Below are 44,677 nucleotides of genomic sequence, written 5' to 3'. Positions count from 1 at the left end.
CCATCGCCTCAGAAACGAGACAATAACCGACATTTGTCCGTAAATCAGGATATCAGCTGGTTTTCGACACCAACTCAAACGTAGAGTTTTCAGTCAGTTCTTGAATGCCCTGAGCGACGCCGACGCCATTCCCGTTACCTTCTGTGGCGCCCTCGGTATTCAGCGATAGATAGTAGCCCTGCAGCGTCGAGCATTCGAAGGCGACACGATTGGGGCCAACGAAGCGCACCACCCATTTTTCAAGTGCACCGCAGCCAAACTGGCAGTTAATCGGCTTGATCTGTTGCGGCGAGGGGGTGCCAATGCGCAGATAACAGTTGTGCCACTCTGCCGAGAGCAGGCCAACCGTACCTCCATCCTGTGGGGTCAGGACAAACTGCTCCCACGGTCCGGCCCCAATCTGAGCATTGACCGTTCCTGCGCCTTCAGGGGCGGGATTGTTGACACCGTTTGCATCCATTCGAAGATAGGCGTCACTATACGCAACGCATCTCAGAGCATAGGTCAAATTTTGCGCAGCTATGCCAGTAGCATTTTCGTCAAGAAGGCCAAGGTTCATGGCGTATACTCCTCAGGGATTAAAGGAGGTTTGAATATCACGAGTGCAACCTTTGGGTGAGTTAAATCCGCATTAGCCCATCGTAAGGCCAAAGTGATCTGCGGCGTAGGTGGCAGAAACAATCAGTCCCTGCGATTGGCATGGGTTGGCAGAAACTCATTGATGCGCTGTTATTCTCGGCCATCATGCTGGCCGTCAATTTGGACCGGGATTGGTTCGTTTACAGTGAGTGTTCGGTAGGAAAACGGAATTTCGATTCCAGCATCGTCCAAGGCGGTTTTCACGGCCGCCACGACCTGATCCCGGCTGGCACGGATATCCAGAGGTTCGGAGCCGGTCCACCAGGTGATTTCGAAGTCAACGGAGGAGGCGCCAAAGGTCTTCGCAAAGACCTGAACATCGCGAACATCGTCGCGAACCATATCTACGTTTCGAACCGCTTCGGAGATAACGCTGCGCGCCGTATCAACGTTCTCGCCATAGGCGATACCGCAGATCAGTGTGGCTCTGCGCAGTTCTCGATTGGTGCGGACCGTGACCGCGTTGTGAAAGAGCTGAGCGTTGGGGACAACAACCAGCTGCCCGTCGGTTTGGCGGATGTGGGTGTCGCGCACCGTGATCGCCTCGATCTTGCCTTCTGCCCCCTCACATTCGATGAAATCACCAATCTGAAACGGCTCGCGCAGCAGCAACAGGATACCGGCCAGAAAATTCTCGAATGTATCCTTGAACGCGAAGCCGATGGCGACCGAGCCAAGCCCAAGCGTAGTAAGCGCCTTGCCGGGTGTTACGGTTGGGAAGACCACCGTTACGGCAATCAGGCTGCCGATCAGCCAGAGTATCACACTGGCCAGCAGCTGCAGCACATCGCAGAGATTGCGGCGTAACTTCAATTGTCGGCTAATCCGTCTGATAACAATCTTGGCCGCCCAGACCAGAAGGGCTGTCAAAAGCAGGATCGTGAGCGCAACACCGACGCGTGGCAGCGCGATGACCGCACTCGCCAACCAGTCGCTCATCTGCTCCATCAGTGTCATGCTGAGGTCTTCGGTCACCGACATCCCCTTCTTGCAAAGTTCGACTCTCAACGCGGTTGCGCGGAAAAGGTTCCGCTTGGCGGAACATTCCGGGGTGCCTGAGCGTTGTGAAGAATAGGAAAAACAGGAGCTGCATATGACCGAGGCCAGGACCCACGGCGAAGATCTCATTCAAGAAGAATGCGAGAATGAGGCGGTCGAGGAGGCGACGGGCCTGTCTCCTAGGTTGATCTTTGAAACGATACGTCGCAACGGCGAAGAGGAACTGGAGCGCCCAGTCCGGGCGCTTTGGTGGTCGGGGATTGCCGCAGGGTTGCTGATCAGTTTTTCGGTGCTGGGCAAGGCCGTCTTCAAGACACATCTGCCGGATGCCAGCTGGTCACCTCTGGTGGAAAACCTCGGCTATTCGCTGGGGTTCCTGATGGTAATCTTGGGGCGTATGCAACTCTTCACCGAAAATACTATCACTACCGTGGTGCCTGTTATGCTGCGCTGGGATAAGGCAAGCTTCTTGCGCACCGCGCGGCTTTGGGGGGTCGTGCTTGCGGCGAATGTCGTGGGGGCTTTTCTCATCGCGTCATTTTTTGCGCTGACACCGGTACTGGATGGCGATCTGCGCGCGGCCATGGTGAAAATCAGTGAACATGCAACCGGCATGCCGCCTCTCATAGGACTGATCAGCGGTATCCCATCAGGGATATTGATTGCCGCTATTGTCTGGATGCTGCCCTCGACCCAGCATAGCGAAATTCCGCTGATCATCATATTTACGTGGTTAATCGCGGCGGGCGATTTCACCCACATCGTGGCCGGGTCGGTGGAAATGGCGTTCCTGATGGTGCAGGGGTTGTTGCCTCTGGGGCAGGCGATCTTCGGGTTTTTTATCCCGGTTCTTATTGGCAATGTCATCGGCGGCACCGCCGTCTTCACCGTGTTGACCTATGCGCAGATCAAACCCGAGATCCCTGAAAAATAGATCGGGGTCCCAGCATATTTCCGGACCGGGCGCCTTTGCGGCTCGGTCCGGGGGAACTTTCCCTTATCAAAAGCGTTTTCTCAACAGATTGATAACGATAGAATGAGGAAGAGCGATGATAAACTGGCCATTGATTTTCACTCTGATTGCCGCGGCTTCAGCGGCGCTGGCTTTTGGTGGCGTTGCGACCGGGCTCGCTGTAGCTGCGAATGTTGTGTTTCTGATTTCTATGTTTTTACTTGGACTCGCACTGATCGACCGGACGCTCTGCAGCTGATCCTGGTGCATGCCAGACGGTAACGGACAGCGGCTGGGTGTACGACTCTGTCCGCCACAAAAAAGATGCGCTCCCGTGGGAGCGCATCTTTTTGTTCGGGCGAGACTTAAGGACCGACAGTTTCCTCCCCAAAGCTCGGATGAACCCCGGTGACGGCAGCCAGATCATCAGCACTTGCGCCGCTTGCTAGAAGTGCGGCAAATGGGGCAATCATTTCAGATGCTGCGTGGTTGACTAAGGCGATACCGCTAAGGCGACCGTCGCAGATTGCACGTGCGACAAAAGAATTCGCTGCAGTGCCGTCGTCCAATACATCGCTGGCTAAATTGGCAATGACCTCGCCATCGTCCTGCCCCTCTGACATGGACCCAACCTGGGCCACGGGCGGGATCGTGTAGGCCGACTGCGGAACCAGATCCAGATTGATCTGATCGGCGCCCGCCCCAAAATGTTGTGCGGCAAAACAGGCGCCATCGCGTGTCGCCACCGGTGTCAGGGGCAGACGGTCCGCTACATCGCCGATCGCATAGATACCGGGAATCGAGGTCTGGAAATGCTCATCAATGGCCAGAGCCCCGGTTTTGACGTGAGCGATGCCCTGAAGACCTGGCCCCATATTGTCCGTATTGGGCACCCGCCCAATCGCCGCAATGACACGATCAGCATATTGAATGCTGCCGTCATCAAAGCTTACCTTGAACATGGTTCCGTTAAAGTCGATCTGAATTGGCTTGCAGCCGAATTCGATGGTCACGCCCTGTTTCTCGAGACCAGCTTGCATGCAGTCGACGGCGGGCGCGTGAAACTGCTCCAACAGCCGGTCGCTATCGGTCATCAGCTGGACTTCACTACCAAGCGCCGCAAATATGCTGGCAAACTCGCAGCCGATATAGCCGCCGCCGATAATAAGCAGTCGGCCGGGCAGATCGGTCCAGTGGAAGACGTCATCGCTTGTGACGGCAAGATCCCCTCCCGGAATATCCAGAGCACGCGGGCGGGCACCGGTGGCGAGGAGCAGCTTGCCCGGTTGAAAGACATCGCCGCCGGCGTGTACCTGACCAGCTTCGCCAATCTCGGCGGTTGCCCGCAGCAGGCGGACGCCGGCTTGTTGCAGCTCTTCTTCGAAATGGCGATTGAGCCGGTCGATCTTTGCGTCGGACCGGCGGCGTAGGGCCGCGAAATCAAGGTGAGGACTGTCGGTCAGGCCGACCTTGGCCATTTCTCTTAGGCTCTGCTGTTGCGCCGCTGCGCTCCACATCAGTTTTTTCGGCGTGCATCCCCGGTTCACGCAGGTTCCACCCAGTTCTGCGCGCTCGATCATGACGACAGATGCGCCAAGCCGTGCGGCGGCCTTTGCTGCGGCCAGCCCTCCGGAACCTCCGCCGATCACCACAAGATCATGGGAGGCGGCGGGTGGGTGGGTTAAATGGCTCATGGTTATCTCCGATCAGACTGAGTCAGGACCCCAACCCGCAGGCAACGGGTAAGTTCCAAGAAACAAAAAGCGCGTCTGTTGCGTTGGTCTGTCAACTCAGGAGAGACATCATGCCAAGCCAGCCAGACAATCGAGGGGATGCGTCCAGAGAGGCAGCTTCCACTGTAGACTACACTGAGGACGGTACTCCGGTTACGGATGATTTTGCGAATACTACCCCCCAAGGCCGGGATGCGCTGCGGCCGGACGGCGCGGCGGGCGATGGCTCTGTTGCCGCTAACCAAGGACGTCTCTCCACCGCCACGGGCTGGCTAGGAAGGCTCCCTTCGTCAGTCAAACTGCTCTGGTGTGCGTGGACCCGCATGGGCAACGCTCATGGCGGGCTGTTGGCGGCGGGTGTGGCCTTCTACGGGCTTTTGTCGGTGTTCCCAGGTATCACCGCGTTTGTTGCACTGTTTGGGTTGATTGCGGATCCGACATTGATCACCGAGCAATCTACGTGGCTGACCAGCCTATTACCGTCTTCGGCGGCGGAGCTGGTCAACCAGCAGTTGGTGCAGGTTGCAGGGGCGCGGCCGGACACGCTCGGTTGGGCCGCTGCGGCCTCTGCAGCGCTGGCATTATGGTCGGCGTCACGCAGCACCGATAGTGTGATCCAGGGGTTAAACGTCATTTTTGGCACGAAGGAGCAGCGCAGTTTTATCGTGCTGAAAGCCGTGATTGTCACCATCACATTTGCCGCAATCTGTGGTGCGCTTCTGCTGCTGTTGATCGTTGCAGCAATTCCGGCAGCGGTTGCGCTCTTTGGGGACTCCGCCCTGCTGGCGGGGATAACGCAACTGCTGCGCTGGCCGTTGATGTCTGTGGTAGGGATTGCCGGGATTTCTCTGCTGTACAGATTTGGTCCGGACCGGTCGGGCGAGGGTTGGCAGCTGTTTACTCCCGGGGCAATCCTCAGTTGCACGCTTTGGGTGGCTGGGAGCATCGGTTTCAGCCTCTATGTGCAGGCCTTTGGCAGCTACAACGAGACATTCGGCGCGCTGTCGGGGGTGATCCTTCTCCTCACCTGGATGTGGCTTTCGGCCTTTGTCATCCTGTTTGGCGCCGGGCTGGATGCTGAAAGGCGGGCAAACACTGAGACTGATTGTGCTCCACTGTCGGCAGAGGCCGAGGGCGGCCCAGAGGTGCGAGATGGCCAGTCGTCTTCTTTTGCAGCCTGAGATGCACAGGCGAGGTGTGAGGTGATCAACGGTCAGTCGTCAGCCTCGTCCTGCACCTCGCTCAACCGCGTGCCAAGAGCCGCGCCAAGCCCGCTGAGCATTGCGAGGATGGCCAAAACCGGGGCGGCCCCTATAGCATCAGCCAGCAGCCCAAAGCCGCCGCCCAGCAGGAGGAGTACCCCAATCATCGTGTTGGAAAGCGCCGTGTAGACCGATGTGTGCCCATGGGTGTCCATGTCCGTCAGGTGGGTCTTTCGCCCGGCGCGCGCGCCTTGGTAGGCGATCTGCGCCACAAAGACAAAGCCTGCGACAATGACACTGGCAGGCGCTCCGGTTGCCCAGCCAACTGCTGCCGCCATGGTCAGCGTCACAGCGCTTAACGCACCGGAGACCATCAAGGTCTGGCGGCTGGAGCGATCCGACAGTTTCCCCCAGATATATGACGATACAATAGCCGCAACCGATGACGCCAGCACCAAGAGACCAAGGTTGCCAAACCCGCTCTCTGCATTTCGGCCGCCAAGCATCACCAGAAACGGCGGCGCAAGGGCGGTTGAGATCAGCAGCGCTCTTGTGCCGATATAGCGGCGCAGCTCCCGGTCTTCCTTGAGTGGACGTAGCAGCTCGTTCGGGGCAAAACCCTCCGCTTCCTGAGGTGCGGCCTCGGGCTCATCCAGTCGCGCAAAAATGGCTGCTGAGCCGAGCCAGAAAACCCCTGCCAAAGCAACCACCAGCGAGATTGCAACAGTCGTGCGTGGCAGAACGCCGGTGCTGAGAAGAACGGCGAAGAGGAACACGCCACTGGCCGCGAGCGTCCCCGCCGTGCCAGAGACCGAGCCGCGTTTACCCTTGTCCACGGTGCGGGCCAGAATATCCTTATAGCTGGCAGAGCAGGCCGACCGCGCCACCGCGAGCAACGCCAGACAGACCAAGATGACCCACCCGGCCCAATACCCCGGCAGCAGCAAAGCCGCTGCTGCCATGCCGAGTGCTGCCAGCCCTTGCAGCGCTGATCCCGCAGCCCAATAATATTTGCGCTGGCGACTTTGTTCGATGCGCTGTGCAAGTGCCAGCTGCGGCAGCAGTGACCCGGATTCACGCACTGGAACCAACACGCCAATCAGGTAGCCCGGCGCCCCGATTGCGTTGAGCAACCAGGCCAGAACCAGTTTCGGGTCGATCAACCCGTCGGCCAGTTTGGTTGCGGTCAGTGCGGTGATATGGGTGGCAACCCGGTCAGCGGTTTGTTGATCGGGGGCCTTCGCATCCGTGATCAGCTTATAAATCGAATTTGCCACACCCATGATGTCTTTGCCTCGTAGCTGAACCTCTTGCTCCCTGCGATATGGATCAGAGCGTGCATAAGTCTATGGGCGATGAGCCATATGCAGTGTCAACCGGTGGCACGCGCGCGGTTCGCAACCTTCAGCAGGCGTTGAAATGTTGGACATTCCATATGCGACGGGGCAGGGCAGTCGGCGACGTGGCGGATGGCGTCCCGCAGTGTCGACAGGCTGTGGATTTGCTGATCAAGTTGGTCCGCGCGCTGATGCAGCTCTGCGCGTGGTAGATCGGGTTGACCATCGGAACCGAACATGCCGGAAATTTCCGCCAGTGTGAAATCGGCTGCCTTGCCAAGCGCGATGAGCGAGAGCTTTAAGAGCGTCTCCGGTCCGAATTGCCGCCGCAGCCCCTTGCGGCTCAGGGAGGTGATCAGGCCGAGTTCCTCATAATACCTGAGCGTGGCGGGCGTGACACCACAGCGGGCAGCAACCTCTCCGATGTCATATAGGCGCATCGATTTCCCCTCTTGACCTAAAGTGGACTTGAAGTCGCAGAGTGCTTGAGAGTGTTGAATATCACAACAGGAGTTTTGCATGTCCGGGCAGATAGACACAGGATCCGACGGCATTTGGAGAGATCCGCGCGCCATTGCATTGTTGCTGGCGGCAACTTTGACGATCATGGCAAACGCCACCATCAGCCCGGCGCTGCCAGGCATCGAGGCAGAATTCGCCGGAAGCCCGAATGCAGCGTTGCTGACGCGGTTTTTGGTGCCTGCACCATCGCTTTCAGTCCTGATTTGTGCGCCCGTCGCAGGGTGGTTTGCAGACCGATACGGGCGGCGCTGGATGCTGTTGTTGGGCGTTGTGCTCTTTGCGATCAGCGGTGCGGCGGGGCTGATGTTGCCCGACTTGACATCCATCATGATCAGCAGATTGCTGCTGGGGGTGGCTGTGGCCATGATCATGACGGCACAAACCGCGCTGATCGGCGATTACTTTGTCGGCGATGCACGGCGCAGTATGATGGGGTTGCAGACTTCGGCGCGCAACTTTGGTGGGCTGCTGTTCATCACCTCTGCCGGCTGGCTGGCGCTGATATCTCCCCGGCTGCCGTTTGCCATCTACGGCGCTGCAATCATTTTGGTGCCGCTGGTCTGGCGGTACGTGACAGAGCCGGATCCGCTTCGCCAAAACCAACATGTTGCCGGGGCTGAAGGTGGTGCAGGCCACGTAAGATGGCGGATACTGCTCTCCGGACTGGCGTTGCTACAGATGATTACCAGTCTGGTCTTCTTTATGATGCCAACCCAATTGCCGTTTTTCCTTGCCTCACAAGGCGGGGATCATTCGGCAAAGACCGGGTTAATGCTGGGCATTCTGACGCTGTCTGGCGGCATGATGGGGTTCTTCTACCTACGCATCAACCGGGTTCTTCGTGAGGCTGGTTCCTATATGCTGGGGTATGCTCTGATGGCGGGTGGCTTCCTGCTGCTGACAGTTGACGGCGATCTGTGGCACAGCATGGCGATGGTTACCATTGGTGGCGGGTTGGCAACCGTCATGCCAAATTTCATCGCCCTGGCTCTGGCGTTATCACCGGCCAACCGGCGCGGCATCGTTGCAGGAGCGTTGATGGCCTCGGTGTTTCTGGGACAGGTCCTGTCCCCGGCTGTAAGCATTCCGGGAATCGCCAAACTCGGGTTTCTGGGGATGTTTCGTGCGGCGGCTGTGCTGTTGGCCTGTCTGGCAATCGGCGCTGCTATGTGGGCCCTGATTCCCCGGCTCAATATGATTCTTATCGAGCCGTTCAGGGGGCTACGCCGCTCCAGGTAGGTCAAATTGGCAGCATCACACCACCGCGCGTTAAGATATTGCAGATAAAACCTAACAGAGCGTTAAGGCCTGGTTTTGATTTTTTGAAAGGTAAGGCGGCTATTTTCCGTCGGTAGCTGTCGTCAATGAGGGCCGCGCCCGCGACATTGTGGCGACCGTGCCGCGGTAAGGTCGCAATGCTGCGGTGTTGGGTTGTGGAATGCCGGGGTACTGCGGGGTGACAACTTGATTTGGCAAATGATTACAGTGACTTATTAAAAAGTTAATAAAATCACTGAGAAATTGTGTGCGCTCTGCGGTTTTTTTGCGATGATGGGGCATCAAAACCCTGGGGGGGGTACTGATTTGTTAATAGAGACTTATTTCGCGCATGGTTTCGGCCATGTTCGGCAGCTTCGCGCCTCATTCCGGCCGCAGCCTTACACCAAGGTGTGAGCGTGGGAATTTGGAGAGGGTGATGAAACGCATTTTTGCTGCTTTTGCGGCATGCCTCCTGTTTGGCATGCCTGATAGTGCTGCTGCGGAAGATCCGCAGTCCAGTATCACCTCCGTTGTCGGATGGGAGGCCGTAGGTCGGCTGAACATTTCGGGACGGAACATGTGTACCGGGGCATTGGTTGCGCCTGATCTGGTCGTGACAGCCGCGCATTGTGTCTATGATCCGACCACTGGTCGGCAGGTCGACCCGACCAGTATCCGCTTCGAGGCAGGTCTGAACGGGCGGCGGGCAAAGGCGGCGCGGTCGATCACAAAGACGGTCGTGCATCCCAGCTATCAATATGAGCAGCCGGGCGATTCACAGCTTGGCAATGACATCGCGATTCTCAGGTTAGACCGCCCCATCAGTCGCAAGATGATCCAGCCTTTTGAATTGGCCAACCGTCCGGCGCGTGGCGCGTCGGTTGAGGTTCTGTCCTATTCGATGGCGCAGCAGAACCGCCCCAATCTGGAGCAGAACTGCCATGTCTTGGCGCGACAGGCGCAGATCGTGGTCATGACCTGTCGGGTTGATTTCGGAGCCTCCGGAGCGCCGGTGTTTGATGTGGTGCCGGGCCGGATGCCGCGGTTGGTTTCGGTCATTTCTGCCAAGGCGGCGGTAGGCAATCGCAGGGTATCCATCGGGACGTCATTTGACCGAACGGTGATTGCGATGATGCGTTCTGCCAGCTGATGTGATGATCTGACGGGGTAAACCGGCATAGAGACCGGGTCGAGCAGCCCCCGTTGGCCCATTCGGACAGACGCATGCCAGATGTTTTCGGGCAAAGCACCTGACTGATGAAAAGCATCTTGTTGAGCTGCTCTCCCTGGCTCACGCAGCCTCAGACAGATCTCAGCTCAGCGACGAGACGCTGCGATATCGCCTGATCCCGATTGGAACGCAGGGAATGGGCTGAGAACAGGCACTAAGGTTCGCGTAGCGCCTCGCGGGATTTATACAGCGGCTTCAGCATGTAATTGAGGATCGTCTTGCTACCGGTCTGCAATTCCGCCGTGGCGCGCATACCAGGGCGGATTTCAATCGCTTGCTGGCGTTCGGTAAACTCCGACCGGTCCACTTTCACCGTGACACGATAGTAGGGTTCGGCGCGGGGGTTGCGCTCGTCCTCGAATGTATCGGCTGAGACAAAATCCACCTTGCCACGCAGGGAACCATAGATGGTGTAGTCATAGGCAGACAGTTTGATTGTGGCATCCTGTCCGGGTTGCACGCTTGCGATATTCTCAGGCTTTACCCGTGCTTCGACAAACATCTCCTCACCCAGAGGAATAATTTCGACGATCTCCTCGCCGGGGCGGATCACGCCACCGATGGTCGTGACAGCCAGACTGTTGACGATCCCTGCCATGGGGGAAGTGATCACGGTCCGGTTCAGCTGATCCTGCGCCAGCCGCAATTCCTGCCGGTAGGAGGTCAGTTCGCGCAGCGTTTTGGAGTAATCCTCAGCCAGCTCAAGCTCGGATTGCGTGCCGATTTCATTGTATTTCGCCTGCGCGTCGCTCACCGCTTTTTGGGAGCGATTGACTTCAATCAGCGCTACGATCTCTTTCTTGTGCAGGCGCTTCATATTGGCCAGCTCGTCTTTTAATTGGTCGAGGATCTCGCGGGCGCTATCGCGGCGGCTGGTGAAATCGGTCTGGCGGGCATTCAGAAGCGCCCTCTCCGAGGTGTAAATTCCGGGAGAACGGTCCGCCAGTTCCTCCGGCACATTGAAGTCGAAGGCACCTTCCAGTTCGGCCTCAAGCCGATACTGTTTGATTTCCAGCGCGTCGATCCGGTCCTGCAGATCATCTGCTGCGGCGCGGAACTTGGTGTCTTGCAGACGGGCAAGGATCTGGCCCGCTTTGACCGCATCGCCCTGATGGACATGCAGTTCGGCAAGAATGCCGCCCTCAAGGTTCTGCACGATCTGGGAGCGCGAGGAGGAGACAACCTCGCCATCCGCGCGCACGATTTCATCAACCCAGGCAAAACTGGCCCAGAGCAGAAACACGACCAGCGCGCCTGCAACCAGATAGATGATACGGCTGGCCCCGCGCGAGGTCTCGCGAAGATCGTAGCCGGTTGAGATCATTTGGTTTCCCCTGCCGCGAGATGGGCCAGAACCTGATCACGCGGACCGTCTACGACCATGCGGCCGGACTGGAGGATCAAAGTGCGGTTTGTCAGTGACAGGATCGGCATGCGATGGGTGGCGATCACGGTTGTGCGCCCTTCCAGCCAGGTTTCCAAGCGGCTGACCAAGGTCCGTTCCAACGTCTGATCCAGCGCCGCCGTAGGCTCATCCAGCAGGACAATAGACGGGTTCTGCAGCCACAGGCGGGCCCAGCCGATGGATTGGCGTTGCCCGATGGACAGACCGCCGCCCCCGTCGAAAATTTCCAGGTCGAGGCCCTTGTGGTGGTTGCGTACATGCGCGCCAAGACCTGCAAAATCCAACGCTGTCATCAACCTGTCGTCGTCGCGCTCCAGCTGGTTCAGGTTCAGGTTTTCGCGCAGCGTGCCTGCAAACAGGCGGACATCCTGGCTGAGATAGCCAATGTGGCGGCGCAGGTCGCGTGGGTCTATTTGGGTCATATCAGTGCCGTCGATCATCACCCGGCCGCGATCCGGTGCATAAAGCCCCGACATCAGTTTGAGCAGCGTGGATTTGCCCGACCCATTGACGCCCAGCACCGCGACACGCTGGCCTGGTGTCACCGCGACACCAGGCACATCCAGCGTCGGTGCGCCATCTTCGTCATAACGGAACATGACTTCGCGCAGTTCAAACCGCCCTTGAAGGCTGTCGCGGCGCAGATAGGACCGCTCGTCTTCTTTTTCCTGAGCAGAATTGGCGATGGCATCCAGGCCTTCCAGCGCGCCTTTGACGTTGCTCCAACGGGCCAACGTGGCGGCAAACTGGGTCAGCGGGGCCAGCGTCCGGCTGGTCAGGATGCCGGTCGCAATGATGGTGCCAACTGTGAATTCTCCGGCAAAGACCATCAAAGTACCGACAACAACCGACCCGATGTAGGTCGCTTGCTGCACACCCTGTGACCAATGGGTCAGGGCGCTGGACAGTCGGCGCTGCTCGGTTGCGGCATGGGTGGACAGGGTGTTCAACTCGTCCCAGAGGCGCAAGACGCGATCTTCGCCGCGCTGGCTCTTGAGCGTGTCCAGCTCATTCACCACCTCGTGCAGCAGGCGACCTGCCTTGGCATTTGCCCCTTGGGTCTGGCGGGTCAGCGCAATCATGCGCTTCTGCATGAAATACGCGGGCAGCAGCATCAGGATGCCACCGGCAATGATAATCCAGACAATCGGGCCGGCAATTGAGGCGACCAGCAGCAGGAACACAGCGATGAAGGGGATATCAGCCAGTGTCGAAATCGTGGTCGAGGTGAAGAACTCGCGCACCGAGCCGAAATCGCGCATCGCGGCAAACAGCCCGGAGGGCGGTAGCGGTTTTTTATCTGACCGCATCCCGATCAGGCGGCGCATCAGGTTGTTCTGAACCGAGAGCTCAATCTGGCGTCCGGCAGCATCGGTGAGCCGGGCACGGGCCAGTTTCAGCAGCGCTTCCAGCATGATGGCGAGGAAAGCACCAACAGCCAGCACCCAAAGCGTTGCATGGGACTGGTGCGGCACGACGCGGTCATAGACCTGCAGGGAGAACAGCGCGACCGAGACTGCCAGAATATTGGCAACCAGAGAGCCGAGCATGATTTCACCCACCTGACGGCGGTATTTGGGAAATTCCCCCCAGAACCAATGGTCACTTTCCAGCTGCGGGGTATGACGGGCGGCGATCTGCTTCAACGAATTCCGCGCGCCCAGCGTGGTGCCGGTGAAGTAGGGGCCGAACTCGCCCACCGGAACATCCGCACGATTGTCCGTGCAGGTGGTGTCATAGACGCTGAGCATGTCGCGGCTCTGCGACAGCACCAGCACACATTGGCCGTTGTTCATCATTGCCAGCGCGGGCCAGCTTTCGGCGGTGAGAAGCACCTGATGATTGATCTGGGCCTGCATGCCGGTGGTTTGTAGCGCACGTGCCAGCGAGTCCACGGAGACATCGCCAGGGTCATTGCGCCACATGTGCTCGGCAATGTCGCTGAGAGCGACATTGGTGCCTTTGAGTGCGGCAAAGGTCGCGATCAATGCGGCGCGGTGCTGAATGCGGGCTGTCGCATCCTCGATCAGTGCGCTGACCTCACCGATGTCACCGTCTTCCAACAGCCCAGTCAGATCCACCTCAGCCATCGGCGGGGCAGCCGGGCCGGGGGGGGGCGCTGGCGCAGCAGAAGCCGGTGCCAGATGTGGTGCGGCTTGGGTCTCAACAGCACGGAGCACAGGTTTGCCGCCACCGACGCGTGCGGCATCATCCGGCGCGCGGGGGGCTGGGGGGACGGTCCGCAGCACGGTCTCATCTGTCGGGCGGTTGGAATTGCTCAAATCCGGTCCCCATCGGCCAAAAGTCCCATATCGCTTGCCAGCGCCAGCTGGATCAGAACGACTTCGTATTTTGCATCGATATGGGCGTGTTCGCGGCGTACCACTTCTTCATAGATGGACACCACATCCATGACCGAGCGTTGCCCGGCCTTAAACTGTGCCTGAAACAGGCGATAGGTCTCGCGGCTGGTCTGCGCCAGCGTTGCGGCTTCGGCCTCTTGCCTGCGATAGGAGGCAAGGCGCTGCATCTGCCGACTGTAGTCGCGGCGCGCGTCTTCTTCGACTTCGGAGACCTGACGTTTGGCAATTTCCTTTGAGGCTTCAATCGCCTTCAGCGCGGCAGGGGTGCCAAGGCCAAAGGGCTGGGCCAGATCAAGTGTCAGCCCCGCACCGGACCCGTCACTGGTGACATTGCCCGCCGCAGAGACCTGGGGCAGCAGGCCGGCGCGTTCCATCTTGGCCTGTTCCACACTGCGGGTAGCCTCGGCTTCGGCCTTCAGCACGGTCAAATAGGTTCCGGCTTCCGGAGGGGAGGCCAGATGTAAGCGGCTCGGGGTCTCCGCAAAACTTTGACCGGTGATCGCTTTCAACTCGGCGGAGGCTGTTGCTGTGGCGTCCTTGGCTGTCGCTACAGCAGAGCGCATACCGTTGATTTTGCTCTGTACCACATTGAGATCGGCGCGATCCGAGACTCCGCCTTCAACGCGGCCCAACACGATACGCTCGAATTCATACATCCGTGACAGGGCACGGGTGCCGACGGTGGCTTTCTCGGCGCCACGCAACCCGGACACATAGAGGCTGAGCGCGGTTTCGACGCGCTCGTTCATATCAATCGACAGGTTTACGGCGGCGACCTCGACGTCGGCGGCGGCAAAGGCGCGCTCGGCCTTGCGGCGGCCGTTGTCGAACAGCACCTGCTCAATCAGGATCCCAGCCACCAGATCCCCAAGATCCGTCAGGCTGACCGAGGGGCCGAGCGTTGGTAACCAGTTTTTGGACTTGGCTTCGGCGCGCAGCTTGGCGCTGGTCAGCTCTGCCTCTGCAGAGCGGGCAGAGGCGGAGATCGTTGACTGGGCCACGACGTCATAGATGCTGCCGTCCTCCAGCAGCGATTGACGCTGCATCAGCGTGGAAATTACAGCAGAGGGGTTCTTGGCATCCGGTTGGGCAAAGCTGCTGGCGCGACGGCTGACATCCGTTTCGGCGCCTTCGCCGGGCTTGGCAAAGGGCAGGGACTGCATGCAGGCCGACAGGCAGCACAACAGTGCCACCGCGCCAATGGGTCGTCCCAATTGCATTCTGCCCCCTCGCATCGCCTGTGTCCTTACCCTTGTTGCCGGGTATTTGTCTCGGGGGCCAATGGCCAGTGCCAAATCGGCCCCCGGTCGATATCTGTGGATCAGAGAACCACCTGCACGTCCTGGTCGACAATCAGCGTCGTGCCATCGTTGCCGATGGTGTAGACATTGAAGGTCTCGCCGTCGATCTGACGGGTACCACCAGCATTGCCGCCGGCCAGGGTGATGGTGTCGTTGTTGTCGCCCCGGATCGTGAGCGTGTCCGAATTGCCGGACAGCGCTTTGATATCGGATTCGTTCAGGGTCAGGCTGACATCCGATGCATAGTGCAGGTTCAGATCGTCCACGTTGAACTGGCCAAGGGCCGCGTGATCCAGAGAGCCTGCATTGGTCGCGTTGTCGTCAAAGACCACGAGCGTGCTGGAGGTATTGCCGACCGCGTCATTGCGTGACAGGACCAAATGCGTCCCGTCCGGAATGGCAGAGCCAAAGCGGAATTCCGTCCCGTCGATAGGATCGACGGTTTTCGACGCAGCAGGGGATCCCATGGTGCCATTCGGATTGAGCGTGTTGACAGAATAATTGTCAGTCGCATCCAGCGTCTCCAGCCGAACGATCCCGTTGCTCGATTCCGTGACCGTGTTGATCGTCGCGGCGCCAACTTCGGTATCCACCGAGAACTGCTCAACAGTGCTGCGTTCATTTCCGGCGGCGTCTGTCGCACGAATGGTGGCCGTCGCGGTATAGGTGCCATCGGGCAGGTCCGCATCAGCGAATGTCACACTCCAGTTCCCGGAGGCATCAACCGTCGCGTTATTGGTGACCGCGCCGATGGTGACGGCAACCGTAGAGCCAGCCTCGACCGTGCCCGACAGGGTGGTGCCCGCGATCTGCTCCGCTTTGTTGACGATGTCGTCCGACGTCTGGTTCGGCTGAACCGTCAAAGGCACCACTTCGGTATCGAGTGCAACGGTGTCAGAGACACTTGCCGTGTTGCCCGCATCATCAATGATAGAGGCGGTAATCGGCAAGGATTGGGTGCCTGTCGGAATTTCGGTCGCCGGGAAGGTTGTGGCCCAGTCGCCGTTGACATCGGCGACCACCTGGCGGCTTGCAGCACCGAGGCCAACCGTCACGGTCAGGCCTGGCGTCGCGGTGCCACTGATTTCGACACCGTCGGCACGTTCAACGGCGTTGATCACGTCGTCAATCTCGATCGGGTCGGGAGATAGCGCCACAGTGCCTGCAACGGTGTCTACCCGCAGGGCAGAGGAGGCCGAAGCGGTGTTACCCGCTGCGTCCGTTGCCGACACTGTGACCGAGGTATTGTATTCGCCAGCCGCCAGCGCGCCTGGCTCGAAGAGGGCGCTCCAAGTGCCATTTGCGGCCACGGTTGCGGTCCGGGTTACACCCGCGACCGTTACCTCGACGGCAGACCCTGGCTCAGCAGCGCCCGTAAGAGTCACACCGGCCTGCGCTTCAGCGGCGTTGACGATATTGTCGCCGCCTGCCTGATTGGCATCGATGCTGACCGCGGTCGAGGTGTCGACGCGCAGGGTGCCTGTAGTGCTCTCGCTGTTTCCGGCGGCGTCCGTTGCAGTGACGCTGATCGGAGCATCATATTCACCGGGGGTGATTTCGCCGGTGGTATAAGGCGCGCTCCAGCGGCCCTGTGCATCGGCTGTCACGGTGCGCGTGATGCCTTGGAAGGTGACCGCAACGGAGGCACCGGCCTCCGCAGTGCCGGTCAAGGTGAGGCCGCCTGCGGCTTCCGCACCATTCAGCACGTCATCGCCACCGGCCTGCCCGTTGTCGAGGCCAACGCTGGTCGTGGTGTCGACGTGGATCTGGCTGCTGGCCGAAGCCGTGTTGCCGTAGGCATCGGTCGCCGTCGCTGTCACGGTTGTGTCATAGGTCCCATCGGCAATGTCGGACCCGGCAAAGCTCGCCGTCCATTGCCCTTGGGCATTGGCCGTCACGGTGCGGGTTGCATTGCCCAGCTGAACCACAACGCTGGCGCCTGCCTCGGCGGTGCCGGTCAGATCCAGGCCGTTGTTGGCCTCGACCGCGTTGATCAGGTTGTCACCTGCAAGCGGGTTGCTGAGTGCCACCTCGGTTTCGGTGTCTACACGGACGGTACCGGTGGTGGAGGCTGTGTTGCCGAGCGCATCGGTTGCAGTGACCGAGACGTTGGCATCGTATTCGCCGGTTGGGATCTCGCTGCTGGCGAAATCCGCACTCCAATTGCCCTGCGCATCCGCCGTCACGGTGCGCGTCGTCCCCTCAAGTGTCACAGCGACGCTGGCGCCGGCCTCGGCCTTGCCCGTCAGGGTTACACCGCTGGTCGCTTCCGGAGCGGAGATTACATTGTCGCCCGCCTGAACCGCGTCGAGAGACGCCGTGGTTTCGGTGTCCACAGGGATCGAGGTTGAGGTGGAGCTGGTATTGCCGCTGGTGTCGGTCGCCACGGCAGAGACGCTTGCGTCATAGGTGCCGGTTGCGATTTCCGAGCTGAGATAGCTGGCCGACCAGTTGCCCTGCGCGTCAGCCGTCACGGTGCGGCTAACACCCTGGAAGGTCACCACAACACTTGACCCGGCTTCGGCGGTACCCGTGAGGGTGATGCCCGCTGCCTGCTCGGCACCGCTGATCATGTGATCATTGCCCACTTGGGTGTTGATGGTCACACGGGTTTCGGTGTCGACATCAACAGTGTGGGTGGTGGTGCTGGTATTGCCAAAGGAATCAGCGCTGGTGACTTCGATGGTGGAGCTGTAGATGCCCGTCGCCACTTCGTTCACGCTGTAGTTCACCGACCATGTGCCGTCATCGGCAACCGTCGTGGTGCGGGTCACGCCCTGAAATTCCACGCTGACGCTGGCACCGGCTTCGCCGGTACCGTTGATCACAACACCATCGGCCACTTCGATATAGTTGATGTGGTCATCGCCCTCGACGGTGTTGACAGCGATCGGCGGCGGTGTGGTGTCGATGATGACCGAAGGGCCATCAAGATTGAATTCGGTCCCGTCCGGATCCTTTACGTAGACTGTGGTCTCGTAAGAACCGTCTGGCGGCAGGTTGGTGACCGGGAAGTTCGCAACCCAGGTGCCATCGTCCTTAACCGTGACGGTTTCGGTAATTGTGCCCAGTGTTACCTCGACGGTGGAGCCGGGGGCGCCGGTGCCGCTGACGACCACATCTTCGGTGGTGGATCCGGCGACGGGATAGGTTGCATCGGGGTTGTCGACGGTTGGTGTGACTGCGCCGCCACCACCGCCGCCGCCGCCACCACCGCCAACGATGGCAGCTGCACCGACAACACCGGCCGCCGCGCCGGCGGTGCCGAGGCCGCCAAGCAGTGGTGCTACGAGAGGCGCAACAACTGGTTCAATGCGTTCCACGTCAAGGAACACCATATCATCATAGGCGCTCCACTTGCCGCTTAGGTCTAGCGGTTCGTAGCTGGCATAGAGCATCCCGTCGGTGCGGTCCTCCAGAACCACCTCGACGAAGTTGCCTTCCTCGCTCAGGAACAGGTTTTTATTTCCCGTTGCGCCGGTATTGAAGAAGTCATCCAGCACCACCACCTGGCCGTCGATCAGCGTGATATGGAGGTCCTGACCGCGCCGCGCATAGCTTTCGACATCGGACGGGCCGAGGTTCAGCGAAATGTCTTTCGCCGTTGCTGTTGCAATTGTCGCCTGGGGGGTGTCAGCAGATGTACCATGCTGTTTGGTGCCCGCCATGTCGCGGACGATGTATCCAACCGTACTCATTTTTATATACCGCTCGTCAAAGACCAAAGCGCCAGAATCGTAGCGCCAAGGTAGCCTGCATTGTTTTGCCCATCAGCCGTCTCCGCGGCCATATTGACGCCATATTGCTGCCTTCTCAGCGGCCTTGTCTAGGTTTTGATGAGCGGATTTTTACCGAAAAGATCCGGGTGTGGCTAATTTGTATTCAATTTGCATCGAAGTTTATTGGGTGATTTTTGTTAATGTTCCCCTCTGCTTGACGTTAGGGAATTTATTGCACGGGGTTTGCGATAGGTTTGCGCGGCGCGCGAGCGTTCATGGGCCTTATCTCTAAGGCGGTTGTCGGAACTTTCCGTATCTTGGACGGCGTGATGAAGGTGCGTTTTGGGTGGCCCAGGTCACGTGTATATCGCTGATGTGTGAACAAGTGTTCTATTAAAACGCACTGGCAATTAACCAAAAAGACACCAGTTTCAGATAGGATGAAGGGCATAATTGGTGTAGAGTTGATCCTAAGTACACGACGCCGAAACCCAGGCCACAGCTGGAATGTCACCGCTCAGAGTGACCCGCTGGTCTTGTATCGCCGGATCCGGCGCCGAGCAGAATTCAGACGAATATTTTCACGCGGACATTACTTGGCCCTCGCGCTGGGCGCCCTCTGTCCGTGTGCGATCTTGGACCCCAGGAGGACCGGCGCGCAGTAACTAGGAGGCTAGAGCCAGATGAAAGACATTGCCGAAATCTTTGCCGAACAATATGGCGAAACGCGCGAGCAGGAGATGTCACTGCAGGACTATCTGAATGCCTGCCGTGATGATCCCAGCATGTACGCCAATGTCGCAGAGCGCATGCTCAAGGCGATTGGCGACGAAGAGCTGGTCGATACGTCAAAAGATGCGCGACTGGGCCCGATCTTTCAGAACCGGACCATCAAACGATACTCTGCCTTCAAGGATTTCTACGGGATGGAGGACACGATCGAGCGGATCGTGGGCTACTTCCGCCACGCTGCGCAGGGGCTGGAGGAGCGTAAACAGATCCTCTACCTGTTGGGTCCGGTTGGGGGTGGTAAATCCTCTCTGGCAGAGCGTCTGAAGCGTCTGGTCGAGGAACAGCCGATCTACGTGCTGAAGGCCGGGGACCATTTGTCTCCCATTTTTGAAAGCCCGCTTGGCCTCTTTGATCCGGTGCGGATGGGCAAATTGCTGAACGATGAATACGGGATCGCACAGCATCGCCTGCCGGGGCTGATGTCGCCATGGGCGGTACAGCGGCTTGATGAATTCGGTGGCGATATCAACAAATTTTCGGTGGTACGGCTGTATCCCTCCCGGCTGCGCCGGATCTGCGTGGCCAAGGTTGAGCCGGGTGATGAGAACAATCAGGATATCTCAACTTTGGTGGGCAAAGTCGACATTCGCCAGCTGGAGCATTTCAGCCAGGACAACCCGGATGCCTATAGTTTCTCAGGCGGTTTGAACCGAGCGACACAGGGCATCCTTGAGTTTGTCGAGATGTTTAAGGCTCCGATCAAGATGCTGCACCCGCTGCTGACAGCGACGCAGGAAGGCAACTATATGGGGACCGAGAGCTTTGGCGCGATCCCCTTCACGGGCCTGATCCTTGCCCATTCAAATGAATCTGAATGGCAGCAGTTCAAGAACAACAAGAACAATGAGGCCTTCATCGACCGGGTGTCGATTGTGAAGGTGCCGTACTGTCTGCGTGTCACGGAAGAGGCGAAGATCTACGACAAGCTGATTGAGCACAGCGAGCTTGCGGCGGCGCCCTGTGCCCCTGAGACGTTGAAAATCCTCAGCCGTTTCTCGGTTCTCACCCGGCTGAAGCCGCATGAGAATTCCAACCTCTATTCCAAGCTGCGGGTCTATGATGGCGAGAGCCTGAAGGATACCGATCCGAAGGCAAAGACCGTGCAGGAATATCAGGATCGCGCCGGTGTTGACGAGGGGATGAACGGGATCTCCACGCGCTTTGCCTTCAAGGTGCTGTCGACCACGTTCAACTTCGACACCGATGAGGTTGCGGCAGATCCGGTCCATCTGATGTATGTGCTGGAGCAGATGATCAAACGCGAGCAGTTCCCGACGGAGACGGAGGCGAAATATCTCGCCTTCATCAAGACGGAACTGGCGCCGCGGTACGAAGAATTCATCGGCAACGAAATCCAGAAAGCCTATCTGGAGAGCTATACCGAATACGGGCAGAACGTGTTCGACCGGTACATCTCTTATGCTGACGCCTGGATCGAAGAGCAGGATTACAAAGACCCCGATACCGGCCAGCTCTATGATCGTGAGGTTCTGGATGCGGAACTCAGCAAGATCGAAAAGCCCGTCGGCATCGCCAACCCCAAGGATTTCCGCAATGAGGTTGTGAAATTCGCTCTGCGCCACCGCGCGAATACCGGGTCAAACCCGGCGTGGAATTCCTATGAGAAGCTGCGCGATGTGATCGAAAAACACATGTTCAGCCAGGTTGAGGAACTGCTTCCGGTGATTTCCTTCGGCTCCAAGAAAGACAGCAAGACCGAAGGCAAACACCAGGAGTTCGTCGAAAGGATGCGCAGCCACGGTTACACCGATCGGCAGGTCCGCAGGCTGGTGGAGTGGTACATGCGCGTGAACAAGGCGGGCTAACAGAAAAGGGTGGGTGCCAGATGCATCATTTTATCGACAGGCGCGCCAATCCCAAGGGCAAGAGTTTGGGGAACCGGCAACGGTTCCTTGAGCGTGCCCGCGAAAGTATCAAGGAACGTGTCGACAGATCGGTCCGAGATAAGTCGATCAAGGATGGTGGTGGCATCCCGGCCGAAGGTGAAAAGGTCACCATCCCCTCCCGCGGGCTGAAGGAACCCCGGTTCCACCATTCGTCCAAAGGGGGGCGGCGGCGCCATGTGCTGCCGGGCAACAAGGAATTCGTGGTTGGCGATACGCTGAAACGACCCCAGGGCGGCGCGGGTGAGGGAGGCAAACAGGCCTCCGAGGATGGCGACGGCGCGGATGAATTTTCTTTCACCCTGACGCGTGACGAATATCTTGAGATCTTGTTCGACGGGCTGGAATTGCCCGATCTGGTTGAAAAGGCCACTGTAGAGACGGAAACCATCGGAACACGCCGCGCGGGGCTGACCACTGCGGGCACGCCGAATAACCTCAATCTTGTGCGGACCATGCGCAATTCCCTGGGGCGCCGGATCGCGTTGCAGCGGCCCTCCGTCAGATCCATTGCCGAGCTACAGGCCGAGATCCAAGAGCTGGAGGCGCTGCCAGAACGCAGCAAAAAACAGGAGAGCGATCTCGAGGATTTGCGACACCGGCTGGAGGTGTTGGAGCGCAAACGTCGGGTGGTTGGCTACATCGATCCGCTGGATCTGCGGTATGATACACATGTGCCTGAGAAAATCCGCAACTCGCGTGCGGTTGTCTTCTGCCTCATGGATGTGTCGGGCTCCATGCAGGAGCGGGAGAAGGATCTGGCAAAACGCTTTTTCCTGCTGCTGCATCTGTTCCTGACACGCAGCTATGAACACACCGAACTGGTGTTTGTCCGCCATACCCATCACGCGCAGGAGGTAGATGAGGAGACGTTTTTCTATGCGCGCGAAACCGGTGGTACAATCGTCTCAACCGCGCTGGAGAAGATGAAGGAGATCGTCGCAGAACGGTATCCGCCGGATGAATGGAACATCTATGGTGCGCAGGCTTCTGACGGGGAAAACTTCGGCAATGACTCGGCGCGCTGTAAGGCGCTGCTGTTGGAGGACCTGCTGCCGGTTTGCCAGTATTACGCTTACGTTGAAATCGTCGATGAAAACGCCGAGATGCTGTTGAACAATCCCGAGGCGGGCGAGGATTTGTGGCAGAACTACCGGCAGGTGAAGGCACAGGCTCCGCACTTTGAAATGCAGCGGGTGTCGCAACCATCGCATATCTATCCGATTTTCCGGGAATTCTTCCTTCCCAAGGCAAAAGGGGCGCAGAATGCAGGCGGGTGACACTGTCGCGAAACCAATGTTCACGGGGCCGGAATGGACCTTTCAATTGTTGGAAGTCGCGCGCGACGCGATTGAGGAAATCGCGCTCAATGATCTGGGGCTGGACGTCTATCCAAACCAGATTGAGATCATCTCGGCCGAACAGATGCTGGATGCCTATTCCTGCGTCGGACTGCCATTGATGTATCAGCATTGGTCGTTTGGTAAGCATTTTGCCCGTGATGAAGCGCTTTACCGGACCGGGCGGCAGGGGCTGGCCTATGAGATTGTCATCAACTCAAACCCCTGTATCAGCTACAATATGGAAGAGAATACGATGGCCATGCAGACTCTGGTCATGGCGCATGCAGCCTTTGGGCATAATCATTTCTTCAAGAACAACTACCTGTTCCAGCAATGGACCGACGCGGCCGGCATCCATGATTACCTGGCCTTTGCCAAGAATTACATCTCGGCCTGCGAGGAACGGTATGGCCTCAGTGCGGTGGAGGAAATCCTGGATGCGGCCCATGCGTTACAGTCGCAGGGCGTGTTTCGCTATGGGCGTCCGCCCAAACCAACCACCGAAGAACTGGCCGCGATGCAGAAGGTGCGTGAAGGCTATGAAAGCGCTCAGAGCGTATTGGACATCTGGACCGATGCGACGCTGGGCCAGGACAAGCTGGAGCAGATCAAGGATGAACCCTACAGTGCCCGCCGCAAGCTGATGAATCTGCCGCAGGAGAACCTGCTGTATTTTCTGGAAAAGCACAGTCCGGTGCTGGACCCTTGGCAATGTGAGATCCTGCGCATTGTGCGGATGCTGGCACAGTATCTCTATCCGCAGAAGCAGACCAAGGTCATGAATGAGGGCTGCGCGACCTTTGTGCATTATTACATCATCAACAAGCTGTTCGAGCAGGGGCGCCTGACCGAAGGCGCTTATATGGAAATGATGCACAGCCATACCAATGTGGTGCTTCAGCCTGAGTATGATGACCCGCGCTATTCCGGCATCAATCCCTATGCGCTCGGCTTTGCGATGATGCAGGACATCCGCCGTATCTGTGAGAACCCGACCGATGAAGACCGGGAGTGGTTCCCTGATTTTGCAGGCGATCCGGATTGGCGGCGGGTGATGCGGGATGCCTGGGCCAACTACCGCGATGAAAGTTTCATCCAGCAGTTCCTGTCGCCGCACCTTATCCGCAAGTTCAAGCTGTTCACGCTCGCCGATGATGCGGATCAATCACATTTGGTGGTGAGCCAGATCCACAATCGCAGCGGCTATCGCTCAGTGCGCCGAGATCTCGCGCATTCCTATGATCTGGCCTATTTAGAGCCTGATATTCAGGTCACCGACGCCGACCTCAAGGGGGATCGTGAGCTGAAGCTGACCCATACGGTGCGGGATGGGATCCACCTGTCGGAGGAGGATCGCGATGAGGTGCTGAAGCATCTGCGCAGGCTATGGGGATACGATGTCAGTCTTGAGGCGGTCGACGCAGGGGGATGACGTCGGATCAGGGGATCTGGGCCCGCAATTGCTCCTCAAGCGAGGTTTTGGCGGCCAGAATATGTGCCGTCGTTAGTCGGGCGGCCTTTTCGGCGTCGCGCTCTGCGCAGGCGCGGAGGATATCGCGGTGTTCCTGGTCGCTGCGGGCCATGCCGTCACTCATGATCAGCTGCGCCCTCAGGTAGCGGTCGATGCGATCCATGGCGCTCTCGATAACTTCGACATGGTAGGGCAGGCCGCTAACGCTGTAGAGCGTGCCGTGAAATTGCCGGTTCAGTGGTCCCCATTGCATCGGGTCATCGCAGGCGGCAAAGGCATCCAGATGCGCGTGGGCCTGATCGGTAATCTCTTGGGTCATATTGGCCACCGCGGCGCGGATAATATCGGCCTCAAGTTTCGCGCGCAGTTCGAAAATTTCGGAGGCATCCTGCATCGACAGCGTCGCGACCACGGCACCCTTGTAGCGCTGGGAGGTGACCAGCCCCTGTTGTTCCAGGCGGGTGATGGCCTCGCGTACGGGAAAGCGTGAGGTGCGAAAAGCCTTGGCGATTTCGTCCTGTCGCAAGGGAGTGCCGTCAGAGAGCTCGCCGGTGATGATTGCCTTCTGCAGGGTACGAAAGATGATCGTCGCGGCGGACTCGGTCTTGGAGATATCGATGGCGTGCAGTTTCAATCCGGTTCCTCGGCCAAAGCGGAGTTTGTGAGGTCGATTATGCCTGTGGTTGAACGCCGCCGCCAGCCCCGTCGACAGGTCTGATTGGGATGAGGCAGATGCGCGACCCAAATGAAAACGCAGGCCGGGTGGCCTGCGTCATGGTCTTGTCTGCAATGCAGGATCAGAATTCGACGACGGCGCGGATCGATTTGCCTTCGTGCATAAGGTCGAACCCATGGTTGATTTCATCAAGAGACAGCTTGTGGGTGATCATCGGGTCGATTTCGATCTTGCCGTCCATATACCAGTCCACAATCTTGGGCACATCCGTACGCCCGGCAGCGCCGCCGAAGGCTGTGCCGCGCCAGCTGCGGCCTGTGACCAGCTGGAACGGACGGGTCGAAATCTCGGCACCAGCGGGTGCTACGCCGATGATGATGCTCTCGCCCCAGCCCTTGTGCGCGGCCTCAAGCGCGGTCCGCATGACCTGCACATTGCCTGTGGCATCAAAGGTGTAATCGGCACCACCTTTGGTCAGCTCAACGAGATGAGCAACCAGATCGCCGTCAACCTCAGCCGGGTTCACAAAATCGGTCATGCCAAACTGCTTGGCCATCTCGATTTTGCCGGGGTTGAGGTCAACACCGACGATCTGATCGGCACCAGCCAAGCGCAGGCCTTGAATCACGTTGAGGCCAATGCCGCCAAGACCAAAGACAATCGCGCGTGAGCCGATCTCCACCTTGGCGGTGTTGATCACCGCGCCGATACCCGTGGTGACGCCGCAACCGATGTAGCAGACCTTGTCAAAAGGCGCGTCCTTGCGGATCTTTGCTAGGGCGATTTCCGGCACCACGGTGTGGTTGGCAAAGGTCGAGCAGCCCATGTAGTGGTAGATCGGCGTGCCATCCAGCATCGAGAACCGTGTGGAGCCGTCCGGCAGCAGGCCTTGCCCTTGCGTTGAACGGATCGCCTGACACAGGTTGGTCTTGGGATTGAGGCAGTATTCGCATTCGCGGCATTCCGGCGTGTAGAGCGGGATTACATGGTCGCCCACTTCCAGGCTGGTCACGCCTTCGCCAACTTCGACCACCACGCCCGCGCCCTCATGGCCCAGAATTGCCGGGAAGATACCCTCGGGATCATCACCGGAGCGGGTGAACTCATCCGTGTGACAAAGACCAGTTGCCTTGATTTCGACCAGCACCTCGCCCTTTTTCGGGCCTTCGAGGTTCACCTCCATAATCTCCAGCGGTTTACCCGGGGCAACGGCCACAGCGGCGCGAGTGCGAATCATGGTGAAATTCCTTTGTTCTGTCTGTAACGGCAGGCGCCAATTGCGCTGAGCGGCATATTGGCAGACCCGTTGGGGGGGCGTAAACCACCCGCCGTCGCGGGATGTGTATTTCTTGATGTTGCCAGTCTAGCGATGCTGACCGACTGCGCCCTGAAAAAATACGACAGCGGGACATCCGTTCCCGTCATCCCGGAGCCAGTTCTGGTGCAGGGTGGTCTGCGATGTCGAAGATATCAGTATTATGCGGATAGGCTCTTGACCTTCCTGTGACTGGAAGCCCCATATCAGCAAAGATATAATCTTAACGACAATGTCCGGAAGGTGTCTGCTATGGAAGAGCCACACGTCAGGGAACTGCATATTGAGGTGACCGGTCTTAGTTGTGCGGGTTGTGTCGGTCGGGCAGAGCGTGCGCTGGCTGCGGTGTTCGGGGTGCGGGAGGCATCCGTCAATCTGGCAACCAGCAAGGCGCGCATCGTTGTTTCACCCGAGGTCTCGGTGGAGGATCTGCGCGGGGCATTGACAACAGCCGGGTATCCGGCGGCAGAGGCGACGATTGAGCTGCAGATCAGCGGTCTGACGTGTGCAAGCTGCGTCGCGCGTGTCGAACGCGCCTTGCAGCAGGTCGAGGGGGTAATTTCGGCGGATGTGAACCTTGCCCAGGAGCAGGCCCATGTGACCTATCTGGCTGGTGTGCTGACTGCTGAGGATCTGCTGAAGTCCAGCAAGCGTGCAGGCTATCCCGCGACATATGTCGGTAACACGCAAAGTGACGCGGATAGCCAGAGGGCTGGAAAGGAAGCCGAAATTCAGCGTCTTGGCTGGGCGTTCCTTATCGCTGCGGCCCTGACGCTGCCGGTCTTTATGATTGAGATGGGCGGCCATATGATCCCCGCGCTGGACCACTGGGTCGCGCGTACCATCGGCACTGGCAATAGCCATATTCTGCAATTTCTGCTGACAACACTGGTGTTGTTTGGCCCTGGCCTGCGGTTCTATCGCCAGGGGGTGCCTGCGCTGTTGCGTGGTGCGCCGGATATGAATGCGCTGGTGGCGATCGGGACTGCGGCGGCCTACGGGTACTCGGTGGTGGCAACCTTTGCCTCGCGCCTGCTGCCTGCGGGAACCGCCAATGTCTACTACGAGGCGGCAGCGGTTATCGTCACCTTGATCCTGCTAGGGCGCTGGCTGGAGGCCCGCGCCAAGGGGCGCACCGGTGCTGCGATCCGTGCTCTGGTCGGGTTGCAGCCCAAGGTCGCATTGGTTGTTACAAGCACCAAGACTGAAGAACGTCCGGTCTCGGAGCTGCGCGTCGGGGATCATCTGCGCGCGCGGCCGGGTGAGCGGGTCGCCGTGGACGGCACGGTCCTGACCGGACGCTCCTTTGTTGATGAGAGCATGATCACCGGAGAACCGATCCCTGTGGAGAAAGCTGACGGCGATATGCTGACGGCGGGTACCATCAATGGCGCGGCCGTTCTGGATTATCGCGCCACCCATGTCGGTGCGGATACGCTGCTGGCGCAGATCGTGCGCATGGTCGAGCAGGCGCAGGGCGCCAAGCTGCCGGTGCAGGCGCTGGTGGATCGCGTGACCCTGTGGTTCGTCCCTGCGGTCATCGTGATTGCGGCGCTGACAGTCGCCGTCTGGCTGCTGTTCGGCCCGGACCCGACCTTGCCCCTTGCGCTGGTTGCGGGGGTGTCTGTGCTGATCATTGCCTGCCCCTGCGCAATGGGGCTGGCGACGCCCACTTCAATCATGGTCGGGATCGGACGTGCGGCACAGATGGGGGTGTTGTTTCGCAAGGGGGATGCGCTGCAGCGGCTGCAGGATACGCGCGTTGTTGCCCTGGATAAGACCGGAACCCTGACCGAAGGCCGCCCGACCTTGACCGTGCTGCGTTGTGCCGAAGGGTTTGACAGGACCGGGCTGCTGCCGCTGCTGGCGGCGGCGGAGGCACAGTCGGAACATCCGATCGCACGGGCCATTACAGCGGCAGCGGGGGCGGATATCCCGCAGGCGACGGAGGTGGAGGCCATACCAGGATATGGCTTGTGTGCATCCGTGGCGGGCCAGCAGATCCTTATCGGGGCGGCGCGACTGATGGCGCGTGAGGGGATATCCTGTGCGCCATTCGAGGCGGAGGCAGACAGCCTCGCCGCAGGCGGTGCAACCACGCTATATGCGGCGGTTGACGGACGGCTGGCTGGGTTGGTGGCCGTAACGGACCCTGTCAAAGAGGGAAGCCGTGCCGCTGTCAAAGCCATGGTCGCACAGGGGCTGAAGGTTGCGATGCTGACCGGCGACGGGGCTGCCACGGCACGGGCTATCGCTGATGATCTGGGGATTGAGATCGTTGAAGCGAACTGCCTGCCCGCCGATAAGGTGAGCGCGCTGGAGGCGCTGCAGCAGAAACACGGGGCTCTCGCCTTCATTGGTGACGGGATCAATGATGCGCCGGCCCTGGCGGCGGCAGATGTCGGGATTGCAATCGGCACCGGTACGGATGTGGCCATTGAGACGGCCGATATCGTCTTGGTCTCTGGTGACCTACGGGGGGCGGTCAACGCCATCAAGGTCAGCCGGGCGACATTGCGCAATATTCGGCAGAATTTGGGGTGGGCCTTTGGCTACAATATTCTGCTGGTGCCTGTGGCGGCGGGGATCCTGGTGCCCTTTGGCGGGCCGCTTTTGTCGCCAGGACTGGCTGCCGGTGCGATGGCGCTGTCCAGCGTGTTTGTGCTCAGCAATGCGCTGCGCTTGCGTGGGCTGCGGTCGGACATAGATCAACCTAAGACATCGACGGATTTAGCACCGGCGCAGCAGATGAATGAGGTACGACCATGAACATTGGTGATGTAGCCAGCCGCTCTGGTTTGCCGGCCAAGACAATACGTTACTATGAAGACATTGGACTGATCAAACCGCGGCGCAGCGATAATGGCTATCGTTGTTTTGCGGAGACCGATCTGCACAAGCTGGCCTTTCTGGGCCGTGCCCGCGCGCTTGGCTTTACCATCGAAGATTGTCGGACGCTGCTTGCGCTTTATGAGGATGAGAGTCGGGCCAGCGCCGACGTGAAACAATTGGCGCAGGAGCATCTCGACAAAATTAATATCAAGATCGCCGATCTGGAAGCGATGCGGGATACGCTGTCGGAACTGGTGACCTGTTGCGCAGGTGACAACCGGCCGGACTGCCCCATTCTGCGCGACCTGTCGCAGCCACCTGACGCGGGTGACCAATAGGGTGGCTCACCTAGAGGGCCGTTCAGATCGGTAGATGTTTGTGGTGTAAGGTGACGCGCGGCGCATTCGAGGCCCTATGCAACTCGGGAGGGTTAGGCAGTGGGCCAACAGCAGCCGAGGGAGGAGCGGCTCTTGCTGCGAATGCGTCGCGCGCATCACCGAGATAAGGTGCGCTATCCGCGCAAACAAGAGGTGGCAGCCGCCTGACGCGGCGTCGGAAAATCTCAGCATAAAACTGCCGAAAGAGGGGCAGGAGAGGACACGTGACCACCTTGGTCTGAGCATTTGTCTGCGAGGGAATTCAGCCGTTGGCAGGGCGCAGACCCAGAATGGCACGGGCTTCATCGCATGTCGCAACAGGACGGTCGTAGCGATCACAAAGATCTGCGGCACGGCGGACCAGTGCCGCGTTGGATGGCGCAAGCGTTTGGCGATCCAGCCGCAGATTGTCCTCCAGCCCGGTGCGTGTGTGACCACCGGCTGCGATGGCCCATTCGTTAACGTGCAGCTGACCGGCACCAATCCCAGCGGCACACCATTGCGCGCCCGGAGCAAGCCGTTCCATGGTCTTGACGTAGTAGTCGAAGACATCGCGATCCACCGGCATCGCATTTTTGACTCCCAGGACAAACTGGACGTAGAGCGGGGCCTTCAGTCGTCCGTCCCGTGACATCGCCACGGCCTGGTGAATGTGAGAGAGGTCAAAGGCCTCAATCTCCGGTTTGACGTCATACTCCACCATCTGCGCCGCCAGCCAGTCCACCAGATCTGGCGGGTTCTCATAGACACGGGTCGGGAAGTTGTTGGAGCCAACAGAGAGCGAGGCCATATCCGGTCGCAGTGACAACATGCCGCCACGTTCGCGCCCGGCACCGGATCGCCCACCGGTAGACAGCTGGATGATCATATCAGGGCAGTGATGACGGATCCCACCCATGAGCCGGGCGAAACGGTCTGGATCCGAGGTCGGCGTCTCATCCTCAAGCCGGACATGGCAATGGGCGATGCTGGCGCCGGCTTCGTAGGCCTCATGGGTACTTTCGATCTGCTCTTCAATGCTGATCGGCACGGCCGGATTGTGAGCCTTGCGGGGAACTGATCCGGTAATGGCCACGCAGATAATGCAGGGATTGTTCATGATCAGCTTCCTCAGATATCAAAGAACACGGTTTCATCCGGCCCTTGCAGATGAATGTCGAAGCGATAGACCGAAGGTGTTTCTACGGTGCCGGTGTTTGCCTGATCCTGTGTCCGGGCAAGGAGGGTGTGGCGCCGGCCGGTTTGCTCAATCAGCTTCAGAACAGGGTCGTTGTCATTCGCCTCCTGCTCTTCCTCGAAGTAGAGCCGTGTATTCAGGCCTACGTTGATACCGCGCGCCACAATCCAGAGGTTGATATGGGGCGCCATCATCCGACTGTCGCGCCCGCGAACCGGACCGGGTTTCACGGTTTTAAACTGCCAGTCGCCGGTGTCAAAATCAGAAATCACACGTCCCCAGCCCCTGAAACCAGCCTCGACCTGTTGTGGCTCCCCTTCCGGTTGGGGCGTCTCCCGATGCGCATATATCCCCTTGGCATTGGCCTGCCAGACCTCGATCAACACGTCCTTCAGCGGGGTTCCAGTGCCATCCAGAACCCGGCCTTCAATGCGAATGCGCTGGCCCTTGGCCTCTGGCCCGGCGATATCCTGCCCCAGCTCGGTCTCGTAGATATCAAAACCTGCGGCGCCGGGGGCGAGGCCGATATGAACATAAGGCCCTGCGGTTTGCGATGGTGTTTCCTTCAGCGACGTCATCAGTTCCCCTCCATTCGGTTTTCGAACATCGTCGACCGGCGCCCGCGCAGAACGATGTCGAACCGATAAGCGATCATATCCAGTGGACGGGTTTCATTCATATCCAGCCGCGCGATCAACTGCTGCACGGCGGCGGGATCCGGAATGGTGCTGACGATGGGGCAGCGGGCAATCAGCGGATCGCCTTCGAAGTAGAGCTGGGTGATCAAGCGCTGGGCAAAGGCGCTGCCAAAGACCGAAACATGGATATGTGCCGGACGCCAGTCGTTGATGCCATTGCGCCAAGGGTAAGCCCCCGGCTTCACCGTGCGAAAGGCATAGGCGCCGTTGTCATCAGTCACCACCCGACCGCAGCCTCCGAAATTCGGGTCTAACGCGCCCAAATAGCCGTCTTTTTTGTGCCGATAACGGCCTGAGGCATTGGCCTGCCAGATTTCGACCAACGTGTTGCGGACAGGTCGTGCGTTTTCATCCAAGACGCGGCCATGCAGCAGGATGCGCTCACCGATCGGACTGCCGCCAGCACGCGCGAAATTGGTCAGAAGATCGTTGTCGCCCGGGGCGATGTCAGTCGGCGCGAAGGTCGGGCCGGTGATTTCGCTCGCAGTGTTCTCCAGACTGAGCAGCGGCAATCGCGGCGACCGGCTGACCGATGTTTTGTAGTCCGGTGTAAAGGCCGGCGGGTGCCATCGGCGGTCGCGCGAGTAATAATCAGGGGGCGTCATGGCTGTCTCCTGCAAGGCTGTCTGTGGCCACTTCTTCGGCGGCCATCTCGGCGTAGGTTTTCTTGGCGAGCTTCAATGCGTGATTGGCGCGCGGCACCCCGGCATAGATGGCAACATGCTGGAAGGTCTCCGCAATATCCTGGGGCGTTGCCCCGGTGTTCACGGTTGCGCGTATGTGCATCGGAATCTCGTCAAAATTGCCGAGCGCAGCCAATAGCGCCAGTGTCAGCATGGATCGTTCCCGACGGCTGATCTGATCCGACGCCCAGACCGTGCCCCAGGCGGCTTCGGTAATCAGCTGCTGAAACGGCGCGTCCAATGGGGTTGTGGCCGCATCTGCGTTGGCGACATGGGCCGCTCCCAAGACCTCGCGGCGAATGTTCTGACCTGCGTCATACTGTGGCTTGCGCATATACTCCTCCATTGGCTATGTGTTATCTCATATCGTAATTGGTCTGTATAATCCTGTAGTATGGATATTTTTATGTCGAAAATGGTATGCGTCTTTCGTCTCAGTTGAAACTCCGCCATCTTGAGGTCTTTGTTGAGGTTGCGCGAAAGATGAGCGTCACCCAGGCTGCGGAGCGGTTGGGTATGACCCAACCGGCGGTGACGCGTGCCCTGCGTGAGCTGGAAGCGGTATGTGAGAAGCCGCTAGTGGAGAAGCACGGACGCGGTATTCGTCTGTCTGCCTATGGCGAGATGTTTCGGGACTATGCCGGGCGCAGTCTGGCGCTGACGCGTGATGGTGTTGAGATGCTGCGCGGGCTGGATGCGGCAGAAGGATCGAAAGTCACAATTGGTGCTCTGCCGACGGTGTCGGCCACCGTGGTGCCAGAAGCACTGGCCAGTATCTGGGAGCAAGGCGGGCGCAACCGGTTTTCGGTGATGTCGGGTGACAATCAATATCTCCTCGATCTGTTGCGACGGGGAGAGCTGGACGTCGTGGTCGGGCGTTTGCCTGCCCCTGAAAACATGGTTGGGCTGGATTTCGATCCGCTGTTTCGCGAACGGGTAACGGTGGTTGTGGCACCTGACCATCCGCTGACAAGGCTGGATGCCGCACAGTTGCCGGATGCGCTGTTCGGCAAGTATCCGGTACTGATGCCGCCACCGGCGTCGATCATACGTTCATCGGTTGAGCGGATGTTCCTGGAGCAGGGCATTCCCATGCCTGATGCGGCCATCGAGACGGTGTCTTCGACGTTCGGCCGCCAGTTTACGTTGGCACATCAGGCAATCTGGGTGATCAGCCACGGTGTTGTGCGATCCGATCTTGCCAGCGGAGTTCTGGTGGCGTTGCCATTGGATACGGACAGCACCCGTGGGCCCGTTGGGCTGTGCTTGCGCAGTGAGCACAGCCTGTCCCCAGCCGCGGCCAGATTTTGCGCCGCACTGAAGAATGTCTGTAGCTGACAGCGAATATGTGGCCTGTTTCGGTGGTGCTGCGGGCTGTAGATCCGGCGCGAATGTTAGGTGCTTCCTGCGAAACTGGTAGCCTGTTTTTCTGGCTCTGACGCAGGGTCGCGTGCATTGACAGGTGAAAATCTATCTCTCTACTCTGGGTTTAGTCGCCGTAGCGAGCGGGCTTGAGGAGGTCCGCGTCGAACAAAAATACGCGAAAACCGCCCTGAACGGGCAGGGGAGGACAATTTGGACGGAGTGCAGCTGCTGGTCAGCGGGCTTGCGAATGGCTGTGTTTACGGTCTGATCGCGCTTGGCTTTGTGCTGATCTACAAGGCGACCGAAGCGGTCAATTTCGCGCAGGGCGATTTCATGATGCTCGGCGCCTTTGTCACGCTGGGGCTGACCAACGCCGAATATCTGCATCTGCCGTTCTGGCTGGCGGCCCCCTTGTCGATCGCGATCATGGCCGGGCTTGGGTATCTGCTGGATCTGGTGATCCTGCGTCATCTTTTTGGTCAGAACCAGACGGCGGTGGTTATTCTGACCATCGCGCTCGGCTTTGTTATCCGGTTTTTCGCGGGCGCCATCTGGGGGCATGAGCCGCAAACGCTGGAAAGCCCGCTTGCCCTAGGTGATGTGCAACTCGCAGGGGTTGTGCTGGGATTGGCGGATCTGGCGATCATAATTGTGACCGTGCTGCTGACCTGGTCGCTCTATCAGTTCTTTCAGCGCACCAAGCTGGGGCTGGCGATGCAGGCGGCCAGTCAGAACCAGATGGCAGCGTATTTCATGGGCATTCCTGTCAAACGGGTACAGGGGCTGATCTGGGGGCTCTCCGGGGCAACCGCGGCGGTTGCAGGCATTCTCTTTGCTTCCAAAGGGGCGATTGATCCGAATGCGGGGCTACTGGGGATCAAGGCCTTCGCAGCGGCAGTCATTGGCGGGTTCGGTTCGCTGCCCGGCGCCCTGGCAGGCGGGTTAATCGTGGGTGTCATCGAACCCTTTGCCGCGCGATATCTCGCGGCAGGGTATTCACAGATTGCCCCCTATGTGCTGTTGCTCGCCGTTCTGGTGTTCCGCCCGCATGGCCTATTCAGCCAAGTCCGCACGAAGAAGGTCTGAGACGATGCGGATCCAATTCAAAACCAGCTACGATCACGATATTCGCCTGTTTCCCGACCGCCACAGCCTGCTGGTCTACGGCGCGTTGGTCATGTTGGCATTGGCGCTGCCGCTGCTGATCAATGAGTTCTACATCGGCGAAGTCACCAATGTGCTGATCTGGGCGATTGCAGGACTGGGGCTGATGCTGCTGACTGGGCAAACCGGTCAGGCCAGCCTCGGGCATGCGGCGTTTCTGGCAATTGGCTGCTACGCCAATACCATCCTGATCGAACAGGGTCTGCCTTTTATAGTGGCCTTTCCATTGGCGGGTGTGATTACGGGGATCGTGGGGGGTATCATCGCTATTCCGGCGCTGCGCCTGCATGGGATATACCTCGCCATTGCGACGATTGCCCTGTCGATCCTCGCCGATGATATCATCGTTTTGCTGGAACTCTGGACTGGCGGTGTTTCGGGTAAATTCCCCGATGTGATCCGCTTGTTCGGTATTGAGATCGAGCGTTGGACGATGCCGGTGCGGTTCTACTATCTCGTGCTCGGCGTTACGGTAATCTGCACGTTGTTTTATCGAAATTTGCTGCGCTCACCGCTTGGCCGGGCGTTTGCTGCGGTGCGCGACAGCGAGGTCAGCGCCACCGCAATGGGTGTTCATATTGCCCGCACCAAGGCGACCGCTTTCGGGCTGAGTTGCATGATCACCGGTTGGGCTGGGGCGTTGATGGGATATTATGCGGGCGCTTTCAACAATGAGACATTCTCCTTGGTGATCTCCATCACCTTGCTGATGATGATCGTCATCGGGGGGCTTGGATCCATTCACGGTGCGTTCTTTGGCGCGGTGGTGGTAGCGTTCCTGCCGCAGGGGCTGTCGATCCTCAAAGACAGCGTTCTGGGCAGTGGTGTCGCCATTCCGGGGCTGGAAACCGGCGTCTTTGGCATGATCCTGATCCTGTTCATCCTGTTTGAGCCGATGGGGCTTTATGGGCGATGGCTGAAGATCCGCATCTGGTTTGAGCTGTTCCCCTTTGCCCGCAAAGACATGTTCCGCCGCCAGAAATCCTATCTCAAGACGGAGCGCCTCAGATGAGCCTGTTGGAGATCGAACACGCGACGCTGAAATTTGGAGGCGTGGTGGCAGTGAATGACCTCAGCTTCTCGGTTGAGGAGGGAGAGGTCTATGCCATCGTCGGCCCTAACGGGGCGGGTAAGTCGACGGTTTTCAATCTGATTTCCCGGTTCTACCAACCGCATTCGGGGCGTCTGAGTTTTGACGGGCGGGACCTGCTGCAGTCCAAAGCCGATGCGGTCGCCGATTTGGGTATCGCACGGACGTTCCAGAACATCGAGCTCTTCGACCATGCGACCGTGTTGCAGAACCTGCTGGTCGGGCGGCATCGCCACCGACGCAGCACGCTGATGGAAGAGCTATTCTTCACGCCGCGCGTCCGGCGCGAAGAGCGACGCCACCGGGCCGCGGTGGAAGAGGTGATCGACTTTCTTGACTTGCAGGCCTACCGCGACAAGATGATCGCCGGGCTGCCATATGGGGTGCGCAAGGTAGTTGAACTGGGTCGCGCGCTGGCATCGGGCCCGCGCCTTTTGCTCTTGGATGAACCCGCCTCCGGCCTGTCGGTTGAAGAAACTCAGGACATGCGCTGGTGGATCGATGATATCCGAAAGAAGATGGGGATCACCGTTCTTATGGTGGAACATGATATGGGGCTGGTCTCCAGCGTATCGGACCGTGTGCTGGCGCTGGCGGATGGCGCCAAATTGGCAGAGGGCACCCCTGCTGAGGTTCAGGCCAATCCTGCGGTGATCGAGGCCTACCTGGGCGCGGGGGCGGTGTGATGGGCGCAGCCTTGTTGGATATCCGCAATCTGGAGAGTTTCTACGGCCCCATCATGGCCATTCGCGGTGTCTCCCTGTCGGTGCAGGCCGGTCAGATTGTCACTGTTCTGGGAGCAAATGGGGCTGGGAAGTCGACGCTGCTAAAGACGATCTCGGGGATCATGGATCCTGAAAAGGGCAGTGTCAGTTTTAATGGTGAAGAGATCCAAGGCGAAGAGCCGCACCGTATCGTTCGGCGCGGCATCGTGCATGTGCCGGAGGGGCGGGAGGTTTTTCCCCTTCTGAGTGTTGAGGAAAACCTGACACTGGGTGCCTACACCCGGCGCGATCAGGCGGAGATCGAGCGTGACCGCCAGATGGTGTTCGACTATTTTCCCATTCTGGCGGAGCGGCGCCATCAGGAGGCCGGGACGCTGTCGGGTGGCCAGCAGCAGATGCTGGCGATTGGCCGCGGTTTGATGCTGCGCCCGCGGATCATGCTTCTGGATGAGCCAAGCCTGGGGCTGTCGCCGCTACTGGTGCAGGAAATTTTCGGCATCCTCAAACGACTGAACCGTGACGAAGGGGTGACCATGATGTTGGTGGAACAGAACGCCCGCATCGCGCTTGAACTGGCTCATGTCGGTTATGTCATGGAAATCGGGCGCATTGTCATGGACGGCAGCGCCGACCGGCTGATGGAGAGCGAGGACATCAAATCCTTCTATCTGGGCCATCAGGAAGCAGGGCAACGTAGTGAAAAACGCTGGAAGCGCAAGAAAACATGGCGCTGACCAAGATGCCTGAACAGGCGCAAAAACACGGGTTCAAGCGCGGATGGGGATAACGGTGACACATACAGTGGTGGCGGCAGATCGCAGAGCAGAGCAGGACGGGGAAACGGCCCTGTTGCCTCAGGTTGTGCTGAATGGTGCCAGCTACAACGCGACGCCCGGACAACGGCCGGTCATGGTAGATCGCTGCGATACGGTGGCGAAGTTGTTTGCCTTGCGCTGCCGCACGCTTGGCCCTCGCACCGCTCACCGGGAAAAGGACATGGGCATCTGGAAGGCCTATTCCTGGCAGGACTATTGGGACCACGCCGAGAAGATCGGTCTCGGACTGATGGCGCTTGGGCTGGAGCGCGGCGAAGTGGTCTCAATCCTCAGCGAGGATCGCAAGGAATGGCTCTATCTTGATATGGGTATTCAGGGCGCCGGGGCAATTGCCTCGGGTGTCTACACCACGGATTCAGCGCAGCAGCTGGCCTATCTGGTCAACGACAGCGGCAGCCGGTTTCTGGTGGTGGAGAATGACGAACAGCTGGACAAGTTTCTGGAGATTGAGGCGGAGGTTCCGCACCTGCGCTGGGTGATCATTCTGGACCGCGACGGGCTGCATGATCTCCGGCATGAAAAATGTCTGTTTCTCGATCAGCTTTATGATCAGGGGGCGGCTTTTAAAATCGCCAACCCAGCGGCGTTCGAGGATGCGGTGGCACGATCTCGACCGGATGACACTGCGCTGCTGATCTATACCTCGGGCACCACCGGTCTGCCTAAGGGCGCCATGCTGAGTCATGAGAATATTCTGGCCACGATGGAGTCCGGCGCGCGGTCTCTGGAATGCTACGCCACGGATGAACAGCTGTGTTTCCTGCCGCTCTGCCATATTCTTGAACGCAATGTCTCAGTCTATCTGCCCATGGCGGCGGGCAGTACGGTCAATTTCGCTGAAAGCCCGGAAACGGTATTTGACAATATTCAGGAGGTCTCGCCTGCAACTTTCTTTGCGGTGCCGCGCGTCTGGGAGAAAGTCTATTCCCGCGTTCTGGTGCTGGCGCAGGAGGCGACATGGCTGGGCCGCTGGGCCTTCAACCGGGCGGTTGCGGCGGGCGCGGCGCGGGCCAACTATGTGCTTGCCGCAAAACCCGTCCCGTCCGGCATTGCCCTACGCTACCGGATCTGGGATCTGCTGGTCCTGCGTAATCTGCGCCGCATGCTGGGGCTGGACCGGTTGCGCCGGGGCGGCACGGGTGCGGCACCGATCTCACCTGAGTTGCTACGCTGGTACTGGTCGATCGGGGTGCCTCTGATTGAAGGCTACGGGATGACCGAAAACGCCGGTCTGACCGCTGCCAACCGGGTCTTGTCGCATCGTCCGGGCACCGTTGGCCAGGCGGTGCCGGGTGTCGAGATCCGCATCGCGCCGGATGGCGAGATCCAACTTTGGGGGCTGAATAATTTCCAGGGCTACTGGAACAAGCCCGAAAAAACCGCTGAAACCTACACCGAGGACGGCTGGCTGCGTACAGGCGATGTCGGACAGCTGGATGATGCAGGTTTTTTAACCATCACCGGGCGGATCAAGGACATTATTATCACCGCTGGTGGGAAGAATATCACCCCGGCGGAAATCGAGAGCCGGTTGAAATTCAGCCACTATATTTCCGACGCAGTGGTGATTGGTGATCGGCGCAAATTCCTGACCTGCCTGATTATGATTGATCAGGAAAACGTCGAGAAATTTGCCCAGGACCGAAAAATCCCGTTTAGTGATTTTGCCTCGCTCTGCGCGGCGGAACAGGTGGTTGATCTGATCCGGGGGGAGGTCGACGCGGTGAACAGGGATTTCGCGCGGGTCGAACAGATCAAGGATTTCCGCCTGATCAACGTTCTGCTGACGGCTGAAGATGACGAACTGACCGCAACGATGAAGTTGAAACGCGGGCTGGTGGAGAAAAAGCACAAGAACCTGATCGACCAGATGTACTGACAAACAGGCGCATCCGCGCCGGGGGACACAAGGGAGTAAGCGCAGATGAAGACATGGACAGCGAAGCTTGTCGGGGTAGCTCTGGCAGCCGGGCTTGCGCCGCAGGCGATGGCGGACACCCAGGGTGTCAGTGACAGTGAAATCGTGTTGGGGTCGGTGAATGACCTGAGCGGCATCTTTGCTGCGGTGGGCGTTCCTGCGGTAAATGGCGCCAATCTGCGTTTTGATGAAGCCAATGCCAATGGCGGCGTCCATGGCCGTCAGATCCGTTTTGTGGTGGAAGACAACGGTTACCAGATCCCGCGGGCCATGCAGGGCTACAACAAGCTTCTGAACCGCGATCAGGTTTTTGCGATGCTGTTGTCGCTTGGGACGCCGATGAATATCGCAGGTTTCAAACTGCTCGACCCGAAAGGCATTCCCAATATCAGCCCGCTGACTGCTGCGCGTCAGATGTTGCAGGACCCGGTGGACAATAAATTCATCGGCTTTTCTAGCTACTACGATCAGGTGCAGGCCGGGGTGAGCTACCTAGCGGAGGAGTTCGATGCCAACGAAGTCTGCTCCATGTACATCCCGTCCGACTTTGGCAAGGAGATCAGGGAGGGCAGCGCGGATATTGCCGCCGACTTGGGCTTGCGTTTCGCCGCAGAGACCACACACAAACCGGACGAGCTGGATTTTGTCGGCTCTCTCACAAAGCTGAAGGCGGAAGGTTGCGATGTCGTGACCATGGCGCTTGGTGTGCGCCAGGGGATCACCGTGGTTGGCACAGCCAAGAAATTGGGCTGGACAGATGTGAAGTTTCTCAACACCTCAGCCGGGTTTCTTGAAGTGGTGGCCGCCGTACCTGGTGGTGTGACAGATGGGCTATATGCGGCAGCTGGCTGGGCGGATCTAATCGCACGGGCCGATGATGAAGTGCCCGCCAAGTTTATGGCGGATTATGAGGCCAAGTTCGGCCAGCCCGCCGGTGGCTTTGCCATGCTTGGATATAGTGCTGCCAATACCGTGGTGAACGCGCTGGAGGCGGCGGGCCCTGAGCTGACGCATGAGAGCTTCATCAAGGGGATGGAAAGCCTCGATTTCTTTGATGCGCTGACTGATACGCAGATCACCTATGGCCCCGATGATCATCGGGGTGCCGATGTCATTGTTATTTCGGTGGTCGAAAATGGTCTCTGGAAAGAACTGAGCCGGAAGTAAGCAATATTCCTGCAAGGAGAAAATGAAGAGCCTGCAGACTGCGATCTGCAGGCTCTTTTTTTGTTCTGAGGAAACAATCCGAGATATCAGGTCTGAGTGGGCTTCATTTCATGCACATATTTGAATATCATTCAGGAGTGTCGAGGGAGGCAGATCATGACAGTGACAAGACGGCGTTTCGTGCAGGGGCTGGGGGCGGGGATGGCTTTGCTGCCAGCGGGTCGCGTCTGGGCCGAGACCAGGGTCTCGCTTGGTGGTGCGGAGGTTCTCAGCCTGTCCGATGGTCAGATGCGTCTGCCACCGTCGTTTTTATACGGTGACCTAGATCCCGCCATGCTCGCGCCGGTTCTGGCAAAGCATGGGATGACTCCTGACGACCCGCTGACGCCGGCGATCAATATCACGCTTCTGCGTGATGCGGATCACATTGTTCTCTTCGATGCGGGTGCTGGGCCTGGTTTTCAGGATGGGGCAGGCCTGTTGCCGGATGCACTGGCCGCGGCCGGGATCAGCCCGGAGGATATTACCCACGTTGTCTTCACCCATTGCCATCCGGACCACCTTTGGGGGGTTCTGGACGATTTCGACGATCCGCTTTTTGCCAACGCAAAGCATTTGATGGGGCGTCAGGAGTGGGACTATTGGTTTGATCCAGCGACTGTCGATACAATCGGCGAGGACAGGGCGTCCATGGCCGTCGGTGCGCGTCGCCGAATGGAGATACTGGCAGATGGAATCACTCTCTTTAATGACGGTGCCGAGCTCCTTCCCGGCATCGCTGCGCGCGCCACCTTTGGCCATTCGCCTGGCCATATGTCGTTTGAGATCGCTCGTGGAACCGACAGGATTATGATCTTGGGGGATGCAGTTACCAACGCTCATGTCAGTTTCTCTGAACCGAGCTGGGAGATTGCGTCAGATCAGGATCCAGTTACCGCGGCACGGGTGCGCCAGCAGCTGTTACAACAACTGGCTTCTGAACAGCTGTTGGTTGTGGGCTATCATCTGCCCGATGGTGGTGTGGGGTATGTCGAGGCAACCGGTGGTGGGTATCGCTTCGTGCCGGGCATTTGATCCAAAGACAACTATTGCGTGTATTTGTTGACCTAGCGACCCCACATGAATTGGGCGCAGGGTAGATGTAACCTCGTATTCGACCTGTAAGATTCTGTTTTTTATACTATTAGCCCTCGCACTGGCGTCACGAGGCGATGAGGATGAGGGGGTTTGGTCCCAAACCCAGCGCTGCCCTGCATACAGATTACGTACTCTACTGTGAGTGCCTGCGAACAACGGCGAGGCTAAGTTGGACTTGCTACAAAAGTTCGTTATTCAAACTTTTTAAAATCCTTTAGGTTGTATTATTTATGATGACTTTCACTGTTTCCTGTGAGATGGTTAATTCGTGGGTAATCAATTTTGTCGGGATAGGGGGTTTGGGTTCCGGTTGAATTGCTAGAGACAGTGGGTTTGGGATATGGAAAATAAACTTAGAATTCGCCATTTTGGCGCTTTTGGAGTTTTTCTGCCCGATGGAGAAAGTATTCTCCTCGGCTCAAAGCACCAAGCACTATTGGCACTTTTGTCTACCGCAGAGGGGGGTGTCCGAACGCGGGCCTTTCTGGAGCGCACACTTTGGAGTTTGGCGCAGCCAGAACAGGCCAAGGCGAGCCTGCGGACCGCGCTTTCGACCCTTCGAAGACATCTTGGCGCGGACTGCGCGACTTTGCTCTCTGCAAATCGGGAGCGCGTGGTACTGGATTTGTCCAAGATCGAAGTGGATGCGGATCCGGGAAAAGGCGATTTCATGGAGGGATTCGAACTCCCGCATGAGACGACATTTGCAGTCTGGTTGGAACAGCAGCGCAATGAGCTGACACGAGCCGATGCGCGGAACCGGGCTGCCACCGGAATGCTGCGGAACTATAGCCGTGCGGTGCTTGACAGCCTGCTGCCACCGATTGCGGTTCTACCGTTTGTGCACCGTGCGCCCGGAGATGCGAAATCGCCGCTCGGTGCATTGCTCTCTGAGGAATTGGTGCGCCATCTGTCGCGCAGCCACGCCTTTTGCGTGACGTCTTATCTGGCCTCGCGGCAGTTTGATCCGCATCAGATCCGGCCAAGCGAAGTCTACTCGATGGCGGGCGCCAATTATCTGGTCTCAGGAACGGTAAATGTTACCGGGCAGACGTATCGGTTACAGGTCGATCTGCATGATGCCGAGCGTGAGCGGGTCATCTGGTCCCGTGATTTCACGGAGGCCCTCTCGTCACTGACCAGCGGCTGTAGTGCCGCATTGCGGGATGTGACTGCGCAGATCGGATGGACGGTTGTGGGAGAGTCAGTGCGACTGGTCGGCTTTCGCCCCCTGTCCAAACACGACAGCCATACGCTGCTGATGGCGGCGATTGCACTGATGCAGGATATGCAGTTGCCGCAGTTCAATCAGGCGCAGGAAATTCTCGCGGTATTGTTGGAGCGAGAGGTACAGCACCCGGTTGCTCTGACATGGATGGCCATGTGGCATGTGATGCGGGTACAGAAGGGTTTCTCGACTGATCGGCAGCTGGATGCACATCTGGCCAATCAGTTGGTTGCGGCGGCACTGGCGCAGGACCCTTCCTTCTCTCTGGCGTTGACGGTGCGCGGATTGATCGCCAGCCATCTGATGTTCCGCTTTGATCTGGCGCAGGATTCCTATGATCTTGCGTTGAAGGACAACCCGAACGAAGCCCTGGCCTTGCTGCTGAAAGGGACCACACTCGCCTATCAGAACCAGCCGGAAGACGCTGTACGCCTGACCGATGCCGCGCGTCGGCTGTCACCTCTTGGGCCGCAGCGATACTATTTCGATTCGCTCTCGGCGACGGCCAATCTTGGGGCGCAGAACTATGACCGCGCGGTTAGCCTTGCGGATCGGTCGCTACAGGCTAACCCGACGTTCCCGGCAACGTTGCGGACGAAGGCCATTGCCCTGCACTCGATGGGTCAGACGGCAAAGGCGCGGGATGTTGTGAAGTCCCTCTTGGATGTCCAGCCGGGCTTCAATATCGCCCGCTATGAAAAGGACCATGCTGCCCCCAATGCCTCCTTTGGCAAGGACTGGAGCAAGGCGCTGAGATCTGCAGGCGTTCCTGCCTGAACACGATGAAAGCCGGGTGATTTTCAACCCCGGTGAAAGCAACGCAGACGCGGGGGCTTGCAAGCCCGCCGCGTCTTCGCTCTTTTGCGGGGAGACTGACGCCTGGTCCTGTCGGAGCAGGCGGTCGGTAGCATCAGGTGAAAAGGGCCACATTATGAAAGCGATCACATATCGGGCATTTGGATCGGCGGAAACTGTGCTGCAGTTGGAGAATTTGCCCGATATCGCGCCTGCGCGGGGCGAGCTCCGCGTTGAACTGGCCTATTCTGGCGTCAACCCATCGGATGTGAAGGCGAGGGCCGGTGCCCGTGCCGGTGTCTCTGAACTACCCTATCCCGTGATTGTCCCGCATAGCGACGGATCTGGGGTGATCGTCGAGGTGGGCGAAGGAGTTGATCCGGCCCGGATCGGTGAGGAAGTCTGGATCTGGAATGGTCAGTGGCAGCGTCCAAATGGTACGGCAGCCTGTTCGATCACCCTGCCTGCGGATCAGGCTGTCGCTTTGCCCGCTGGGCTGACCCTGCAACAGGGGGCAGTTCTGGGCATTCCAGGGCTTACAGCGGCCCATACGGTGTTTTCTGGCGGTGATGTCGGCGGCAAAACCGTGCTGGTACAGGGAGGAGCCGGTACTGTTGGTCTGTTGGCGGTGCAGCTGGCCAAATGGGGTGGTGCGCGGGTGGTTGCCACCTGCTCGCCAGAGGATTTTGATCGCGTCCGACGTGTTGGTGCCGATGCGGTGCTGAGTTACGCTGAGGATGATCTGGCCGAACAGATCCTGGCCGCAAACGGGGGCCGCCCCGTGGATCACATTGTTGAGGTCGAATTCGGTGCCAACTGTACGGTCGACACCGCCGTTATCGCCCCCAACGGGCGCATCACCGCATATGGATCGGCGCGGAACATGACCCCAAACCTGCCGTTTTATTCCTTGATGTTCAAAGCTGTGACACTGGAAATGGCGCTGGTCTATCTGCTGCCCGCAGAGGCCCGGCACAATGCCATCGAACGTATCAACGCCGCTGCAGCTCAGGGCGCGCTTCAGCCTCCTATTGCTGCGGTCTTCGACCTAGTCGATACAGCTAAGGCGCATCACGCCGTGGAAGCCGGAAAACGCGCAGGAGCGATCCTTGTAAAGACCGGGTGAACCACGAAAAACCAAAGATCGCAGGCGGTGATTTTCAAGGCCAATCCGTGGGATCAAAGGGAAGCGCGAAAACTGCATTTTTTTCCAAAAACCCCCTTGCGCCTCCCGATGTCTGCCTTTAGACAGCCGCTCACCGATGGGGTGTGGCCAAGTGGTAAGGCAACAGTTTTTGGTACTGAAGATCGTAGGTTCGAA

34 protein-coding genes are annotated in these 44,677 nt (G+C 58.8%); 19 read left to right on the top strand and 15 right to left on the bottom strand.

Features of this window, described 5'->3' with window-relative positions; genetic code table 11:
* Nucleotides 1–52: 52 nt before the first annotated feature.
* Together J4721_RS19540 and J4721_RS19535 are read right to left on the bottom strand one after the other, a co-directional pair.
* Nucleotides 53–559: a hypothetical protein gene (locus J4721_RS19540; protein ID WP_014873340.1), complete on the bottom strand. Its 507-nt coding sequence runs from the start codon at nucleotides 557–559 to the stop codon at nucleotides 53–55.
* Nucleotides 560–729: 170 nt separating this feature from the next.
* Nucleotides 730–1,620 carry a mechanosensitive ion channel family protein gene (locus tag J4721_RS19535; RefSeq protein WP_211003457.1) on the bottom strand — a complete coding sequence of 297 codons (891 nt, stop codon included), beginning with the start codon at nucleotides 1,618–1,620 and terminating at the stop codon, nucleotides 730–732.
* A 112-nt stretch (nucleotides 1,621–1,732) separates the two neighbouring features.
* Between J4721_RS19535 and J4721_RS19530 the strand changes: the two genes are divergently transcribed.
* Nucleotides 1,733–2,572 (top strand): formate/nitrite transporter family protein, encoded by an 840-nt coding sequence (locus J4721_RS19530; protein ID WP_211003456.1) that lies wholly within the window; start codon nucleotides 1,733–1,735, stop codon nucleotides 2,570–2,572.
* Nucleotides 2,573–2,955: 383 nt separating this feature from the next.
* Here the strand turns inward: J4721_RS19530 and J4721_RS19525 are convergent, their stop codons facing one another.
* Nucleotides 2,956–4,284 carry an NAD(P)/FAD-dependent oxidoreductase gene (locus J4721_RS19525; RefSeq protein ID WP_211003455.1) on the bottom strand — a complete coding sequence of 443 codons (1,329 nt, stop codon included), beginning with the start codon at nucleotides 4,282–4,284 and terminating at the stop codon, nucleotides 2,956–2,958.
* A 110-nt stretch (nucleotides 4,285–4,394) separates the two neighbouring features.
* Between J4721_RS19525 and J4721_RS19520 the strand changes: the two genes are divergently transcribed.
* A complete protein-coding gene (locus J4721_RS19520) occupies nucleotides 4,395–5,504 on the top strand; it encodes a YihY/virulence factor BrkB family protein (protein ID WP_102853907.1) in 1,110 nt (369 codons plus the stop codon).
* A 32-nt stretch (nucleotides 5,505–5,536) separates the two neighbouring features.
* Here J4721_RS19520 and J4721_RS19515 read toward each other — a convergent pair whose 3' ends face one another.
* Entirely contained in the window at nucleotides 5,537–6,808 is a 1,272-nt protein-coding gene (locus J4721_RS19515) for an MFS transporter (protein WP_211003454.1), read from the bottom strand.
* An 89-nt stretch (nucleotides 6,809–6,897) separates the two neighbouring features.
* Nucleotides 6,898–7,302, bottom strand: a complete 405-nt coding sequence (locus J4721_RS19510) for a helix-turn-helix domain-containing protein (protein WP_014873346.1) — start codon at nucleotides 7,300–7,302, stop codon at nucleotides 6,898–6,900.
* Between the two features lie 79 nt (nucleotides 7,303–7,381).
* On the opposite strand from J4721_RS19510, the gene J4721_RS19505 reads away from it, so the two are divergent.
* Nucleotides 7,382–8,623: an MFS transporter gene (locus J4721_RS19505; RefSeq protein ID WP_027248160.1), complete on the top strand. Its 1,242-nt coding sequence runs from the start codon at nucleotides 7,382–7,384 to the stop codon at nucleotides 8,621–8,623.
* A 457-nt stretch (nucleotides 8,624–9,080) separates the two neighbouring features.
* Complete coding sequence (locus J4721_RS19500; protein WP_014873348.1) at nucleotides 9,081–9,794, top strand: serine protease; 714 nt, start codon at nucleotides 9,081–9,083, stop codon at nucleotides 9,792–9,794.
* Nucleotides 9,795–10,029: 235 nt separating this feature from the next.
* Here the strand turns inward: J4721_RS19500 and J4721_RS19495 are convergent, their stop codons facing one another.
* The 4 genes from J4721_RS19495 to J4721_RS19480 form a co-directional block, all read right to left on the bottom strand.
* Nucleotides 10,030–11,199: an HlyD family type I secretion periplasmic adaptor subunit gene (locus J4721_RS19495; protein ID WP_102915640.1), complete on the bottom strand. Its 1,170-nt coding sequence runs from the start codon at nucleotides 11,197–11,199 to the stop codon at nucleotides 10,030–10,032.
* On the bottom strand, nucleotides 11,196–13,562 hold the full coding sequence (locus J4721_RS19490; protein ID WP_014878960.1) for an ATP-binding cassette domain-containing protein: 2,367 nt from the start codon (nucleotides 13,560–13,562) through the stop codon (nucleotides 11,196–11,198). The genes J4721_RS19495 and J4721_RS19490 overlap by 4 nt, the downstream gene beginning before the upstream one ends.
* Nucleotides 13,559–14,863 (bottom strand): TolC family protein, encoded by a 1,305-nt coding sequence (locus J4721_RS19485; RefSeq protein WP_211003453.1) that lies wholly within the window; start codon nucleotides 14,861–14,863, stop codon nucleotides 13,559–13,561. The genes J4721_RS19490 and J4721_RS19485 overlap by 4 nt, the downstream gene beginning before the upstream one ends.
* A gap of 101 nt (nucleotides 14,864–14,964) precedes the next feature.
* The gene (locus tag J4721_RS19480; protein WP_102876042.1) at nucleotides 14,965–18,642 is read right to left on the bottom strand and encodes an Ig-like domain-containing protein; all 3,678 of its coding nucleotides are present in this window, start codon (nucleotides 18,640–18,642) and stop codon (nucleotides 14,965–14,967) included.
* Nucleotides 18,643–19,346: 704 nt separating this feature from the next.
* Here J4721_RS19480 and J4721_RS19475 point away from each other — a divergent pair.
* From J4721_RS19475 to J4721_RS19465, 3 genes are read left to right on the top strand one after another with little or no spacing between them, the layout of a single operon-like run.
* Nucleotides 19,347–21,281, top strand: coding sequence for a PrkA family serine protein kinase (locus J4721_RS19475; protein ID WP_014873353.1), 1,935 nt, complete (start codon nucleotides 19,347–19,349; stop codon nucleotides 21,279–21,281).
* Nucleotides 21,282–21,301: 20 nt separating this feature from the next.
* Nucleotides 21,302–22,639, top strand: coding sequence for a YeaH/YhbH family protein (locus tag J4721_RS19470; RefSeq protein WP_102874930.1), 1,338 nt, complete (start codon nucleotides 21,302–21,304; stop codon nucleotides 22,637–22,639).
* Nucleotides 22,626–24,134 carry a SpoVR family protein gene (locus tag J4721_RS19465; RefSeq protein ID WP_102853912.1) on the top strand — a complete coding sequence of 503 codons (1,509 nt, stop codon included), beginning with the start codon at nucleotides 22,626–22,628 and terminating at the stop codon, nucleotides 24,132–24,134. Before J4721_RS19470 ends, J4721_RS19465 begins: the two co-directional genes overlap by 14 nt.
* A gap of 7 nt (nucleotides 24,135–24,141) precedes the next feature.
* Here the strand turns inward: J4721_RS19465 and J4721_RS19460 are convergent, their stop codons facing one another.
* Nucleotides 24,142–24,807, bottom strand: coding sequence for a GntR family transcriptional regulator (locus J4721_RS19460; RefSeq protein ID WP_102853913.1), 666 nt, complete (start codon nucleotides 24,805–24,807; stop codon nucleotides 24,142–24,144).
* A 163-nt stretch (nucleotides 24,808–24,970) separates the two neighbouring features.
* Nucleotides 24,971–26,086 carry an S-(hydroxymethyl)glutathione dehydrogenase/class III alcohol dehydrogenase gene (locus J4721_RS19455; RefSeq protein WP_014873357.1) on the bottom strand — a complete coding sequence of 372 codons (1,116 nt, stop codon included), beginning with the start codon at nucleotides 26,084–26,086 and terminating at the stop codon, nucleotides 24,971–24,973.
* A 330-nt stretch (nucleotides 26,087–26,416) separates the two neighbouring features.
* Here J4721_RS19455 and J4721_RS19450 point away from each other — a divergent pair, with 330 nt between their 5' ends.
* On the top strand, nucleotides 26,417–28,933 hold the full coding sequence (locus J4721_RS19450; protein ID WP_211003452.1) for a heavy metal translocating P-type ATPase: 2,517 nt from the start codon (nucleotides 26,417–26,419) through the stop codon (nucleotides 28,931–28,933).
* Nucleotides 28,930–29,334 carry a Cu(I)-responsive transcriptional regulator gene (gene cueR / locus J4721_RS19445; RefSeq protein WP_014873359.1) on the top strand — a complete coding sequence of 135 codons (405 nt, stop codon included), beginning with the start codon at nucleotides 28,930–28,932 and terminating at the stop codon, nucleotides 29,332–29,334. Before J4721_RS19450 ends, cueR begins: the two co-directional genes overlap by 4 nt.
* Nucleotides 29,335–29,635: 301 nt before the next feature.
* On the opposite strand, the gene J4721_RS19440 is transcribed toward cueR, so the two are convergent.
* The 4 genes from J4721_RS19440 to pcaC are packed head-to-tail and all read right to left on the bottom strand — an operon-like array spanning nucleotide 29,636 to nucleotide 32,265.
* Nucleotides 29,636–30,472: a 3-keto-5-aminohexanoate cleavage protein gene (locus tag J4721_RS19440; protein WP_211003451.1), complete on the bottom strand. Its 837-nt coding sequence runs from the start codon at nucleotides 30,470–30,472 to the stop codon at nucleotides 29,636–29,638.
* A gap of 11 nt (nucleotides 30,473–30,483) precedes the next feature.
* Nucleotides 30,484–31,128, bottom strand: a complete 645-nt coding sequence (gene pcaG, locus J4721_RS19435) for a protocatechuate 3,4-dioxygenase subunit alpha (RefSeq protein WP_211003450.1) — start codon at nucleotides 31,126–31,128, stop codon at nucleotides 30,484–30,486.
* Nucleotides 31,128–31,853: a protocatechuate 3,4-dioxygenase subunit beta gene (gene pcaH / locus J4721_RS19430; protein ID WP_211003449.1), complete on the bottom strand. Its 726-nt coding sequence runs from the start codon at nucleotides 31,851–31,853 to the stop codon at nucleotides 31,128–31,130. Before pcaH ends, pcaG begins: the two co-directional genes overlap by 1 nt.
* Entirely contained in the window at nucleotides 31,840–32,265 is a 426-nt protein-coding gene (gene pcaC / locus J4721_RS19425) for a 4-carboxymuconolactone decarboxylase (RefSeq protein ID WP_102875386.1), read from the bottom strand. Before pcaC ends, pcaH begins: the two co-directional genes overlap by 14 nt.
* Nucleotides 32,266–32,351: 86 nt before the next feature.
* Between pcaC and pcaQ the strand changes: the two genes are divergently transcribed.
* From pcaQ to J4721_RS19375, 10 genes are all read left to right on the top strand, one after another.
* A complete protein-coding gene (pcaQ, locus tag J4721_RS19420; RefSeq protein ID WP_102857805.1) occupies nucleotides 32,352–33,269 on the top strand; it encodes a pca operon transcription factor PcaQ in 918 nt (305 codons plus the stop codon).
* Between the two features lie 237 nt (nucleotides 33,270–33,506).
* A complete protein-coding gene (locus J4721_RS19415; protein ID WP_014878973.1) occupies nucleotides 33,507–34,382 on the top strand; it encodes a branched-chain amino acid ABC transporter permease in 876 nt (291 codons plus the stop codon).
* Between the two features lie 4 nt (nucleotides 34,383–34,386).
* Complete coding sequence (locus tag J4721_RS19410; protein WP_211003448.1) at nucleotides 34,387–35,472, top strand: branched-chain amino acid ABC transporter permease; 1,086 nt, start codon at nucleotides 34,387–34,389, stop codon at nucleotides 35,470–35,472.
* On the top strand, nucleotides 35,469–36,236 hold the full coding sequence (locus J4721_RS19405) for an ABC transporter ATP-binding protein (RefSeq protein WP_211003447.1): 768 nt from the start codon (nucleotides 35,469–35,471) through the stop codon (nucleotides 36,234–36,236). The genes J4721_RS19410 and J4721_RS19405 overlap by 4 nt, the downstream gene beginning before the upstream one ends.
* Complete coding sequence (locus tag J4721_RS19400) at nucleotides 36,236–37,009, top strand: ABC transporter ATP-binding protein (protein ID WP_014878976.1); 774 nt, start codon at nucleotides 36,236–36,238, stop codon at nucleotides 37,007–37,009. The genes J4721_RS19405 and J4721_RS19400 overlap by 1 nt, the downstream gene beginning before the upstream one ends.
* Nucleotides 37,010–37,052: 43 nt before the next feature.
* Complete coding sequence (locus J4721_RS19395; RefSeq protein ID WP_211003446.1) at nucleotides 37,053–38,990, top strand: long-chain fatty acid--CoA ligase; 1,938 nt, start codon at nucleotides 37,053–37,055, stop codon at nucleotides 38,988–38,990.
* 45 nt (nucleotides 38,991–39,035) lie between these two features.
* Nucleotides 39,036–40,196, top strand: coding sequence for an ABC transporter substrate-binding protein (locus J4721_RS19390; protein ID WP_102857808.1), 1,161 nt, complete (start codon nucleotides 39,036–39,038; stop codon nucleotides 40,194–40,196).
* Between the two features lie 156 nt (nucleotides 40,197–40,352).
* Complete coding sequence (locus tag J4721_RS19385; protein ID WP_211003445.1) at nucleotides 40,353–41,270, top strand: MBL fold metallo-hydrolase; 918 nt, start codon at nucleotides 40,353–40,355, stop codon at nucleotides 41,268–41,270.
* Between the two features lie 403 nt (nucleotides 41,271–41,673).
* The gene (locus tag J4721_RS19380) at nucleotides 41,674–43,338 is read left to right on the top strand and encodes a tetratricopeptide repeat protein (protein ID WP_014878980.1); all 1,665 of its coding nucleotides are present in this window, start codon (nucleotides 41,674–41,676) and stop codon (nucleotides 43,336–43,338) included.
* A gap of 154 nt (nucleotides 43,339–43,492) precedes the next feature.
* The gene (locus J4721_RS19375) at nucleotides 43,493–44,482 is read left to right on the top strand and encodes an NADPH:quinone reductase (protein WP_211003444.1); all 990 of its coding nucleotides are present in this window, start codon (nucleotides 43,493–43,495) and stop codon (nucleotides 44,480–44,482) included.
* Nucleotides 44,483–44,677 lie beyond the last annotated feature (195 nt).

The sequence above is a fragment of the Phaeobacter sp. HS011 genome, assembly GCF_018101215.1.
Lineage (GTDB): Bacteria > Pseudomonadota > Alphaproteobacteria > Rhodobacterales > Rhodobacteraceae > Phaeobacter > Phaeobacter inhibens.
This window is presented reverse-complemented; position numbering and strand designations above follow the sequence as displayed.

Bases quoted from the DNA above. Each gene is read 5' to 3' on its own strand.
- J4721_RS19540 (WP_014873340.1), bottom strand. From the start codon at position 559: ATGAACCTTGGCCTTCTTGACGAAAATGCTACTGGCATAGCTGCGCAA.
- J4721_RS19535 (WP_211003457.1), bottom strand. From the start codon at position 1,620: ATGTCGGTGACCGAAGACCTCAGCATGACACTGATGGAGCAGATGAGC.
- J4721_RS19530 (WP_211003456.1), top strand. From the start codon at position 1,733: ATGACCGAGGCCAGGACCCACGGCGAAGATCTCATTCAAGAAGAATGC.
- J4721_RS19525 (WP_211003455.1), bottom strand. From the start codon at position 4,284: ATGAGCCATTTAACCCACCCACCCGCCGCCTCCCATGATCTTGTGGTG.
- J4721_RS19520 (WP_102853907.1), top strand. From the start codon at position 4,395: ATGCCAAGCCAGCCAGACAATCGAGGGGATGCGTCCAGAGAGGCAGCT.
- J4721_RS19515 (WP_211003454.1), bottom strand. From the start codon at position 6,808: ATGGGTGTGGCAAATTCGATTTATAAGCTGATCACGGATGCGAAGGCC.
- J4721_RS19510 (WP_014873346.1), bottom strand. From the start codon at position 7,302: ATGCGCCTATATGACATCGGAGAGGTTGCTGCCCGCTGTGGTGTCACG.
- J4721_RS19505 (WP_027248160.1), top strand. From the start codon at position 7,382: ATGTCCGGGCAGATAGACACAGGATCCGACGGCATTTGGAGAGATCCG.
- J4721_RS19500 (WP_014873348.1), top strand. From the start codon at position 9,081: ATGAAACGCATTTTTGCTGCTTTTGCGGCATGCCTCCTGTTTGGCATG.
- J4721_RS19495 (WP_102915640.1), bottom strand. From the start codon at position 11,199: ATGATCTCAACCGGCTACGATCTTCGCGAGACCTCGCGCGGGGCCAGC.
- J4721_RS19485 (WP_211003453.1), bottom strand. From the start codon at position 14,863: ATGCAATTGGGACGACCCATTGGCGCGGTGGCACTGTTGTGCTGCCTG.
- J4721_RS19480 (WP_102876042.1), bottom strand. From the start codon at position 18,642: ATGAGTACGGTTGGATACATCGTCCGCGACATGGCGGGCACCAAACAG.
- J4721_RS19475 (WP_014873353.1), top strand. From the start codon at position 19,347: ATGAAAGACATTGCCGAAATCTTTGCCGAACAATATGGCGAAACGCGC.
- J4721_RS19470 (WP_102874930.1), top strand. From the start codon at position 21,302: ATGCATCATTTTATCGACAGGCGCGCCAATCCCAAGGGCAAGAGTTTG.
- J4721_RS19465 (WP_102853912.1), top strand. From the start codon at position 22,626: ATGCAGGCGGGTGACACTGTCGCGAAACCAATGTTCACGGGGCCGGAA.
- J4721_RS19455 (WP_014873357.1), bottom strand. From the start codon at position 26,086: ATGATTCGCACTCGCGCCGCTGTGGCCGTTGCCCCGGGTAAACCGCTG.
- J4721_RS19450 (WP_211003452.1), top strand. From the start codon at position 26,417: ATGGAAGAGCCACACGTCAGGGAACTGCATATTGAGGTGACCGGTCTT.
- cueR (WP_014873359.1), top strand. From the start codon at position 28,930: ATGAACATTGGTGATGTAGCCAGCCGCTCTGGTTTGCCGGCCAAGACA.
- J4721_RS19440 (WP_211003451.1), bottom strand. From the start codon at position 30,472: ATGAACAATCCCTGCATTATCTGCGTGGCCATTACCGGATCAGTTCCC.
- pcaG (WP_211003450.1), bottom strand. From the start codon at position 31,128: ATGACGTCGCTGAAGGAAACACCATCGCAAACCGCAGGGCCTTATGTT.
- pcaH (WP_211003449.1), bottom strand. From the start codon at position 31,853: ATGACGCCCCCTGATTATTACTCGCGCGACCGCCGATGGCACCCGCCG.
- pcaC (WP_102875386.1), bottom strand. From the start codon at position 32,265: ATGCGCAAGCCACAGTATGACGCAGGTCAGAACATTCGCCGCGAGGTC.
- pcaQ (WP_102857805.1), top strand. From the start codon at position 32,352: ATGCGTCTTTCGTCTCAGTTGAAACTCCGCCATCTTGAGGTCTTTGTT.
- J4721_RS19410 (WP_211003448.1), top strand. From the start codon at position 34,387: ATGCGGATCCAATTCAAAACCAGCTACGATCACGATATTCGCCTGTTT.
- J4721_RS19405 (WP_211003447.1), top strand. From the start codon at position 35,469: ATGAGCCTGTTGGAGATCGAACACGCGACGCTGAAATTTGGAGGCGTG.
- J4721_RS19400 (WP_014878976.1), top strand. From the start codon at position 36,236: ATGGGCGCAGCCTTGTTGGATATCCGCAATCTGGAGAGTTTCTACGGC.
- J4721_RS19395 (WP_211003446.1), top strand. From the start codon at position 37,053: ATGGGGATAACGGTGACACATACAGTGGTGGCGGCAGATCGCAGAGCA.
- J4721_RS19390 (WP_102857808.1), top strand. From the start codon at position 39,036: ATGAAGACATGGACAGCGAAGCTTGTCGGGGTAGCTCTGGCAGCCGGG.
- J4721_RS19385 (WP_211003445.1), top strand. From the start codon at position 40,353: ATGACAGTGACAAGACGGCGTTTCGTGCAGGGGCTGGGGGCGGGGATG.
- J4721_RS19380 (WP_014878980.1), top strand. From the start codon at position 41,674: ATGGAAAATAAACTTAGAATTCGCCATTTTGGCGCTTTTGGAGTTTTT.
- J4721_RS19375 (WP_211003444.1), top strand. From the start codon at position 43,493: ATGAAAGCGATCACATATCGGGCATTTGGATCGGCGGAAACTGTGCTG.